Annotated in this window: 54 protein-coding genes (2 of these 54 only partly in view); 18 read left to right on the plus strand and 36 right to left on the minus strand. The window is 68.0% G+C overall.

The window, feature by feature from the left end; all coding sequences use genetic code 11:
- The 3 genes from HQN59_RS20655 to HQN59_RS20665 form a co-directional block, all read left to right on the plus strand.
- Positions 1-777: the 3' portion of an acyl-CoA carboxylase subunit beta gene (locus HQN59_RS20655; protein WP_176071013.1), read on the plus strand. The gene continues 756 nt to the left of window position 1, outside the view; only the last 777 of its 1533 coding nucleotides appear in the window; its start codon lies beyond the left edge, outside the window; it ends in the stop codon at positions 775-777.
- A gap of 133 nt (positions 778-910) precedes the next feature.
- The gene (locus tag HQN59_RS20660) at positions 911-3001 is read left to right on the plus strand and encodes an acetyl-CoA carboxylase biotin carboxylase subunit (RefSeq protein WP_176071014.1); all 2091 of its coding nucleotides are present in this window, start codon (positions 911-913) and stop codon (positions 2999-3001) included.
- Complete coding sequence (locus HQN59_RS20665) at positions 2998-3489, plus strand: VOC family protein (protein WP_176071015.1); 492 nt, start codon at positions 2998-3000, stop codon at positions 3487-3489. The genes HQN59_RS20660 and HQN59_RS20665 overlap by 4 nt, the downstream gene beginning before the upstream one ends.
- A 91-nt stretch (positions 3490-3580) precedes the next feature.
- Here HQN59_RS20665 and asnB read toward each other — a convergent pair whose 3' ends face one another.
- The 29 genes from asnB to rfbB all read right to left on the minus strand — a co-directional run bounded on the left by asnB (position 3581) and on the right by rfbB (position 31157).
- Complete coding sequence (asnB, locus tag HQN59_RS20670; RefSeq protein WP_176071016.1) at positions 3581-5530, minus strand: asparagine synthase (glutamine-hydrolyzing); 1950 nt, start codon at positions 5528-5530, stop codon at positions 3581-3583.
- Between the two features lie 20 nt (positions 5531-5550).
- Positions 5551-6405 carry a glycosyltransferase gene (locus HQN59_RS20675; RefSeq protein ID WP_176071017.1) on the minus strand — a complete coding sequence of 285 codons (855 nt, stop codon included), beginning with the start codon at positions 6403-6405 and terminating at the stop codon, positions 5551-5553.
- On the minus strand, positions 6402-7268 hold the full coding sequence (locus HQN59_RS20680; protein ID WP_176071018.1) for a glycosyltransferase: 867 nt from the start codon (positions 7266-7268) through the stop codon (positions 6402-6404). Before HQN59_RS20680 ends, HQN59_RS20675 begins: the two co-directional genes overlap by 4 nt.
- 10 nt (positions 7269-7278) lie before the next feature.
- Positions 7279-8649: a hypothetical protein gene (locus HQN59_RS20685; RefSeq protein ID WP_176071019.1), complete on the minus strand. Its 1371-nt coding sequence runs from the start codon at positions 8647-8649 to the stop codon at positions 7279-7281.
- A complete protein-coding gene (locus HQN59_RS20690; RefSeq protein ID WP_176071020.1) occupies positions 8646-9548 on the minus strand; it encodes a glycosyltransferase family 2 protein in 903 nt (300 codons plus the stop codon). Before HQN59_RS20690 ends, HQN59_RS20685 begins: the two co-directional genes overlap by 4 nt.
- Complete coding sequence (locus HQN59_RS20695) at positions 9542-10816, minus strand: O-antigen translocase (RefSeq protein ID WP_176071021.1); 1275 nt, start codon at positions 10814-10816, stop codon at positions 9542-9544. Before HQN59_RS20695 ends, HQN59_RS20690 begins: the two co-directional genes overlap by 7 nt.
- Before the next feature lie 69 nt (positions 10817-10885).
- Positions 10886-11995, minus strand: a complete 1110-nt coding sequence (locus HQN59_RS20700; RefSeq protein ID WP_176071022.1) for a DegT/DnrJ/EryC1/StrS family aminotransferase — start codon at positions 11993-11995, stop codon at positions 10886-10888.
- Positions 11992-12402 (minus strand): sugar 3,4-ketoisomerase, encoded by a 411-nt coding sequence (locus tag HQN59_RS20705; RefSeq protein WP_176071023.1) that lies wholly within the window; start codon positions 12400-12402, stop codon positions 11992-11994. Before HQN59_RS20705 ends, HQN59_RS20700 begins: the two co-directional genes overlap by 4 nt.
- A 21-nt stretch (positions 12403-12423) precedes the next feature.
- Positions 12424-13788: a class I adenylate-forming enzyme family protein gene (locus HQN59_RS20710; RefSeq protein WP_176071024.1), complete on the minus strand. Its 1365-nt coding sequence runs from the start codon at positions 13786-13788 to the stop codon at positions 12424-12426.
- Between the two features lie 2 nt (positions 13789-13790).
- Positions 13791-14027 (minus strand): acyl carrier protein, encoded by a 237-nt coding sequence (locus HQN59_RS20715; protein ID WP_176071025.1) that lies wholly within the window; start codon positions 14025-14027, stop codon positions 13791-13793.
- Complete coding sequence (locus tag HQN59_RS20720) at positions 14017-15801, minus strand: HAD-IIIC family phosphatase (protein ID WP_176071026.1); 1785 nt, start codon at positions 15799-15801, stop codon at positions 14017-14019. The genes HQN59_RS20715 and HQN59_RS20720 overlap by 11 nt, the downstream gene beginning before the upstream one ends.
- Positions 15798-16994 carry an SDR family oxidoreductase gene (locus tag HQN59_RS20725; RefSeq protein WP_176071027.1) on the minus strand — a complete coding sequence of 399 codons (1197 nt, stop codon included), beginning with the start codon at positions 16992-16994 and terminating at the stop codon, positions 15798-15800. The genes HQN59_RS20720 and HQN59_RS20725 overlap by 4 nt, the downstream gene beginning before the upstream one ends.
- Positions 16991-18034 (minus strand): 3-oxoacyl-ACP synthase III family protein, encoded by a 1044-nt coding sequence (locus HQN59_RS20730; RefSeq protein ID WP_176071028.1) that lies wholly within the window; start codon positions 18032-18034, stop codon positions 16991-16993. Before HQN59_RS20730 ends, HQN59_RS20725 begins: the two co-directional genes overlap by 4 nt.
- Positions 18031-18726 carry an MBL fold metallo-hydrolase gene (locus HQN59_RS20735; protein WP_176071029.1) on the minus strand — a complete coding sequence of 232 codons (696 nt, stop codon included), beginning with the start codon at positions 18724-18726 and terminating at the stop codon, positions 18031-18033. The genes HQN59_RS20730 and HQN59_RS20735 overlap by 4 nt, the downstream gene beginning before the upstream one ends.
- 1 nt (position 18727) lies before the next feature.
- Positions 18728-19453 (minus strand): SDR family NAD(P)-dependent oxidoreductase, encoded by a 726-nt coding sequence (locus HQN59_RS20740; RefSeq protein ID WP_342451263.1) that lies wholly within the window; start codon positions 19451-19453, stop codon positions 18728-18730.
- A complete protein-coding gene (locus tag HQN59_RS20745) occupies positions 19450-19749 on the minus strand; it encodes an acyl carrier protein (protein WP_176071030.1) in 300 nt (99 codons plus the stop codon). Before HQN59_RS20745 ends, HQN59_RS20740 begins: the two co-directional genes overlap by 4 nt.
- 4 nt (positions 19750-19753) lie before the next feature.
- Positions 19754-20368 carry a GNAT family N-acetyltransferase gene (locus HQN59_RS20750; protein WP_176071031.1) on the minus strand — a complete coding sequence of 205 codons (615 nt, stop codon included), beginning with the start codon at positions 20366-20368 and terminating at the stop codon, positions 19754-19756.
- Entirely contained in the window at positions 20365-21282 is a 918-nt protein-coding gene (locus tag HQN59_RS20755) for a class I SAM-dependent methyltransferase (protein WP_176071032.1), read from the minus strand. The genes HQN59_RS20750 and HQN59_RS20755 overlap by 4 nt, the downstream gene beginning before the upstream one ends.
- A 59-nt stretch (positions 21283-21341) precedes the next feature.
- The gene (locus HQN59_RS20760) at positions 21342-22508 is read right to left on the minus strand and encodes a nucleotide sugar dehydrogenase (RefSeq protein ID WP_176071033.1); all 1167 of its coding nucleotides are present in this window, start codon (positions 22506-22508) and stop codon (positions 21342-21344) included.
- Complete coding sequence (locus HQN59_RS20765) at positions 22505-22876, minus strand: MarR family EPS-associated transcriptional regulator (RefSeq protein ID WP_176071034.1); 372 nt, start codon at positions 22874-22876, stop codon at positions 22505-22507. Before HQN59_RS20765 ends, HQN59_RS20760 begins: the two co-directional genes overlap by 4 nt.
- 95 nt (positions 22877-22971) lie before the next feature.
- Positions 22972-23817, minus strand: coding sequence for an NAD-dependent epimerase/dehydratase family protein (locus HQN59_RS20770; protein ID WP_176071035.1), 846 nt, complete (start codon positions 23815-23817; stop codon positions 22972-22974).
- Between the two features lie 4 nt (positions 23818-23821).
- A complete protein-coding gene (locus HQN59_RS20775) occupies positions 23822-24373 on the minus strand; it encodes a dTDP-4-dehydrorhamnose 3,5-epimerase family protein (protein WP_176071036.1) in 552 nt (183 codons plus the stop codon).
- Between the two features lie 4 nt (positions 24374-24377).
- Entirely contained in the window at positions 24378-25694 is a 1317-nt protein-coding gene (gene rfbH / locus HQN59_RS20780; RefSeq protein WP_176071037.1) for a lipopolysaccharide biosynthesis protein RfbH, read from the minus strand.
- Positions 25691-26761, minus strand: a complete 1071-nt coding sequence (rfbG, locus tag HQN59_RS20785; RefSeq protein ID WP_176071038.1) for a CDP-glucose 4,6-dehydratase — start codon at positions 26759-26761, stop codon at positions 25691-25693. Before rfbG ends, rfbH begins: the two co-directional genes overlap by 4 nt.
- 16 nt (positions 26762-26777) lie before the next feature.
- Positions 26778-27551, minus strand: a complete 774-nt coding sequence (gene rfbF, locus HQN59_RS20790) for a glucose-1-phosphate cytidylyltransferase (protein ID WP_176071039.1) — start codon at positions 27549-27551, stop codon at positions 26778-26780.
- Positions 27548-28567 (minus strand): 2Fe-2S iron-sulfur cluster-binding protein, encoded by a 1020-nt coding sequence (locus HQN59_RS20795; RefSeq protein WP_176071040.1) that lies wholly within the window; start codon positions 28565-28567, stop codon positions 27548-27550. Before HQN59_RS20795 ends, rfbF begins: the two co-directional genes overlap by 4 nt.
- Positions 28568-28633: 66 nt before the next feature.
- The gene (gene rfbC / locus HQN59_RS20800) at positions 28634-29182 is read right to left on the minus strand and encodes a dTDP-4-dehydrorhamnose 3,5-epimerase (RefSeq protein WP_176071041.1); all 549 of its coding nucleotides are present in this window, start codon (positions 29180-29182) and stop codon (positions 28634-28636) included.
- A complete protein-coding gene (rfbA, locus tag HQN59_RS20805) occupies positions 29182-30078 on the minus strand; it encodes a glucose-1-phosphate thymidylyltransferase RfbA (RefSeq protein WP_176071042.1) in 897 nt (298 codons plus the stop codon). Before rfbA ends, rfbC begins: the two co-directional genes overlap by 1 nt.
- Positions 30075-31157: a dTDP-glucose 4,6-dehydratase gene (rfbB, locus tag HQN59_RS20810; protein ID WP_176071043.1), complete on the minus strand. Its 1083-nt coding sequence runs from the start codon at positions 31155-31157 to the stop codon at positions 30075-30077. The genes rfbA and rfbB overlap by 4 nt, the downstream gene beginning before the upstream one ends.
- A gap of 333 nt (positions 31158-31490) precedes the next feature.
- Here rfbB and def point away from each other — a divergent pair, with 333 nt between their 5' ends.
- Both def and HQN59_RS20820 read left to right on the plus strand, forming a co-directional pair.
- Positions 31491-32027: a peptide deformylase gene (def, locus tag HQN59_RS20815; RefSeq protein ID WP_176071044.1), complete on the plus strand. Its 537-nt coding sequence runs from the start codon at positions 31491-31493 to the stop codon at positions 32025-32027.
- Between the two features lie 197 nt (positions 32028-32224).
- Positions 32225-34747 (plus strand): DUF6600 domain-containing protein, encoded by a 2523-nt coding sequence (locus tag HQN59_RS20820; RefSeq protein ID WP_176071045.1) that lies wholly within the window; start codon positions 32225-32227, stop codon positions 34745-34747.
- A gap of 13 nt (positions 34748-34760) precedes the next feature.
- Here the strand turns inward: HQN59_RS20820 and HQN59_RS20825 are convergent, their stop codons facing one another.
- Complete coding sequence (locus tag HQN59_RS20825) at positions 34761-35456, minus strand: arylesterase (protein WP_176071046.1); 696 nt, start codon at positions 35454-35456, stop codon at positions 34761-34763.
- On the opposite strand from HQN59_RS20825, the gene HQN59_RS20830 reads away from it, so the two are divergent.
- Positions 35455-36141 carry an ABC transporter ATP-binding protein gene (locus HQN59_RS20830; protein WP_176071047.1) on the plus strand — a complete coding sequence of 229 codons (687 nt, stop codon included), beginning with the start codon at positions 35455-35457 and terminating at the stop codon, positions 36139-36141. The two genes, HQN59_RS20825 and HQN59_RS20830, sit on opposite strands and share 2 nt — an antisense overlap.
- 100 nt (positions 36142-36241) lie before the next feature.
- Here HQN59_RS20830 and HQN59_RS20835 read toward each other — a convergent pair whose 3' ends face one another.
- The 3 genes from HQN59_RS20835 to HQN59_RS20845 all read right to left on the minus strand — a co-directional run bounded on the left by HQN59_RS20835 (position 36242) and on the right by HQN59_RS20845 (position 38103).
- Positions 36242-37063, minus strand: coding sequence for a peptidylprolyl isomerase (locus HQN59_RS20835; RefSeq protein WP_176071048.1), 822 nt, complete (start codon positions 37061-37063; stop codon positions 36242-36244).
- 75 nt (positions 37064-37138) lie between these two features.
- Complete coding sequence (locus HQN59_RS20840) at positions 37139-37432, minus strand: BolA family protein (RefSeq protein ID WP_176071049.1); 294 nt, start codon at positions 37430-37432, stop codon at positions 37139-37141.
- Complete coding sequence (locus HQN59_RS20845) at positions 37429-38103, minus strand: septation protein A (protein ID WP_176071050.1); 675 nt, start codon at positions 38101-38103, stop codon at positions 37429-37431. The genes HQN59_RS20840 and HQN59_RS20845 overlap by 4 nt, the downstream gene beginning before the upstream one ends.
- Positions 38104-38470: 367 nt before the next feature.
- Here HQN59_RS20845 and HQN59_RS20850 point away from each other — a divergent pair, with 367 nt between their 5' ends.
- From HQN59_RS20850 to HQN59_RS20870, 5 genes are all read left to right on the plus strand, one after another.
- Positions 38471-39757: a branched-chain amino acid ABC transporter substrate-binding protein gene (locus HQN59_RS20850; protein ID WP_176071051.1), complete on the plus strand. Its 1287-nt coding sequence runs from the start codon at positions 38471-38473 to the stop codon at positions 39755-39757.
- Positions 39758-39851: 94 nt separating this feature from the next.
- Positions 39852-40886, plus strand: a complete 1035-nt coding sequence (locus HQN59_RS20855) for a branched-chain amino acid ABC transporter permease (protein WP_176071052.1) — start codon at positions 39852-39854, stop codon at positions 40884-40886.
- Positions 40883-42190 (plus strand): branched-chain amino acid ABC transporter permease, encoded by a 1308-nt coding sequence (locus HQN59_RS20860; protein WP_176071053.1) that lies wholly within the window; start codon positions 40883-40885, stop codon positions 42188-42190. The genes HQN59_RS20855 and HQN59_RS20860 overlap by 4 nt, the downstream gene beginning before the upstream one ends.
- Positions 42187-42966, plus strand: a complete 780-nt coding sequence (locus HQN59_RS20865; RefSeq protein WP_176071054.1) for an ABC transporter ATP-binding protein — start codon at positions 42187-42189, stop codon at positions 42964-42966. The genes HQN59_RS20860 and HQN59_RS20865 overlap by 4 nt, the downstream gene beginning before the upstream one ends.
- Positions 42967-42974: 8 nt before the next feature.
- Complete coding sequence (locus HQN59_RS20870) at positions 42975-43670, plus strand: ABC transporter ATP-binding protein (protein WP_176071055.1); 696 nt, start codon at positions 42975-42977, stop codon at positions 43668-43670.
- Between the two features lie 38 nt (positions 43671-43708).
- On the opposite strand, the gene HQN59_RS20875 is transcribed toward HQN59_RS20870, so the two are convergent.
- Genes HQN59_RS20875 through HQN59_RS20885 form a run of 3 tightly spaced genes read right to left on the minus strand, consistent with a single transcriptional unit; the run spans position 43709 to position 46292 of the window.
- On the minus strand, positions 43709-43825 hold the full coding sequence (locus HQN59_RS20875; RefSeq protein WP_342451264.1) for a DUF2474 domain-containing protein: 117 nt from the start codon (positions 43823-43825) through the stop codon (positions 43709-43711).
- Between the two features lie 32 nt (positions 43826-43857).
- Complete coding sequence (gene cydB, locus HQN59_RS20880) at positions 43858-44862, minus strand: cytochrome d ubiquinol oxidase subunit II (protein WP_176071057.1); 1005 nt, start codon at positions 44860-44862, stop codon at positions 43858-43860.
- Positions 44863-44873: 11 nt separating this feature from the next.
- On the minus strand, positions 44874-46292 hold the full coding sequence (locus HQN59_RS20885; protein ID WP_176071058.1) for a cytochrome ubiquinol oxidase subunit I: 1419 nt from the start codon (positions 46290-46292) through the stop codon (positions 44874-44876).
- A gap of 237 nt (positions 46293-46529) precedes the next feature.
- Here HQN59_RS20885 and HQN59_RS20890 point away from each other — a divergent pair, with 237 nt between their 5' ends.
- From HQN59_RS20890 to HQN59_RS20920, 7 genes are all read left to right on the plus strand, one after another.
- Positions 46530-47660 (plus strand): ATP-dependent DNA ligase, encoded by a 1131-nt coding sequence (locus HQN59_RS20890; protein WP_176071059.1) that lies wholly within the window; start codon positions 46530-46532, stop codon positions 47658-47660.
- A gap of 165 nt (positions 47661-47825) precedes the next feature.
- Positions 47826-49919, plus strand: a complete 2094-nt coding sequence (locus tag HQN59_RS20895; RefSeq protein WP_176071060.1) for a 3-hydroxyacyl-CoA dehydrogenase NAD-binding domain-containing protein — start codon at positions 47826-47828, stop codon at positions 49917-49919.
- 17 nt (positions 49920-49936) lie between these two features.
- On the plus strand, positions 49937-51439 hold the full coding sequence (locus tag HQN59_RS20900; RefSeq protein ID WP_176071061.1) for a M20 family peptidase: 1503 nt from the start codon (positions 49937-49939) through the stop codon (positions 51437-51439).
- A complete protein-coding gene (locus HQN59_RS20905; RefSeq protein WP_176071062.1) occupies positions 51436-52038 on the plus strand; it encodes an HD domain-containing protein in 603 nt (200 codons plus the stop codon). Before HQN59_RS20900 ends, HQN59_RS20905 begins: the two co-directional genes overlap by 4 nt.
- A 16-nt stretch (positions 52039-52054) precedes the next feature.
- On the plus strand, positions 52055-53230 hold the full coding sequence (locus HQN59_RS20910) for an acetyl-CoA C-acyltransferase (RefSeq protein ID WP_176071063.1): 1176 nt from the start codon (positions 52055-52057) through the stop codon (positions 53228-53230).
- Positions 53231-53237: 7 nt separating this feature from the next.
- Complete coding sequence (locus HQN59_RS20915) at positions 53238-53705, plus strand: PaaI family thioesterase (RefSeq protein ID WP_176071064.1); 468 nt, start codon at positions 53238-53240, stop codon at positions 53703-53705.
- A protein-coding gene (locus HQN59_RS20920; RefSeq protein ID WP_176071065.1) for an acyl-CoA dehydrogenase crosses the window boundary here: on the plus strand, positions 53702-55228 show its 5' portion. It continues 339 nt past the right edge of the window; 1527 of the gene's 1866 nt are visible here — the first part of the coding sequence; it begins with the start codon at positions 53702-53704; its stop codon lies beyond the right edge, outside the window. The genes HQN59_RS20915 and HQN59_RS20920 overlap by 4 nt, the downstream gene beginning before the upstream one ends.

Raw genomic sequence — 55228 nt, forward strand, 5'->3', positions numbered from 1 at the left:
GCACCGACGCGACCGTCGGACGACCCGCCCGATCGGTCCGACCTTTCGCTCGACTCGCTGGTGCCGGACAACCCGAACCTGCCGTACGACATCAAGGAGCTGATCGTCAAGGTCGTCGACGACGGCGACTTCTTCGAGCTGCAGCCCGACCACGCCAAGAACATCGTCGTCGGCTTCGCGCGCATGGACGGCCACGCCGTCGGCATCGTCGCCAACCAGCCGCTGGTGCTCGCCGGCTGCCTGGACATCAGGAGCTCGATCAAGGCGGCGCGTTTCGTGCGCTTCTGCGATGCGTTCAACATCCCGGTGCTCACCTTCGTCGACGTGCCCGGCTTCATGCCCGGCACGGCCCAGGAGTACGGCGGCATCATCAAGCACGGCGCCAAGCTGCTCTACGCGTACGCCGAATGCACGGTGCCGAAGATCACCGTCATCACCAGGAAGGCCTACGGCGGCGCCTACGACGTGATGAGTTCCAAGCACCTGCGCGGCGACGTCAACTTCGCCTGGCCGAACGCCGAGATCGCGGTGATGGGCGCCAAGGGCGCGGTCGAGATCATCTTCCGCGAGGACAAGAACGACCCGGCGAAGCTCGCCGCGCGCGAGGCCGAGTACAAGCAGCGCTTCGCCAACCCGTTCATCGCCGGGGCACGCGGCTACATCGACGACGTGATCCAGCCGCACGAGACCCGAAAGCGCATCTGCCGTTCCTTGGTGATGCTCAGAGACAAGAAGCTGGAGAACCCGTGGCGCAAGCACGGGAACATCCCCCTGTGATGAGGCCCCCCAGTCGCTTCGCTCCTGCCCCCAAGGGGCGCCCCGCAGCGGACCGGCGGAGCCGGATCCGCGCGGGTGGCTTGAAGGCGAGCTTCGCTGCGCTTGCTCGTGCGGCTTCTACGAGTAGTCCTTGATGTTCAAGAAAATTCTGATCGCCAACCGCGGCGAGATCGCCTGCCGCGTCATCAAGACCGCGCGCAAGATGGGCATCGCGACGGTCGCCGTGTATTCCGAGGCCGACCGCGACGCGCTGCATCGCGAGCTGGCCGACGAGTCGGTCTGCATCGGGCCGGCGCCGAGCCGGGCCTCGTACCTGAATGCCGACGCGATCCTCGACGCGTGCCGGCAAACGGGCGCTGAGGCGATCCACCCGGGCTACGGTTTCCTGTCCGAGAACGCCGAGTTCGCGAAGCGCGTGGAAGACGAGGGCTTCGTCTTCATCGGCCCCAAGCACCGCTCGATTGCGGCGATGGGGGACAAGATCGAGTCGAAGAAGCTCGCTGCGGCGGCCAAGGTCAACACGATCCCTGGCTACAACGAGGCGATCGACACGCCCGAGCATGCGGTCGAGATCGCGCGCGGCATCGGCTACCCGGTGATGATCAAGGCGTCGGCCGGCGGCGGCGGCAAGGGCCTGCGCGTGGCGTGGAACGACCAGGATGCGCACGCTGGCTTCACGTCGTGCCGCAACGAGGCGCGAGCGAGCTTCGGCGACGACCGCGTCTTCATCGAGAAATTCGTCGAGGAGCCGCGTCACATCGAGATCCAGGTGCTCGGCGACGCCCACGGCAATTGCGTCTACCTGTGGGAGCGCGAGTGCTCGATCCAGCGCCGCCACCAGAAGGTGATCGAGGAGGCGCCGAGCCCGTTCGTCGACGACGAGCTCAGGCGAGCGATGGGCGAGCAGGCGGTCGCGCTCGCGAGAGCGGTCGACTACCAGTCGGCGGGCACTGTCGAGTTCGTCGTCGGCAGCGACCGGCGCTTCTTCTTCCTCGAGATGAACACGCGGCTGCAGGTCGAGCACCCGGTCACCGAGTCGATCACCGGGCTCGACCTGGTCGAGCAGATGATCCGCGTCGCGGCCGGCGAGCCGCTCGGCTTCGCGCAGGCCGACGTGCGGCGCGACGGCTGGTCGATCGAGTGCCGGATCAACGCCGAAGACCCGCTGCGCGGGTTCCTGCCGAGCACCGGGCGGCTGGTGACGTTCCGGCCGCCCGCGCAGACGCTGTTCGCGGCGGGGGTGCGTTCAGCCGAAGCCGAGGCGCGCGACGCGGCCGGCGCGGCATCGAGCGACGTCGACGCCGGAGCAACGACCGCCCGCGTTCGCGTCGACACCGGCGTCTACGAGGGCGGCGAGATCCCGATCCACTACGACTCCATGATCTGCAAGCTGATCGTCGACGCGCCCGACCGCCTGGCCGCGATCGCCGGCATGCGTGACGCGCTCAACGGGTTCGTGATCCGCGGCGTCGCCAGCAACATCGGGTTCCAGGCGGCACTGCTCGCCCACCCGCGCTTCGTCGCCGGCGACTTCGATACGGGCTTCATTGCCGCCGAGTACCCCGAAGGTTTCACGCTCGCAGCGGTACGGCATGCCGACCCGGACTTCCTGGCCGCGCTTGCCGTCGCGGTGAACCGGCGCGTGCTCGCACGCTCGGCCGGCATCAGCGGGCAGTTGCCGGGCCACGAGCTGCAGGTGGGCGAGCGCTTCGTGGTGGTCGAGTGCGACACCGAAGGCAAGCGCCGCGAGACGGCGGCGAGCGTGCGCATGAGTGCCGAGGGTTACGACGTGACGATCGCCGGCCGCAGCCGCCGCATCGTGTTCACGAGTCCGCTGCGCGACGTGGCGACCGTCGGGACCGTCGACGGCAAGCCATTCCGGGCCCAGATCGAGCGCAATGGCCTGTCCTATCGGGTGATCCACAACGGCGCCCAGGCCGACCTGCGCGTGCTGTCGCCGCGGGCCGCCGAGCTGAACGCTTTGATGCCGTTCAAGGCGCCGCCCGACCTCTCGAAGTTCCTGCTCTCGCCAATGCCCGGCCTGCTGGTCGACGTGGCGGTCGAGCCGGGACAGGCGGTGCGCCCCGGCGAACGCCTTGCCGTGATCGAGGCGATGAAGATGGAAAACATCCTCGTCGCGTCGCATGCCGGCGTCGTCGCCGCGGTGCGGGCGAGCAAGGGCGAGAGCCTCGCGGTCGATCAGGTCATCCTGGAGTTCGAATGAGCGACGTCGCACCGGCCGCGCCGGGCGGCCTGCGCCCGTTCCGCATCCTCGGCATCCAGCAGATCGCGATCGGCGGCGCCGACAAGCTGCGCCTGCGCACGCTCTGGGTAGACCTGTTCGGCCTCGCGGTGGAAAGCACCTTCCGGTCCGAGCGCGAGAACGTCGACGAGGACGTCTGCTCGATCGGCAGCGGAGCCCACAAGGTCGAGGTCGACCTCATGCAGCCGCTCGACATCGACAAGAAGCCGGCGGTACACACGACGCCGCTCAACCACGTCGGCCTCTGGGTCGACGATCTGTCGCGCGCGGTCGAGTGGCTGAGCGCGAACGGCGTCCGCTTCGCGCCGGGCGGCATCCGCCCGGGCGCGTCGGGACACGACATCTGCTTCGTGCATCCGAAGTCGAACGACGCCTTCCCCATCAGCGGGGAAGGGGTGCTGATCGAGCTGGTGCAGGCGCCGGCGGAGGTGATCGCGGCGCATCGGTGACCGCTTGGATTCGTCGCACCCGCAATAAGCGAAGGCTAGGGCTGTGCGCAGGCTCGCAGGGGCACCCGATGCCGTGTTGTGCAGGATCGAGTCACGCTGCAGCCTGCTCGCAGGTCGGCATCGTGCGCGTGCTGGCGAGCCAGCCCTGCAGCATCAGGATCGTCCACAGGCCCTTCTGATGATTGGTCTTGCCCGCGAGGTGCTCGGCCCAGAGATTGCGCACGCGCGCGGAATCGACGAAACCCGCGGCGGACAGTGCGGCGGGCGTCAGCAGCGCTTCAGCCCATTCACGCAGCGGCCCGCGAAGCCACTGGCCGATCGGAAGCGTGAATCCCTGCTTCGGGCGTTCGAACAACGCTGAAGGGAGGTGCCGGCGCAGCAAGGCACGCAAGAGCCACTTGGTCTGACCGTCGCGGATCTTGAATCGCATGGGCGTGGCGAGCGCGAACTCCACGATCCGATGGTCGAGCAACGGAACGCGCGTTTCGAGACTCGATGCCATCGCCGCCCGATCCACCTTGACCAGGATGTCGTCTGGCAAATACGTCTGCATGTCCCACCACATCATGCGCTGCGCGATGGACGGGTGGTCGCACGGCGGCAGCGTCAGGTCGGGAGCTGCGACCGTGGTCGGAATCAGGTCGCTGCTCAGCCATTGGGAGACGGCGCTCAGGTACGCTGCCTCGCCATCGCGCGCGCCCAGAAAGCTGGCGATGCGACCCATCTTTTCTCCGGCAGCCGGTGGCAGGCGCAGGAGTCCGCTCAAGTGCGCGCCGGTTGCCAAGCTGTCCCAGCGGTCCGCCGATATGCTGCGAACGGCCCCGGCCGCCGCGCGCCGCAGCGCGAACGGAACCCTTGCCATGATGGGCGCGAGCTTGTCTGCTGCGAGATAGCGGTTGTAGCCACCGAACAGTTCGTCGCCCGCATCGCCCGACAATGCAACGGTCACGTGCCGCCGTACCAGGCGGCTAAGCAAGGCGGTCGGCACCTGCGACGAGTCGGCGAACGGTTCGTCATAGATCTCGGGCATGCTCGGCACGATGGCGAGAACGTCCTCGGCACCGACGAACAGCTCGGTGTGCTCGGTGCCCAGATGAGTCGCCACCTCGCGCGCATGTTGCGATTCGTCGTCGCGCTTGCCCGAGAAGCCCATCGTGAAGGTTCGAACTCGCTGCGTCGACGCGCGCTGCATCATGGCGACGATCAGCGACGAATCGATGCCTCCCGAAAGAAACGCACCCAGCGGAACGTCGGCAAGCATCTGGCCCCGTACGCTGCGACCGAGCAGCGCCTCGAACTCGTCGATGGTGCGTTCGTCGTCCGCCGGCGTCGGCTCGGCGTCCACGCGGGCCGACGGAGTCGGGAGGGACCAGTAGCGTGAGGCGAGCGGATCGGCGGCCGCCGACCGGTACACGAGCATGCTCCCCGGCTCGACCTTGCGGATACCGACGAACGCACATCGGTTTCCGGGTACATAGCCGACCCGCAGGTATTCGCGAAGCGCATCTTCGTCGAACGACAGATCGATTCCGGGGCAGGAGCGTAATGCCTTCAGCTCGGATGCGAAGGCGACACCCTTGCTCATGTTGCCGACGTAGAGAGGCTTTTCCCCCATGCGGTCGCGCGCCAGCGTGAGACTTCGCTGCTCGCGATCCCAGAGGCCAAGTGCAAACATGCCGACCGACTCGGCGAGCGCGCGCTCCAGTCCCCATGCGTCTATCGCTGCAAGCAGGGTCTCCGTGTCCGAGTGCCCGCGCCATGGCAGGTGTGGACCAAGACGCTCACGCAGCTCCGGATGGTTGTATATCTCGCCGTTGAAGACCGCGACGTAGCGCCCCGAATGCGAACGCATCGGTTGGCGGCCGAGTTCGGAAACATCGACGATCGCCAGGCGAGCATGGCCGAGAGCAAGACCATCCGGTTCCGCCACCCAGATGTCACTCGAGTCCGGGCCGCGATGCCTCAGGCAGCGCGTCATGGCCCGCGTCAGGGTGTCGATGTCGAGGCCGGCCGTGCTCCAGACCCCTGCGATTCCACACATGGCTCGCTCTTTCGTTGGCTTCAGTTACGCAGATGACGATAGGCCAGCCGCTTCACCGATTCGGGAGACACCCTGACCAGGAAGAACGCAGCAAGCCGCAGCATGAGACCCAGGCCCATGCGCTGGGCCTTGCGCGCATAGCGAAGACGCATCGCAATCTCGACCCAGGCGCGCGCGATGCCCGTCCGGCGTGAGTAGAAGCCGGGCGCCATTCGATACCAGAGGAGGTACTCGGGCACGTTCGAGAACCGGTGGCCAGCAACGACAAGCCGACTCCAGAGCTCGTAGTCCTGCATGCGAGGCAGCGTCGGATCATAGCGATGGCCCTCTTCCAGCACGTCGCGGCGGAACATGACCGTGGGGTGGGCAACGGGGACACGCGTCAGCATGAACGCCGGAATCGCTTCCGGATCCGTCGGCAGCTTCTTGTGGAACGCCGCGACGCCCGGCTCGGTGAACTCGATGCACCACGTGCCGCAGACCGCGATGTCGCGGTGCTGCTGCATGAACGCGACTTGGCGTTCGATGCGCTCCGGCATGCAGATATCGTCAGCGTCCATGCGAGCCAGGTAAGCGATGCCGGAATTGCCGAGGGCAGCGTCGATGAGGCGGTTCAGCGCCACGGGCAAGCCGCCCGAACGCTCACTTCGGAGCAGCCGATCATTGCCACTCGTCAGAGCAAGATGCTTCTCGAGCACGGCTTCGTGTCCGAGAAGAAGGGGGCCGTCGGCGAAGATGAACAGGTGCAGTTCGCGGTACGTTTGGGCGCGAAGGCTCGCCATGGCCTCCTCGAAATGTCCGACGTCGGCTTCGCGGTGAACCGACATGATGATGGCTACGGCGGGCGCGTCGCGCGATGAATGAAGGGCGTTCAATGGAGCGTCGCGTGAGAGGTAGGTTCCGAGGGAGGCATCCGGCCGGTTACGCCGCGTACAGCATCGCGGATGCCGGCAAAGGCGTGGCGCAGGCGTGCGGCGCGAGGTGGCATCAACAGCGCGATGAGCACGAGCTTGACCGGCAGCTTGAACGCCTGAGCCATGCGCCAGCGCCAGGGCGTGTGCGGGCGTTTCATCAGCAGCAGAACGTTGCGGTACTGGTAGTAGTGGCGAACCGGTGAGGGCACGCGCACGCCGGCGGCCGTGCCCTCACCGAGACGGTGGGTGATCGAGGTCTCACGAGTCAGCACGATCGACACTCCCCGAGCTTGGGCGCGCCAGCCCCAGTCGAAGTCGACTCCGTCGATAAAGAGCGAACCGTCGAAAGATCCAACCTCGTCGAGCACAAGTCGCGGGATCAGGCTGCCCGAACTCATCATGTCGCGGCAGGGCGCGAAGCGTCGTCCGTGAGTGCGGACGTTGCCGATCTCACGTCCGCCGCAGTCGAGAGCATTGGCGCAGACGACCACGCACCCGCCGAGCGCCTGGCATGCGGCCAACAGGACGGACACGATGTCGGGTGCCGGAACGCTGTCGTCGTCGAGCAGCAGACAGGCGTCCGCTCCGTTGCGTCGGGCGACGTCGAGCGCTGCGTTCTGGGCCGCTCCGATGCCCTGGTTGCCGTTCATCGCGAGGTAGGTGCCGCCATGGCGAAGCACCACGGCGCGGATCTCTGCGGAGCGGGCATGGTCTTCGGAGTTGTCGGCGAGCACGATCGCGCACTGCGGCGTCAAGACCGTCAGGATCGAGTCCAGGCGGGCGACGTCGGTGTGGTACGCAACCAGAATCCCGAAGATGGGCATCGGTGCGGAGTCAGGTTGCCGGCTGCAACTGGTCACCCGCGCGCTGCGGGTGCGCCCGCGCATGGCTGCGCGCCGATGGCAGCACGAGCGCGAGAAAGCCGAAGTAGAGGAATGCGTCGAACAGATACGCCAGCGCCACCGTGGGCTCAACGATCATCAGGACGGCCCGCGTCCAGACGGTTACCAGGAGCGCGACGCCGTACGTGTTGATCGGTGCGCGCATGCGTGCCTTGACGGTCACTACCGCGCGATTGATCGTTCCCAGCAGCCATCCGAGCAGGGCGACGAAGAACCAGCCTAAGAATGGTCCGAAGTAGACGTAGGCAAACAGATCGAAGTGGCTGGTGGGGCCGCCGAACACATCGAAGCTTGGGTCGTGGTACAGCACCGCCTGGCGACCCACCGAGTAGTCGCCTACCGGGTAACCCAGCAGGTTCGTGATGTTGCCGGTGCCGACAAGAGGCGCAGCGAAGCGGATCCAGGCGCTATCCGTGGCTATGCGATCGATGACGTCGTTGGGTAGCAGCAGGTAGCTCGTGTCGCCGCTGGCAATGAGACGGTAAAGGAAGCGCTCGACGACGAAGCCGGCGCCCGCGAGGTCGGTCGCGCTGGCACTTTCGTCGATGTTGTTCCTCTCCAGGTTGATGCTCAGCGCCAGCATCGAAAACGCAACGCCCGCGACCAGTGCCGGTATGGCGACCGTCGCTCGTACTCGCAGGTTCGGCACGACGAGCGAAAGCGTGAAGAACACGGTCAGCAGGCTGAGAATCACGGAGATCTTGGCTCCGCTCACCATCGCTGCATAGCCGATGAACAACGCCAGGCCGGCGATCTTGACGCGGCGTCGGCGCCGCTGCGCATGGATGTGCAGCGTGCTGTAGCCCACGATGAACGGGCTGAGAAGATCGAGGACGCGGATGTAGCTACCGAAGCCGGCCGCCGCATCGAACCGGTTGGTCTCGGAGAAGATGCCGAAACCGATCGACGAGATGACGTAAAGGCTCAGCAGGAGGTAGATGCCGAGCGAGATCGCGAAGGCCGTGGGACCGCGGGAGCGGGGGGCGACCGCCCATACCGCCGCCAGCAGCGATGATCGGCCATGCCCCCGGCTCACCCTTCGATACACGCCGATCAGCGTCAGCCCATAGGCGAACACCAGCAGCGTGAGATAGCCGCTCGCAAGATCGTTCAGATACAGCAGCGCGACCACGGCGTAATTGACGCTGTAGCCGGCGACGAGCGTGAGCATCATCGGGTCGAAGATGCCGCCGGCGACGACCCGCCTGATGGACAGATACAGAATCACGACGAAAGCCACGGAAAGCGCGCCCAAGGTCTTCCACTTGGCGAGCGCCAGCAGGAGGAACTCAAACTCGCTCATCGCAGCCTCAGCCAGTTGATCGCGTTGGCGAACAGCCCGATCACGAACCAGGGCGATTCGGACAGGGTGGTCATGCGTGCGATCTGAAGGAGCGAGCGTCGGTCCCGGCGCTTGGCTGCCACCAACGCGAAGAACGCGAGCTTGTAGCCCGCCGCCTTGGTGCGCAGCCGTTCCGGGGAATTCGCGAGGATCACCTGTCGATGCGAGGACGCCTGGCGAGGAAGATTGCGGTAGCTGTTCGATCCGTGGTGCCGATAGCGGACGCAGTCGACTTCGGGGGCGAACTCGAAATCGACACCCCGGTGGTGGAACCGCTTGAACAGCCGCGTGAAAAGCGTGAAGTCGTCGGCGACCAGAGCGGGATCAAAGCCGTTGACGGCTTCAATCGCGCGCAGCCTGAACACCGACGACTGGCAGAGCAGCGGGCTCGGGTCGGTCAGGAACAGCGCCTCCACCAATGCCTCAGGCGGGTGACCGAACAAGCGCGCGTGCTTGCGGCCGTAGAGGGGGGTGGTCGTACCGTCCGGCAGAAGGTTGCTGCCACCGCCGATGACGAATTGCAGGCTGTTCCGGGCTTCGAGCATCGCCACCAGTCGACCCACGCCATCACCGATCGCGATGTCGTCGGATGCCATGAAGTACACGTACTCGGTCCTGCACATCGCCAGAAACGTCAGCACCGAGTCGATGGCGCCACGGTTCTGCGGCTTGCGAATGAAATCGATGCCCTCGGCGCCATGCCGCCGCAGGTTCTCCTCGATCACGGCGGCGGTTTCGTCAGTCGAGGCGTCGTCGATGATGACGATGCGCTTGCCCGGGACGCTAATGCGACGGGCACTGTCGATCGCCTGCTCGATGTAGCTCGCGTGGTTGTACGACGGGATCAGGACACTCAGCATGGGCTGGTCTCGACAAGGCTTGCGGAGCGCCATACCGGTCGCGTGACCAGCGCGACCGCAGCGAAGTAGGCTGCGTAGTTGAGGGCGTGCGCGTACATCACGCCCTCGAGTCCGAACACGCGCGTGAAACCCATGGTCAGCAGCACGAAGCTGGCTGAAAACACCACCTCGGTGACGATGTAGGCGCGGCTCATGGCTTTGGCAAGCATGAGGTACGAGAGCAGCCACGAGGCGATCTTGAACATGTCACCGATCAACAGCCACTTGAAAAGGGGACGCATGGGCGTGAACTCGGGGGTGAAGATCAGCCGGATGATGAGGTCCTTTCCGACAAAGACCACGAGTGCCGCGAGCACTGCCACCGGCATGACGATCGCGTAGCCGTGGCGCAGTTCGGCTCGAATCGCCGCGGCTGAATCTAGGCCGGACAGCTTGGGCAGGTAATAGACCGCAAGGCTGGTAGTCACCACCGTCAGGTAGACCGAGGAGACGTACCAGGCAGCTTGCCAATAACCTGCCTCGGGCAGCCCCAGCGTCTGTCCGATGTGCTCGCGCACCAGCATCACGGTGAGCGGGGCCACCGTCGCGCTGACGACCGTCATCAACGCGTAGCGGGAAAGTTGCAACGCGTCGGTGCGGTGAAAGGCGCCGCGGAATCGCTGCAGGCGAACGATGGCGTGGTGGCGCAGCGCCCACAGCACCACCACGAAAACAAGCGACTGGTTGGTGACGAGCGCGAGCAGCGCCCCGTCGATCCCGAAGAGCACGATCAGGATGCCGGTGAGCACGAGGGTGAGCAGGCTCTGGAAGATGTTGATCGCGATGTACAGCCTGATCTCGTGCAAGCCGTTGAGGATCGAGAGCAGCATGCTGTTCAGCGCGAACAGGACGACAGTGCAGCCGAAGGTCACGAAGACGTACCGGTATTCCGTCGATTTCAGCAGGTACTCCGAGAGCGCGCCCGACCCCGCCACCAGCACCACTCCAGCCGCCAACGACGATGCGACAGTGATGCGCGCGGTGGTGCTGAAGAGCTGGCTGAGGCGTGCCTCGTCTGCGCGGTATTGCGACGTGTACTTCGCAATGCCGTTGTCGATGCCGCCCTTGGCCGCAGTGGTCAGCAGTTGCACGAAGCTTTGAAACTGGCCAACGATGGCGAAGCCCGCCGGGCCCACGTAAAGCGCCAGCGCCTTGCTGATGACCAGGCCGGCCAACATCTTCATCGCCGTGGAGATGAGCGTAAGGAGCGATGTCTTGACGAGCGTCATGGATCGCGTTCGAGCCTAGGGCTCGAGCTCGTTCAAAGCGTGCAGGCGCCGCGAACGGACCCGACCTGGTCAGGACGCCATCGCACGCAGGGCTTCCCGAACCGCAGAAATCACCCGCGCCGTCTCGTCCGCACTTTGGGTGGGCCCCATCGGGAGACTGAGCACCTGATCCTGGCGCGCCTCGGCGAGTGGCAGGCTGCCTCGCTGCAGGCCGAGCGCGGCGTAGGCAGGTTGCAGATGGGGTGCGACCGGGTAGTGGATCATGGTGGCCACGCCGAGGTCGCGCAACCGGGCAGCCAGCTCGTCGCGTTGGGGGTGCCGCACCACATACAAATGCCAGACGGCATCGCGATGCGAGCCGATCGTTGGCAACTCGAGCGGCGCGTTGGCCAGCGCGGCGGTGTACTGGGCTGCGATGCGCGAACGGTGAGCATTGTCGTCGTCCAGGAAAGGCAGCTTCGCGCCGAGGACTGCTGCCTGCAACTCGTCGAGACGCGAGTTGAAGCCGATCACCTCATGGTGATACTTCATGCGTGACCCGTAGTTGCGCAATGCATGCAGTCGCTCGGCCAGCTCAGCGTCGTCGGTGGTGACCGCACCGCCGTCGCCAAGCGCGCCGAGGTTCTTCCCGGGGTAGAAGCTCCAGCAGACCAGATCCCCATGCGCCCCGATGCGGCGCCCGCGGTAGCGGGCACCATGCGCCTGCGCAGCGTCCTCGACCACTCGCAACCGGTGTCGGCGCGCCACGTCGAGAATCGGCTCGAGGTCGGCGGGCTCACCATACAGGTGAACCGGGATGATCACCTTCGTGCGCGGCGTGATGGCGGTTTCGATCCGGGCTGGGTCGATGTTGAAGCCGTCGGCTACCGGCTCGACGGGTACGGGAGTCGCTCCGACATGACTGACGGCCAGCCAGGTCGCCACGAACGTGTGCGATGGAACGATCACCTCGTCGCCGGGGCCAATGCCCAATGCACGCAGGCTCAACGTGAGTGCATCGAGTCCGTTCGCGACGCCGATCGCATGCCGAGCCTCGCAAAATGCTGCGAAGGCCTGCTCGAAACGGGGTAGCTCGCTACCGAGGATGTACCAGCCCGAGGCCAGGACGCGCTCGACCGCCTCATGGATCGCTTCGGCGTGGCGACCATTGACTTGCTTCAGGTCCAGGAATGGAATCATGCTGCCTTCGCCGCCTCGATGAAGCGCCCGTAGTCGCGGTAGTAGTCGTCCTCGTCGTAGAGGTTGGATGCCAGCACCATGCACACCGAACCCGACGAAAAGTTGTCGAGCTCGCGCCACATCATCGGGCAGACGTACAGGCCCACGTACGACCGATTGAGGTGAAACACCTTCTTGGCGCGGCCGTCGTCCAGATGGACGTCGAAGCTGCCCGACATCGCGACGATGAGCTGCCGCAACGCCTTGTGAGCGTGTCCACCACGCTCGGAGCCGCCCGGCACGTCGTAAAGGTAGTACACGCGCCGGATGTCGAAGTCGACGTGGCGCCCGCCCTCGATGAACGTGAGATTCCCGCGCGGGTCGTTGATCCGCGGCAGATCGATCAGCCTGCAGTCGGCCAGTGGCATGACGTCTCGGCTCCGTTCCGGTCACGCCACCGTGCCGGGGTCGGCGCGACGCGTTTTCTTGTAGCGGCTCGTGTAGAGCGCCCCGTCGGCGATCACCACGCGCGCTGGCACCTTGTAGGCGGCGAGCCGCTCCTTGCAGGCGACACGCACGCGCGACTTCAGTTGCTCGATCGGCTCGGGTTCGGCCAGCGCGATGCGCGCAACGATGATCTGACCGAGGAGGGCGTTGCTTTCGCCGAAGACGGCGACGTCGACCACGTTCGGCAAGTCCATGATCACTTCCTCGATCTCGGCCGGATAGACCTTCTGCCCGCCGACGTTGATGAGGTCGGTGACGCGGCCGAGGATGCGGAAGTAGTCGCCTTCGACCTCGACCCGGTCCTGCGTGTTGAACCAGCCATCGGCGTCGAAAGCGGACGGTGCGTTGAGGTAGCCGACCATCGAGAACTCGGACTTGATCCAGAGAATGTCATTGACGACCTTGGTCTCGAACCCGGCACCGCCGATGCGCATCCATAGCGAGCCGTCGTCGCGCGACTTCGAGCCGAGCACGCCGACTTCCGAGAGGCCGTAGGTCTGCTGCAGCTTCACGTTCGGTAGTGCTTCGCGCACACGGTCGAGCGTCGCCTGCGGCATGACCTCGGTGCCGTAGGTGATGCGGGTCAGCGACGAGAGGTCGTACGTCTCGTGCGCGCGGGAAGCCATGAGCAGGTTGAGGAACGACGGCGTGGTTGGCAGAAGCGCCACTTGGTGCCGCTCGATGGCCTCGCAAATGCTCTTGATCGAACGGTCGGCCACGCTGACGACGGTGCCAAGGCTCGACGTGATCGCGAGGATGGTGTTGAAGCCGCCGAAGTGGTCGAACATCAGAAACGGGACGGCGACCACGGGCTCGCGCTGGGTCAGGAACTTGTTCGCGACCCGCTCGACGTCGTGCAGGATGCCCTTCGGCTTGCCGGTCGAACCTGACGAGAACAGCACCATGCCGGGGGCGCCGGTGGCGACGAAGTCGCGGAGCAACGCGTTGTCGCAGGCGACCGCATGCCGCTGCAGCACCGGCTCGGTGGCGCCCGCGGGAAAGTCGAAGCGCCAGTCGCACCCGCTGATCGCCAGCGCGGTGTCGACCTCGACAACCGACTCGCGCGTCAACGGGATCACGATGTTGGCGTTCCGTCCGAGCGCCAGCATCAACGCGAACGCCTCGGGTGTGTAGTCGCCGAGGATTAGCACGCGCTCGCCGGCGTTGACGCCGTTGTCGGCAAGGACACGCCCGAAGCGATCGATCAGCCCACGGAGCTCACCGTAGGTGACACTGCGGTCCTCGTGCACGAACGCCGTCTTATGCGGCTGGGACGCAAACCGATCGACGAGCCATTCGAGTGCCATGCTCAACCCGAGACGAGTTCGTCGAGCACCACCTTGATCAGCTGATACGACGTGATGTTGGCCGCGTCCTCGTCCGGGATGCTGACCTTGAACTCGTCTTCCAGCGCGAGCACGAGGTTCATGTGCTTGAGCGAATCCCAGCTCTCGACGTCGTCCATGCTGGTGTTCTCGTTGATCGACTCGACCGGGATGCGCAGCACGGTCGCCATGACCTGCCGCAGGGTCTGTTCATTCACCATGGGTTACCTTGATCCATTCAGCTCGTGGGGGGTGGAAGTCCGCGATCTCAGCTCGGTAGCGCTTGACCCCGTCAGTGGTCTCGATCAGGGTTAGCCCGAGCTGCTCGTAGAACTGGCTGACTTGCGCGTTCTTCGCGGTGGGTCGGAACTCGGCCTCGAGCACGCGACAGCCGCGCGCCGCCGCGTCGCGCGTGATGACAGGCCAGATCGCGAACTCGACGCCGCGTCCGATCACCCGGCAGCTCATCAGGAAGGCGTCGACGACCGCGGTCTCACCGGTCCAGCGTACGATCGCCACGCCGGTGAGTCCGGCGCTGCCGAACTTGTCGAACACGGTTAGCGAGTACACGCAGCCGGTGTCGCTCTCCATGCGTTCGCGGATCTCGCCCGGCGTCTGGCGCAGCGTCGTCAGGTTGAACTGGTTCGACTTCTGGGTGAGCTCGCTGATGCGGGCGAGCTCGGCGACCGAATTGCGCCTGAGCTCGACGCGCAGGTCGAGCGAGGCGAGGTATTCCTCATGGGTGGCGAACTGCGCGTGCTCCTGCGCCGCTTTCTGGAGCTGCCGGTACTGATCGGTTTTGGAGCGGCTCTCGTCGCTGACGCCACCGGCGAGGAACAGCTCGCGCACCTCGCGCAGCACGCGCCCGTATTCGGTAAGCGCCGGCGGCAGCTCGACCACGCGGACCTGCGGCAGCGCCGCGCGCACCGCGGCCGCCTCGAACGGCGAGTCGTCGACAAACACCAGGCTGTCGAGTCCGATGTTCAATTCGCGGGCGATCTCCTGCAGGTTGGTGACCTTGTCGGTCCAGTTGACCTTCTTCAGCGTCAGATGGTCATGCTTCAGCACCGTGTGCGGATGGCGCTCGAGCACCTCGTCCACATCTTCGGGGTTGTTCTTGCTGCATAGGCAGATCAGCACGCCGTTGCGCTCGAGCGCAGCAAAGGTTTGCTGCGCCTGCCAATACACCCGGCCTGGGTAGCTGTGCGGGTCGAGGCGGATGCCCTCGAGCAGGTCTTCACCGATGATGCCGCCCCACAGCGTGTTGTCGCAGTCGAGCACCAGTGCCTTGTAGAAGTAGGTGCCGAAGCCTCGCGAGGCGAGGGCGATCTGGCGCGCGAACTCGTCCAGGAACGGCGGCGCGTACGGCGCGGTGCTGCGTAGGTAGAAGCGGCGGTCGAACGCCGCGCCCGCGCCGATTGATTGCACGACCGGCGCCGTGTCGAGGATACGCACGTTGACGAACTCGCGAGCGACCTCGCGCAGCGTCGCGTTGAAGCGCGCCAGCACAGCGTCGACCGGGTCGGCGCGGCCGGTATCGACCGGGCGGCCGTAGCGGTGCAGCGTACCGACGTAGATCGCCGGCAGCGCCTGCGCTGAACGGAACACCAGCGTACAGCGGGCGCGGAAATCGGCTTCCTTCGCCTCGACGTCGGCGGCCGGCAGCAGCTCCAGGCTGTCCTCGAAGCTGGGCATCAGGTTGTCGAAGAACGGCAGGTAGACCATCGCATCGACGCTCGACGCGGCGAAGCGCATCGCGTCCGTGACCGGGTCGTCGTGACTGCCCATTTCGACCGCGAGCCGCACGCCGGCGAGCAGCGCGTGCTTGCGCAGGAACACCGAGAGCAGGTCGACGCTGACGTTCGACGAGACGCCGATCGTCAGCTCGCGCTTTGCGTCGACGAGCGGCTCGAGCCGTTCGACGGCGCCGATGATCTGGGTCAGCTTGGCGCCCGGCGCAGCCAATTGCTCGAGCAGGGTTGCGGTGTCGCTCATCGCATGACCATCCCGCCGTTGACGTCGAGAGTGTGCCCCGTGACGAAGCGGGCCTCGTCCGAGACGAGGTAGGCGACCGCGGCCGCTACGTCGTCGGGCTGCGCGAGGCGCCGCAGCGGGGTCTGCCGGCCGATGATCATCTGCTGCTTCTGAGGGATGTCGCCGATCAGCGCCGTCTCGGTCATGCCGGGGGCGACGCAGTTGACGGTAATTGCCGAGGGGCCGAGCTCGACCGCGAGCTGGCGCGACAGCGTGGCGAGCGCCGCCTTCGCGACCGCGTACGCAGTCCAGTGCGGAGTCGGCGCACCCTGGATTGCCTGGGTGGTGATGTTGACGATGCGCCCGCCGCCGTGGCGCGCCATCGCGGAAGCGCATTGCTGGCTCAGCAGGAACGCGCCCTTGAGCTGGACGTCGAGCTGCTGCTGCAGATCGGCCCAGCCCATCTCGGCCAATGGCTTGGGGTTGATGCGCGGCGACGCGTTGTTGACGAGCACGCCGATGGGTCCGAGCGCGCTGCTCGCACGCTCGATCAAAGCGGCGGCACCGGCCTCGTTCGATACGTCGGCGCTGAGCCCGACCGCGCGACCCGAGGCTGCACGGATCGACTCGACGATCTGCTCGGCGCGTGCCGCGTTGCGGTGGTAGTTGAGGGCGACCGCGAAGCCGGCGCCGGCGAGGCGGCGGCAGATCGCCTCGCCGATGCCGCCGGCGCCGCCGGTCACGAGGGCGACCCGGCTGAGCGTGCGCTCGGCCGTGGCCGCGCGCGGCTGCGCCGCCTCGAGCAGCTTGACGCGGCCGCTGCCTTTGAGGACGGTTTGCTGGTTCTGGTTGGTGATCCGGGTGTCGAGGTCGAGCAGGCGATCGCGCTCGTGCTTGGCGGTCACCGTGCATGCGACCGTGAGCACGTCGCCGAGCCGCACCGGCAGCAGGAACTCCATGTTCTGGCTGACCCAGAGCGCGCCCGGACCCGGCAGCTGGGTGCCGATCACCGTCGAGATGAACGACGCACCGAGCATGCCGTGCACGACGATGTCCTTGAACGGCGTCTGCGCGGCGAACGCCGGATCGACGTGCAGCGGGTTGTCGTCGCCGGTCATCCGCACGAACTGGCGGATCTCGTCCTCGCCGATCGTCCGCGTCAGCTCGCGGTGGTCGCCGACGCGGATCGCGTCGAAATCGGCCAGCGCAATCACGCTGCGGAACCTTCGCTCGCCGACGCCGCCGGCACCGGCAGGTCCCAGCGCCAGAGGCTCGCGCCGAAGTTGAACCCCGCCCCGACCGCAGCCAGCATCACCAGCGCGCCCGGCTTGACGAGGCCGCGCTCGACCGCCTGGCTCAGCGCGATCGCGAGCGATGCCGACCCGGTGTTGCCGATGTCCTGCACGTTGGTGTAGGTCTTGTCGAGGCCGAGCCCCATCTTGCGGACGATGTATTCGAGCAGCCGCAGATTGGCCTGGTGGAAGACCAGGAAGTCGACGTTGGTCATCTGCACGCCCGATTTCTCGGCGCAGCGCCGCATCACGGTCGGCAGGTGCGTGATCGCCTGCTTCCAGGTTGCGATGCCGTTCATCTCCATGTGATCGATGGTCGGGTCGGCGGCGCGCCCCATGATCGGAAAGCTCGAGCCGCCGCCGCGCATGCGGACCGACTCGTAGTTCGACGAGTCGGTGAAGAACGCCGAAGCCTTGATGCCCTGGCCCGCTGGACGGCGGCCGAGCACGACCGCGCCGGCACCGTCGCTCAGGTAGATCGCGGTGTTGACGTCGCTGCGATCGACATAGCGCGAGCACAGCTCGACGCCGACGACCAGCGCGTTGCGCACCGTGCCGTCGACCAGCATGCGGTCGGCCGCCGCAGTGAGGCCGGTGACGACGCCGGTGCAGTTGGCCTGCAGGTCGTAGATCTGCGCGCCCTTGGCACCGAGATCGTGGTGCAGCTTGGCCGACATCGGCGGGAAGATGTAGTCGCCCGAGAACGTGCAGCAGATGATGAGGTCGATCTCGGCGGCGTCGACCTGCGCCATCCCGAGCGCGCGGCGTGCTGCGGCGAGCGCATAGCCGGTTGCGGTGTCGCCGGGCGCCGCAAGGTGGCGGCGCTCGATGCCGGTCTTCTCGACGATCCACTCCGGGGTGACGTCGAGGCGCTCGCACAGCGTCGCGTTGTCCTCGACGATGCTCGGCAGGTGGTGGCCGACACCGATGATGCCGATGCCCTGTTCAAAAGCGGTACTCATTGCTTGTGCGAAGTTTCGTCGGCGGCTTGCAGAAAGCGCTGCAGCGCCGTGTTGTTGTCGCGAATCCAGCCGAGCGAAGCCGAATCGCCATGTCCCGGATAGACCTGCGCGTCGGCCGGGAACAGATCCCAGATCGCGGCGAGCGAGCGGCGCAGCTCGACCGGGCGCTCGCCCGGCAGCTTCGACAGGCCGACCCCGCGCGCATACAGCGTGTCTCCGGTGAACAGGCGCGTGCCGCTGCGCACGATGCAGCTGCCCGGCGTGTGCCCGGGCACCAGGTGGAACGTGAAGGTTTCGCCGCCGACGTCGACCAAAGGTTGCGCGCGCGCGACCACCGTCACCTCGGGAAGTTCGATGCGTGCGTCGATCTTGAATGCCATCAGCAGGAAATTCGACGAGCGCATGGTCGCGACGTCGTCGGCCGGCAGATACACCGGGCAACCGTGCTCCCGCTGGATCACGGCCGCGCTGCCGACGTGGTCGAAGTGACCATGGGTGCAGAGCACCGCGGCCGGTTCGAGCCCGAGCGCATCGATCGCATCGAGGATGGCAGCGGTGCCTAGCCCCGGGTCGACCACCGCGCAGCGCGCGCCGCCGCCCAGGCCGACCAGGTAGCAGTTCGACGCGAAGACGCCGGCGGTGACGCGCCAGACTCGCGTCGCCTCGTCGAGCAGCACGGGAGCCGCGCTCATCTCAGTGCACGCCGCCCAGGAAGAGGGTCTGCGCGGTGACGTAGGAACTGCGCTCGGACGCGAAGAAGTCGACCACGTTGAGGATATCGTCCGCGGTCGCGTAGCGCGGCAGCGGCAGCCCGGCGATCACCGCGTCGATCTTGTCGCGCGGCAGCTGGCGCAGCATGTCGGTCTCGAACGCCGTGATCGCCAGCGTGTTGCAGGTGACGTTCATCGGCGCGAACTCCTTGGCCATCACGTTGGCCAGGGTCGAGAGGCCGGTCTTGCAGGCCGCGTAGACCGAGTCGCCCGCGGGCTCGAGGCTCGCCGCCATCGAGCCTATGTTGATGATGCGGCCCCACTTCTTCTTGCGCATCAGCTTGGCGGCCTCGCGCGACACCAGGAACGGCGCCAGCAGGTTGACGGCCAGCATGGCCTCGGCCGCGCTCGCCGGCATGATCATCGCGTACTGCGAGGTCAGCACGGCGGCGTTGTTGACGACGATGTCGGGCGCGGTGCCGGCCGTGCGCAGGCTCGCGAACAGCGCGTTCACCGCGGCGGCATCGGCGACATCGGCCTCGATGTGCTGGTAGCGCTCGTGTGCGAGGTCGGAGCCACCGCGCGCGACGCCGATCACCCGCGCGCCACCGTAGAGGAAGTGCTCGGCGATCAGCCGGCCCACTCCGCGGCTGCTGCCCGTGACGAGCGCGACGCGCTCGGTGTACGGATCGTTCAGCGAGGCCGTCACGCGCGCTCGAGAAGCTGGACGATGTAGTCGGCGAGGGTCGACACGCTCGAGAACGGCGAGACCGACTGGCTCATCGCTTCGTCGTCAGTCAGACTGACCGCCTTGCCGAAGCGGTCGCCGACCCCCGACTCGACGTCGACGATGACCGAGACCAGCGAAAGCGAGTCGAGCGATGCGTCGGGTCCGAACAGCAGCGTGCCCTCGGCGAGCGGCACGCGCTGGTCCTCGGGCAGTTCCTCGTTGAGGCCGCGCAAGGCGCCGTAGATGATCTCGATGACGGAAGCGCGTGTATCCATTTGATTACCCGTTGGAAGAAGGTTGCGCGACGCGGACCCGGCCTGCGGCGACCATGGCTCGCAGGCGCGGCAACGCGCGGCGTCGGTAGTCCGGCTCCAGCAGGCCGAAGCACACGGCATCCTGGTAATGGCCGTTGATGAAGTAGTGGTCGCGCAAGCGACCCTCTTCACTCATGCCCATGTAGAGCTGCCACTTGATCATCCGGGTATTGTCGGACGCGACCGTGCCGAACACCCGGTGCAGGCCTAGCGTGTCGAACGCGAGACCGTACAGCAGCAGCATCGCTTCGGCCGCCACCGGAATGCCGCGCACCGCGTCCTCGTCACCGATGAGGAAGCGACCCGGCTCCGCATGCGAGTTGACGCGGTCGAGGCCGCTCAGCGACAGCATGCCGACCGGGGTGCCATTCTTGAGCTGGATGACGAAGTTGTATTCGCTCGCAGGCCGCGACGCGATCCAGCTCGCCTGCTGCCCGACCGTCGCGGCTCCCTTGTTCAGCAGCATCGCGCGCGCGCTCTGACGCCAGCCGAACGTCAGCTCCGCGTCGCTCGTCGCGAGCGGGCGGAGGTCGACGAACTCGCCGACCAGCGTGGTGGTAAGGGGCGTGCTCGCGCTCATGCCGCGTAGGCGACGAACGCCGCCGCGACGGGCACCGGAACGCCCGGCGCGGGCGGCGCGAACGCAGTGGCGGCGAACGACTGCTCGATAGTGAAGCCGGCGCGCTCGAGGTCCTGCTCGACCTCGGCGGCGCTCCGGTACAGGTAGATGTGGTCCGAATGCGCGGCGTTGATCGCGGCGGTGATGAAAGCCTTGCCGCCGGGCTGCAGTGCGGAACGGAGCGCGCGCAGGAAGCCGACCGGATCTTCCAGGTGCTCGAGCACCTCGACGCAGACCAGCCACGGCACCGGTGTCATCGGCGTCTCGAGGATGTCCTGACAGTGCACGACGTAGCGGTCGGCGGCTCCGATGGCGGCGACATGCTGCTCGGCATAGCGGCACGACGAGGGGCTGATGTCGTAGCCGTCGCCGCGCGCCGACGGGGTGCGTTCCAGGATGCGGCGCGAGAAGAGCGCGGTACCGATCCCGACCTCGGCGAACGTCGCCGACTCGGCGCGTTGCAGGCCGGACAGGAATGCGGTGTCGAAGAACTGGATCTGCCGGTAGTGATGCGGCCACAGGAAATGGGAAAGCAGGAGCCCGGGCAGGTACTCCCGCTCCATGTGCTCTTCGTTGAAGTAGACCTCGCGTGCCGCGTCGGCGTAGGTCTTGTTCGGGTACTCGCGCTCCGCTTCGAATGCCTTCTGCCGCCGCATCGAGTCGAACGCAAACGCCGCATAGCCTCTGGCCGCCGCACCAAGTCGATCGTCGCCCGGAAACAGCGAGACCAGCATCGACTCGAAGTCGCGCGACCAAGCCGGTCCAAACGCGGCCTGTGCGCGTTCGACCAGACCTTTCGAGAAGCGATGGCGGGTCGCGAACACGTCACGCAAACTTTGCACGCGCGGCGTGTCGTTGAGTGGCTGAAGATCCATTCGGTTCGATATGTCGGGTCGTGAGCGGCGTCAGATGCGCAAGTGCTGGCGAACGGCGATCAGTCGCTTCCGAAGAGGTCCCGTGTGTACACCTTGGCGGCGACGTCTCGCAGTTCATCCGTCATTCGGTTCGCGATGATCAGGTCAGCCGCGTTCTTGAAGGCATCGAGGTCCGTGACAACCTTGGAATGGTAGAACTCGCTCTCCTGCAGCACAGGTTCATACAGGATCACTTCGATGCCTTTGCCTTTGACCCGCTTCATGATGCCCTGGATACTCGACGCGCGATAGTTGTCGGATCCTGCCTTCATGATCAACCGGAACACGCCGACGGTTCGAGGGCGCCTGCGGATGATTTCATCGGCTATGAAGTCCTTACGCGTGTTGTTGGACTCGACAATGGCGTGAATCAGGTTCTGCGGGACATCGCGGTAGTTGGCCAGCAGTTGCTTCGTGTCTTTGGGAAGGCAGTAGCCGCCGTACCCGAACGATGGATTGTTGTAGTGCGCCCCGATTCGCGGGTCAAGGCAGACGCCGTCTATCAGCTGCCGCGTATCGAGCCCGTGCATTGCTGCATAGGTGTCGAGTTCGTTGAAGTACGCGACTCGCATTGCCAGGTAGGTGTTGGCGAACAACTTGATGGCCTCGGCTTCCGAGCTGTCCGTGAAGAGAACGGGCATGTCCTTCCGGACAGCTCCCTGCTTCAAGAGTTCAGCGAATATCTCGGCCCGAGCGGAGCGCTCGCCTACGACAATACGTGACGGGTAGAGGTTGTCGTACAGCGCACGGCCCTCGCGGAGAAACTCAGGAGAAAATATGAGGTTGTTGGTCCCATAGCGCTGCCGGGTGCGAGCCGTGTAGCCCACGGGAATCGTTGACTTGATCACCATCGTCGCACCAGGGTTGATGGTGAGAACGTCCTCAATCACTGACTCGATCGAGCGGGTATCAAAGTAGTTACTTTCCGGGTCATAGTCCGTCGGCGTCGCGATAATGATGAAATCGGCGCCTGCATACGCGTCCTGCTTGGACAGTGTCGCGCGGAAGTTCAGCGGCTGTTGCGTCAGGAACTCCTCGATCTCCTTATCGATAATCGGCGACTTCCTGTCGTTCAGCAATGCGATCTTGGCCGGCACGACGTCGAGCGCGACCACTTCGTTGTTCTGCGCGAGCAGGATGCCGTTCGACAGGCCGACGTAACCGGTACCGGCGATCGCAATCTTCATGACGGGTCGCGCATCGTGCCCGACGCCATGGTTTCATGCGATTCCAGTTCGAGCGTCGCGATCTCGGCTTTCAGCGCCTCGTACTCGTCCATCTTGCGTTTCAAGAAGCGGCTAGCCAGAGCGGCCTTCCCCGCGATGCCGCCGGGCGTCAGCATGTAGACGTAGCCGAACTTGTTCTTGCTGTGGCTGAAGTTCTGCATCTTTACCCAGCCGCGTTCCATCAGCGCCTTCAAGCAATAGTTCAGCCCGCCGACGCTGACGCCCAGCTTTGCGGCAAGCTCGCGCTGGGTGAGGTCGGGGTTCTGCTGGAGAATCCGCATCGCGCGGAAATACGTGTCCTCCTGCAGATTGGCTTGTCGACTGGGCATGGCCAATGCGGGCTTGTCAGCGATGGCGTGGGGGGAACGGCCAGCGGGGCCGTACGGGACGGTTCGTTTGAACTTGAACGATTCTAGCTGACCAGCTACCGCTGGACTTTTTCGAGTTCCCCGGCCACGCGCATCTGCTCTCCAGAGCGAAGCGGCCTGGAGCCGACCAGCAACTGACCGGTGGCCCGCCACTCGGCCCACCAGTGCTCGGCGAACGCGCGCACCGACATCGGGCGGCCGCTCGCGACGTTGAGCGCGAGCGGCATGCCGGCACGCACGTCGCCGCGCACGACGGCTTTCGCGAACGCGGCGGCGACGTCCTCGACCGGCACGAAGTCGCGCACCTGCTCGCCCGCGGTCATCGGGAAGTCCTCGCCGGCTAACGCGGCGGCGCGCAGCGCCGGCCAGAAGTTGGCCTGGTGCTGGCCTTCGCCGAAAGCCGAGAACACGCGCAGGTAGCAGACCTCGATGCCGAGTTCGGCGGCGAGGCCGCTCAGTGCGGCGAAGCCCGCCGCCTTGGACGCCGGGTAGGCGGCAGTCGGCAGCAGCGGTGCGTCGGGCGGGATGAACTCGTAGCGGTCCGCCGAGCGCCCGTATTCGGCGAAGGTGCCGGCTGCGACGACGCGTCGCACGCCGGCGGCATGCGCCTGCTGCACGAGGCCGATCATCACGTCGACGTTCCAGTGGAAGCACTCCTGCCAGGTCGCGAGGCGCGGGCTGATGCCGACCGCCGCGAGGTGGACGAGGGCGTCGCAGCCGGTGATGTCGGCGGCTGCGAGCGCGTCCATCGGCTTCTCGACCCATTGCACCGCAGGCGTGCCGGCGGGCACCGGCGTGCCGCCGGGACGACGCAGGGCGACCACCTCGTGGCCTTCGCGCACCAGCGCGTGCAGCACGTTGCCGCCGATGAACCCGGTGCCGCCGGTGACGAAGACCTTCATCGCGTCAGAACGGCGATTCGAACTCGGCGAGCGGCGGGTGCGCGCGGTCGCGTGCCGAGATCACGGGTGCAGGGCAGTCCCAGGCGAAGTCGAGGCTGTCCCAGCGGATGCCTTGGTCGTGCGCCGGCGAGTGCTCGGTGCTCGTCTTGTAGACCATCAGGCTATCGTCGGTCAGCGACCTGAAGCCGTGCGCGACCCCCTTCGGAATGACCAGCAGCGACGGCGCGGCGGCATCGAGCCGCACGCTCGCGACCTTGCCGTAGCCCGGGCCGCGGCGCAGGTCCACGAGCACGTCGAGTACCGCGCCACTCGCGCAGTAGACGAGCTTCACGTGGTCGTGCGGCGGCACCTGGAAGTGCATGCCGCGGATCACGTCACGCGCCGACGTCGAATAGAACTCCTCGCTCAGCTCGAATGGCTCGCCGCCGGGCATGCCCGCGATCGCGGCTTCGAACAGCGAGCGCGAGAAGGTCTTGACGAACGAACCCCGCGCGTCGTCGAAGCGCTTCAGACGCACGAACCGCGCACCGGGCAGCAACTCGTCGGCGAACTCCATCGGCTCAAAAGCTCACGCCGAGGAAGGTCTCGAGCGTCTCGGCGATGTAGTCGAGCTGCGGCTCCCCGAGCGCCGGGAAAACGCCGAGCCAGAACGTCTGGTTCATCACCGTATCGGTATTGTCGAGGGTGCCGCTGACGCGGAAATTGCGGCCGATCATGTACGGCTGGCGAGTCAGGTTGCCGGCGAACAGAAGCCGCGTGCCGATCTTGTTCTGGTCGAGGTAATTCAGCAGATCGACGCGCCGCACGCCGCTTTCAGGCTTGAGAACGATCGGGAAGCCGAACCAGGACGGGTTGGACTTGGGCGTCGCTTCCGGCAGGTGCAGCATCTCGGCGCAGGAGTGCAGACGCTCCTTGAGATACGCGAAGTTGGCGCGGCGTATGCGGATGAACTCGTCGACGCGGTCCATCTGCGCGAGCGCGCACGCCGCCTGCATGTCGCTGATCTTGAGGTTGTAGCCGAGGTGCGAGTACGTGTATTTGTGGTCGTACCCTTCCGGCAGGTCGCCGAGCTTCCAGCAGAAGCGCTTGTTGCAGGTGTTGTCCTTGCCAGGGGCGCAGTAGCAGTCGCGCCCCCAGTCGCGGAACGATTCGGCGATCAGCTTGAGCTCGGCATTGTTGGTGAACACCGCGCCACCTTCGCCCATCGTGATGTGGTGCGCCGGGTAGAAGCTGAGCGTGCCGATATCGCCGAAGGTGCCGACGAGCTTGCCGTCGTAGGTGGCGCCGAGCGCGTCGCAGCAGTCCTCGACCAGCCAGAGGCCGTGCTTGCGGCACAGCTCGGTGACGACGTCGAGGTTGAACGGGTTGCCGAGCGAGTGGGCGAGCATGATCGCCTTGGTCTTCGGCGAGATCGCGGCCTCGATCTTGGTGGCGTCGATGTTGTGCGTGGCGAGGTCGACGTCGACGAACACCGGCACCGCGCCGAACTGCAGGATCGGGTTGACGGTGGTCGGAAAGCCCGCCGCGACGCCGATCACCTCGTCCCCGCGCTTGATCGCGCGCTCGCCGAGCCGCGGCGAGGTCAGCGTCGAGAACGCGATCAGGTTCGCCGACGACCCTGAGTTGCAGGTGATCAGGAACTCCACGCCCAGGAACTTGGCGAGGCGCTGCTCGAACGCCGCATTGAAGCGGCCGGTCGTCAGCCAGCCGTCGAGCGACGCCTCGACCATCAGCTGCAGCTCGCGCGCGCCGATCACCTTGCCGGACACCGGCACCGGCGATTCGCCGGCGACGAAAGGCTTCGGCGCCAGCGCGAGCTCGGCGTACTGCTGGACGAGCTGCGCGATCTCGGCGCGCAAGGCCTCGGGGGTGGTCATGAAGTGTCGCGTGAGGCCAGCACGTACTGATGGATCTGCGCGCGGCAGACCGCGGCGACGTCGGCGCCGGCGAGCCACGCGCGGTGCCATTCGGCCACGCGCTGCAAGGCGGTGTCGAGGTTCCATGCCGGCTGCCAGTGCAGGCGCTGCGCCGCCTTCGATATGTCGAGCTTCAGATAGTGCGCCTCGTGCGGGTGCTCGCCGGGGTCGACCTCCCAGCTGGCGCCTTCGCCCCATGCGGCGACCAGCCGCTCGACGATCCACTGCACCGGGCGCGCGTCGCTGTCGGCGGGGCCGAAGTTCCAGCCCTCGGCGACCGCCTGGCCATTGGTGCACAGGCGCTCCGCCAGCGTCAGGTAGCCGCTCAGCGGCTCGAGCACGTGCTGCCATGGCCGCGTCGCGTGCGGGTTGCGGATGCGCACCGGCTCCTTGCGCTCAAAGGCGCGCAGGATGTCGGGCACCAGGCGGTCGACCGCCCAGTCGCCGCCGCCGATCACGTTGCCCGCGCGCGCCGACGCCACCGCCACGCCGTCGCGCGTGCCGAAGAACGAGCGCCGGTACGCCGAGGTCACGAGCTCGGCGCAACCCTTGCTGTTGCTGTACGGGTCGTGGCCTCCCATCGGCTCGTCTTCACGGTAGCCCCAGACCCACTCGCGGTTCTCGTAGCACTTGTCGGTGGTCACGTTGACCAGCGCGCGCACACCGGGCGAGCGACGCACCGTCTCGAGCACGTGCACGGTGCCCATCACGTTGGTCGCGTAGGTGGCGACGGGGTCGGCGTACGACGGTCGGACCAATGCCTGAGCCGCCATGTGGATGACGATCTCGGGTCGGAAAACGGCGACGCAGCGCTGCAGCGCGTCGAGGTCGCGGATGTCGCCGAGCATCGAGTTCATGCCGGCCGCCACGTTGGCGGCGTCGAACAGGTTGGGCGAGGTCGGCGGCGCGAGCGCATAGCCCTGCACCTCGGCGCCCATGGCCTGCAGCCACAGCGCGAGCCAGCTGCCCTTGAAGCCGGTGTGGCCGGTGAGCAGCACGCGCTTGTCGCGCCAGAACGCCGGGTTCATCGAGCGTGCTCCGCCATCAGTCCCACGTCTTCCACGGCGCCTTGCCGTCTTCCCAGAGCTTTTCGAGATGATGCTTGTCGCGCAGCGTGTCCATCGGCTGCCAGAAGCCGTGGTGCTCGTACGCCATCAGCTCGCCGTCGAGCGCGAGCTCGTTGAGCGGTTCCTGCTCCCACACCGTGCTGTCGTCGCGGATGTACTTCAGGACCGACGGCGACAGCACGAAGAAGCCGCCGTTGATGAGCGCGCCGTCGCCTTTGGGCTTCTCGGTGAACGCGCGCACCTTGCCGCCCTGCAGCTCGAGCGCGCCGAAGCGGCCGAGCGGGTAAGTCGCGGTCAGTGTGGCGAGTTTGCCGTGACCGCGGTGAAAGCGAATCGTGGCGCCGATGTCGACGTCGCCGACGCCATCGCCATATGTGAAGCAGAACGCTTCCTCGCCGCGCAGGTAGTCCGCCACCCGCAGCAGCCGCCCGCCAGTCATCGCATCTTCACCGGTGTCGACCAGCGTCACCACCCACGGCTCGGCGCGCTTGTGATGCACGTGGATCCGGTTGCCGCGCATGTCGAAGGTGACGTCCGAGGTATGCAGGAAGTAGTTGGCGAAATACTCCTTGATCACGTAGCCGCGATAGCCGCAGCAGATGATGAACTCGTCGACGCCGTGGCTCAGATACATCTTCATGATGTGCCAGAGGATCGGCTTGCCACCGACCTCGACCATGGGCTTGGGTCGCACGCTGGTCTCTTCGGTCAGGCGGGTGCCGCGGCCGCCGGCCAGGATCACCGCCTTCATGAAGCCTCCCCGTGCTCGCCGCGTGGCGTCGGGCTGGACGGCACGAACGCGTCGGCGACAAAGCAGGGGCTCGCCAGACCGACCGCCGCCAGCGCGGCGCGGGCCGCATCGACCATCTGCCGCGACCCGCACGCGTAAACCACTGCGCAAGCCGGGTCCACGCCGTCACGCAGCAGCGCCTCGTGCACGTGACCACGTTCGCCGTGCCATCCGGCGTCAGCGCGGGACAGCACCGGGACGTAGCGAAGCGCGGGGTGGAACGCGCGGGGATCCGCGTACAGGTCGGCCGGTCGTCGAGCGCCCCAGTACAAGGCGATCGATCTTGGCTGTGCTTCGCCGGGCTCGGCAGCGAGCTGCGACAGCATGGCCTTGAGCGGCGCGATGCCGGTGCCGGTGACGAGCACCACCAGGTCCCGCCCGGCCACGTCGCGAAGAAAGAAGGTTCCGCGCGGCCCCTCCAGATGCAGGAGGTCCCCGACGCGGGCGTGCCCGAACCAGTAGGCGCTCAGCACGCCAGCGTCGATCTCGCGCACGTGCAGTTCGAGCCGCGCGTCAGGTTGCGGCGCATTCGCGATGGAGTAGCTGCGCTTGATGCCAGCCCGGATCACGTCGATGGACTGCCCGGGCAGGTACTGCAAGCGCACCTCCCGCGGCAACCGCAAGGTCACCTGCATCACGCCGTCGGCGGGCCGCTCGAGCGCGTCAATCCGGCATGGCAGCGTGCGGACCGGGAATGGCTCGAAGATGCCGAGGTCGACGATCTCGAGCTCGACATCGCTGAGCGCCGCAGTCGCGCAGGTGAGCACCCACCCCGCGCGCCGCTCCTCGGGGCCGAGGCAGTCGTTGCGCTTCACCAGTGCGGTGCTGCCGCTGCGCACGCGCGCCTTGCAGGTGCCGCAGCGCCCGGTGCGGCAGCTGTGTTCGAGGACGAGGCCGGCAGTGCCTGCCGCATCCAGCAGCGTCACGCCAGGTTTCGCCTCGAACTGCTTGCGGTTTGCCAGATGAACGATCGCCACACCGCATTGTCGAGCAGTCGGCGCCGAGCCGCGTCCGCGCGTGTCGGCGCCGCCTCCCGCTGTCAGTCAGTCGAACAGCGCGGCGTCCGCGAACGCACCGCCGGTCGCGTCCTTGGCCGAAACGGCCGGCGCGCCGACGTCGGGCCACTCGATCGCGAGCCGCGGGTCGTCCCAGCGGATGCACGCCTCCGCGGCCGGCGCGTAGTAGTCGCTGGTCTTGTACAGGAAGTCGGCGCTCTCGCTCAGCACCAGGAAACCGTGCGCCATGCCCGGCGGCAGCCAGAGCTGGCGATGGTTCTCGCCGCTGAGTTCGACGCCGACCCAGCGCCCGAACGTCGGGCTGGCGCGCCGCAGGTCGACGGCCACGTCGAACACCGCACCGTGCGTCACGCGGACGAGCTTGCCTTGCGCATGCGGCGGCAGCTGGTAGTGCAGGCCGCGCAGCACGCCGCGCCGCGAGCGCGAATGGTTGTCCTGCACGAACTCGACGTGGCCCCCGATCGCCTCGTCGAACACCTTCTGGTTGAAGCTTTCCATGAAAAAGCCGCGCGCGTCGCCGAACACGTTCGGCTCGAGGACGACGACGCCGTCGATCGCGGTGCGGGTGACCTTCATCAGAAGACGGTGCTGTTGACGATCTGCATCAGGTACTGGCCGTAGCCGTTCTTCAGCATCGGCCGAGCCATTTCCTCGAGGCTCTCGCGCGAGATCCAGCCCGAGCGATAGGCGATCTCTTCCGGGCATGCGACCTTCAGGCCCTGGCGGCGCTCGAGCGTGGCGATGAACTGGCCCGCTTCGAGCAGGCTGTCGTGGGTGCCGGTGTCGAGCCAGGCGTAGCCGCGGCCCATGATCTCGACGTTGAGCTGGCCCTGGCGCAGGTACTGCGCGTTGACCTCGGTGATCTCGAGCTCGCCGCGCGGCGACGGCTTGATGCTGGCGGCGATGTCGCACACCTGCTCGTCGTAGAAGTAGAGGCCGGTCACCGCATAGTTGCTCTGCGGGTGCCTGGGCTTCTCCTCGATGCTGAGGGCGCGCTTGTCGGCGTCGAAGGCGACCACGCCGTAGCGCTCCGGGTCGTGCACGTGATAGGCGAAGACCGATGCGCCTGCGCTGCGCTCGGTCGCGCTGTGAAGCAGGCGTTGCAGGTCGTGGCCGTAGAAGATGTTGTCGCCCAGCACGAGCGCGCTCGGCTGCCCGTCGACGAACGACTTGCCGAGGATGAACGCCTGCGCCAGGCCGTCCGGGCTCGGCTGCACGCAGTACCGGATATCGATGCCCCACTTGGCGCCGTCGCCGAGCAGCGCCTCGAAGCGCGGCGTGTCCTGCGGCGTGCTGATGAGGAGGATCTCGCGGATTCCCGCGAGCATCAGCGTCGCCAGCGGGTAGTAGACCATCGGCTTGTCGTACACCGGCAGCAGCTGCTTGCTCAGCGCGAGCGTTGCCGGGTGCAGACGGGTGCCGGACCCGCCGGCCAGGATGATGCCCCTGCGGTTCGATGCCGTCGTGCTCATGCCGCCACCTGCTCGTTCTCGGCTTGCTTGCCGTACTGGGTCTCGAGCCACTGCCGATACGCGCCGGTGCGGATGCCGTCGATCCAGGCGCCGTTGTCGAGGTACCAGCGCACCGTCTTCTCGACGCCGCTGGCGAAGGTCTCGGTCGGCTGCCAGCCGATCTCGCGCTCGATCTTCGACGGATCGATCGCGTAGCGGCGGTCGTGCCCCGGGCGGTCCTTCACGTAGGTGATGAGGTCCTCGTAGCGGCCGCTCGCGCGCGGCCGCAGCGCATCGAGCTGGCGGCAGATGGTGGTCACCACGTCAATGTTGCGAATCTCGTTCTTGCCGCCGACGTTGTAGACCTCGCCGACGCGGCCACGCGCCAGCACCTGACGGATCGCCTCGCAGTGGTCGCGCACGTAGAGCCAGTCACGGACGTTGAGGCCGTCGCCGTACACCGGCAGCGGCTTTCCGTCGAGCGCGTTGAGGATCATCAACGGGATCAGCTTCTCGGGGAAGTGATAGGGCCCGTAGTTGTTGCTGCAGTTGGTGGTGAGCGTCGGCAGCCCGTAGGTGTGGTGATAGGCGCGCACCAGGTGGTCGCTCGCTGCCTTGCTGGCCGAGTACGGGCTGTTGGGCGCGTAGGGCGTCGTTTCCGAGAACGCGGGGTCCGTTTCGGCGAGCGAGCCGTAGACCTCGTCGGTCGACACGTGCAGGAAGCGGAACGCCTCGGCCTCGCCGGGGGCGAGGGCGCCCCAGTAGGCGCGCGTCGCCTCGAGCAGGTTGAAGCTGCCGACCACGTTGGTCTGGATGAACGCGTCGGGGCCGTGGATGGAGCGGTCGACGTGACTCTCGGCCGCGAAGTGCAGGATCGCGCGCGGGCGGTGCTCGGCGAGCAGCCGATCGACGAGCGCCCGGTCGCCGACGTCGCCTCGCACCAGCTCGCAGCGGCCGGGCGCGAGCAGCGGCTCGATGGTGCGCACGTTGCCCGCGTAGGTCAGCTTGTCGAGCACGACGACGGGCTCGTCATGGTGCGAGAACCAGTGGTGGACGAAGTTTCCGCCGATGAAGCCTGCGGCTCCGGTGATCAACAGCATCGTGGTGTTCTTTCAGCGAGGCGCGGAGCCGCTGCAGGCAAGGCGCGTCAATGTCGGGGAGAGCGGCGTCGATCGCCACGCAGAGCGTGGCGCCGGCATGCGGTGCAAGCGGCGTCCGTCGCCGCACGTCGACCTGGCCAGCGGCCGCGGTCGCCCGCCCGGCCGCCGCGCCACCCGGCCGCCGAACGAGCGCGATTGTAGTCAAGCCCTACCGGGCGCCCGACGCACTGTTCGGCGCCGCCGGACACGCCGCCGGCACCGCGCGTGACGAATACACTGCCTTGCGGCGAGCGGCCCCGTTCGCGTGAGCGCGCCGCGCCGAGCACCCGAGACATGGCCATCCACCCGATCCTCAAGATGGGCGACCCGCGCCTGCTGCGCGTCGCCCAGCCCGTGACGGCGTTCGACACGCCCGAGCTGCGCAGCCTGGTTGCCGACATGTTCGAGACCATGCGCGCGGTGAACGGCGCCGGACTCGCGGCGCCGCAGATCGGCGTCGACCTGCAGCTCGTCATCTTCGGGTTCGGACAGAACCAGCGCTACCCCGACGCGCCGGCGGTGCCCGAGACGGTGCTGATCAATCCGGCCATCGAGCCGCTCGGCAGCGACGAGGAAGAGGGCTGGGAAGGGTGCCTCTCGGTACCCGGCATGCGCGGCGTGGTGCCGCGCTGGCGTCGCATCCGCTACCGCGGCGTCGACGCCCGAGGCGAACCGATCGACCGCGAGGCCGAGGGCTTTCACGCGCGGGTGGTGCAGCACGAGTGCGACCATCTCGTCGGCAAGCTCTACCCGATGCGGATCCGCGACTTCAGCCGCTTCGGCTTCACGAGCGTGCTGTTTCCGGGTCTCGACGACGCCAGCGACGACTGAGGAGCCGCCTGGTCGACGGCGCCCGGGCGCAGCCGCGCGAGGTTGCCGGACCCTTCCGGCAGGTAAAGGATCGTGTCGCGAGCCGCCGCTGCCCTCTGCTTGCGCGACGATGCGCCATCGGTGCGGGGGTCGTGCGGCCCGCGCAGGCGCGAGGCGCGCGGCTTGCCCGTGATCCGCACCCCCAGAGGACACGCTCCATGCCGTTCGCTCGATTTCGCCCTGCTTACCACTTGCATGCGCTGCTCGGCGCGGCGTTCGCGCTGCTGATTGCGCTCGCGATCGCGCCGGCGTGGGCGCAAGGTGCCGACGCCGACCCGCCCGAGCGCGCCGCGCGCATCGTCGAGACCGCCGGGCAGGTATGGATCGCGAGCGGCGACGCGGGCGAGTGGATCAGCGCGGTTCGCAACCGTCCGCTCACCGGAGGCGACCGCATCGCCAGCGAGGCCGGTGCGCGCATCGAGCTCAGCCTCGGATCGACCGTGCTGCGCCTCGATGCGTCGAGCGAGCTCGAGATCGTCGAGCTCGACGACAGCCGCTTCGTGGTCGAGCTGCACGACGGCTCGCTGGCGGTGCGCCTGACGCAGCCCGAAGCGCTGCGCGAGTTCGAGGTGCTGACCGCCGAAGGGCGCTTTCGCGCGCAGCGTGCCGGCCGCTACCGCATCGACCGCGACGACGGGTCGAGCTGGCTCACCGCCTACGCGGGCGAGGCGCTGTTCGAGCGCGACCGCACCGCGCTCGTGGTGCATCAGGGCCAGCGCGCCGAGTTCTGGCTCGACGCCGCGGGGGCGGCGCAGTACAGCCTGGGCGAGCCGCAGCGCGACGCGTTCTGGTCCTGGAGCGAGGAACGCGACCGCGGACTCGACCGCATCGCGGCGATGCCGTACGTGCCGCCCGAGATGACGGGCGTCGAGGACCTCGACCGCTACGGCAACTGGGAGCAGAACGCCGAGTACGGACCGTTGTGGATCCCCCGCGGCGTGCCGGCCGACTGGGCGCCGTACAGCACCGGCCACTGGGCGTGGATCGCGCCCTGGGGCTGGACCTGGGTCGACGATGCGCCGTGGGGCTTCGCGCCGTTCCACTACGGGCGCTGGGTCTACCACCGCAACACCTGGTGCTGGGCGCCCGGGCGCTACACGCGGCGGCCGGTGTTCGCGCCGGCGCTGGTGGCGTGGATCGGCGGCCGCCCGGGGCCGGGTCATGGGCGGCCGATCGGCTGGTTTCCGCTCGCGCCACGCGAGCCCTACGTGCCCGGCTACCGCGCGAGCCCGCGCTACCTGCGCGACATCAACGCCGGTCACTGGCGCGGCGGCAACATCGCCGACCTGACCGACGAGCGCCGGCGCGATCGACACGAGTTCTTCAACCGCCGCTTTCCGCATGCGGTGACGGTGGTGCCCGAGAGCGTGCTCGCCAACCGCGAGCCGGTGCGACCGAACGCGATCCGCTTTCGCGACTCGCCGTTCGCCCGCGAGATCGCCGCGCAGCCGCAGCACGTGCCCGTGCTGCTCGCGCCGCCGATCGGCGCGCCGGCGCGCCGTGCCGACGCCGACGTGCGGCGGCCGCCGGGTCTGGCACGGCTCGACGCCGACGCCCGTGGGCCGCGTTTTGGCGCCGAGCGGCGCGGCGACGGCCCCGGCGCCGATCGACGCGAGCGCGCAGGCTTCGCCGCCGGGCGTGGCGTCGACGACGTGCGCGAGCGCGGCCGCGTCGAGGGTCGCGGCGAGCCGGAGCGCGACGCGCGTTCGGACCGCGGCCGCGGCAGCCCCGACGGTGCGCGGTTGCGCGAAGGTCGCGAGCGCGGCGACTTCGGCGCGCGTTCGGGCGTTCCGGCGGCGAGCCCGGCCGAGTCGCCGGGCGGCTTCGGCGGGTCCACGCCAGGGGCGGCCCGCTCGACGCCGAGCTTCACGACGTCCACACCCGCCGGGGTGCCACCGACTGCAGGCTTCTCCACGTCGACCCGGCCGGCGCAACCCGGCGGCGTTGCGGGCGTTCCGGGCGGCGGCACGGCCCCGTCCGACGGCATCGCCGGATTGCCGGGCGAGCGAGGCGGCCGAGGGCGCTCGGGTGGGTTCGACACCAGGCCGGGCGCAGGGCGCGAGACGGGCCGCGACCGCCCGACCACGTCGACGAGTCCTCCGGCGGGCGCGCTGGGCGCGCCACCCGGCGTGATCGCACCGGCCGCTCCCGCCGTCGTGCCGGCGCCAGCTGCACCGGCGGTCGTGCCGCCGGTGCGCAACACCGAGCCGCGCAACTGGCGCGAGCGCGGCGGCGAGCGTTGGCGGGCGGGCGAGGGTGGCTCTTCCGGCGAGCCGGTGCGGGTCGGCCCGGCGGCCGGGAACGAGCCGCGCGAACGTCCGCGCTACGGCGAGGGTCCGCGCGGGGGCGATGGCCCGCGCGGGGGCGATGGCCCGCGCTGGAGCGGCCGCGCCCCGATGGCACCGCCTGCGCCGGTCACCGGTGCCGCACCGGCTGCGGTGCAGCCGATGGCGCCGGTGGCACCGATGCGTTCGCCTGCGCCGCCGGCGATCACCCCCGTCGCGCCGATGACGCCGCCGGTGCGCGAGGCGCCGCGTGCCATCGCGCCGATGCAGCCGGTCGCGCCGATCCAAGCACCGCGCGCCGGCATGCCGGACGGCCGGCCTGAGTTCGGTGCGCCCGGAGGTCCGGACCGCCGGGGCGGCTTCGAGCGGCGCGGCGGCGAGCGCCGAGAGCGCTAGGCCAGGTGAGCGCTCAGCGCGCCTGCAGCAGCGCGACGAGCGCCGGCCACACCGTGCCGAGAATCGTCGGCTGCGCTGCCGCGGTGGGGTGGATGCGATCCGGCTGGAACAGCCGCTCGGCATCGGCGACGTCGGCGACGCCTTTCAGAAGAAACGGCACCAGCGCCGCCTTCTCCTCGCGCGCGACCTGCTCGAAGAGGCCGGCGAAGCGCTCGCCGTACTGACGCCCGTAGTTGGGGGGGATCTGCAGGCCGAGGATCAGCACCTTGGCGCCGGCGGCACGCGACCGCTGGGCCATGAACTGCAGGTTGGCGCGGGTGGTGTCGAGCGGCAGGCCGCGCAGCGCGTCGTTGCCGCCGAGCTCGAGCACGACGGCGTCGGGCCGATGCTGTTTCAGCAACGCCGGCAGCCTCGAACGCCCGCCGGCCGTCGTCTCGCCGCTGACGCTGGCGTTGACGACGCGTGCGTCCGCGAACGCCGGATCGTCCGCGAGGCGCTTCTCGAGCAGCGCGACCCACCCGCTGCCGCGCTTCAAGCCGTATTCGGCCGACAGGCTGTCGCCGACGATGAGGATGGTCCGCGTCTTGCCTGCTGCGCCGGCCAGCGCATCGAGCGGGCGCCCCGCCCAGAGCGCCGCGAGCAGCGCGGTACAGTGCGCGGCCCAACGCCGGCGGCCCGCGTTCACCTGCACCCGTTCATCGATTTCCATGTCCGAACCCATCATCGCCGTCGAGCAGTTGACCAAGCAGGTGCAGGACTCGACCGGCACCCTGACCATTCTCCATGCAATCGATTTCCGTCTGGAACCGCGGGAATCGGTGGCGATCGTCGGCGCGTCGGGCTCCGGCAAGAGCACGCTGCTGTCGATCATGGCCGGGCTCGACACGCCGACGTCGGGCACCGTGCGGCTCGCCGGCACCGATCTCTTCAGCCTCGACGAGGACGCGCGCGCCGCGCTGCGCGCCGAGCGCGTCGGCTTCGTGTTCCAGAGCTTCCAGCTGCTGGCCAACCTGAACGCGCTCGAGAACGTGATGCTGCCGCTCGAGCTGCGCGGCGTGCCCGACGCGCGGGCGCGCGCCGCCGACATGCTGGGGCGCGTGGGTCTTGGCGAGCGCCTGCGCCACTACCCGCGCGTGCTCTCGGGCGGCGAACAGCAGCGCGTCGCGCTGGCGCGCGCCTTCGTCGTCGCGCCGGCGGTGCTGTTCGCCGACGAGCCCACCGGCAGTCTCGACTTCGCGACCGGCGCGACGGTGATGGAGCTGATGTTCGAGCTGAACCGCGAGGCCGGAACCACGCTGGTGCTCGTCACGCACGACCGCTCCATCGCCGAGCGCTGCGACCGCCAGCTGCGCATCGAGGCAGGGCGCATCGACGTCGGGCTCGCGACCGCCTGAAGCCGACGCCGGCGCCAATGGAAAAACGGCACGGGGCGAGTGCGCCGCGTGCCGTTCTGGCGGGGCGAAGCGGCCTCGACCGCCTGCCGTCAGTACGCGATCAGTTCGCGAACTTGTAGTCGGTCTTGGTCTTGGCGCGGATGTCCTTGCGGAAGGCGTCGGCCTTCTGCGCGAACAGGCGCTGCTGGATCTGCTCCTTCACCTCGGCCAGGGCGGGGAACTGCGCCGGGCGCGTGTCCTCGAGCTTGATGATGTGATAGCCGAACTGCGTCTTCACCGGGGTCTCGGTGATTGCGCCCTTCTGCAGCGCGGTCATCGCCTGCGAGAACTCGGGCACGTAGGTGCCAGCCGCCGCGAAGTCGAGGTCACCGCCGTTCTCGGCGCTGCCCGGGTCCTTGGAGTTCGCCTTGGCGAGGTCCTCGAACTTGGCACCGCCCTTGAGCTGGGCAATCAGCGCCTTGGCGTCTTCTTCCTTCTCGACGAGGATGTGGCGGGCGCGGTACTCGGTGCCGCCGGCCTGCGCCTTGTAGCGGTCGTACTCGGCCTGGATCTCGGCATCGCTGATCGGGTTCTTCTTCTGCACGTCGGTGACGAGCAGGCCGATCAGGATGTTCTGACGCGAGAGCTCCATCTGCGTCTTGTACTCGGGCGTGGCGGCGAGGCCGCGGCGCTCGGCTTCCTGCGCGAACATCTCGCTTTCGACCACCTGGTCGCGCACGCGCTGCTCGAGATCGGGCGGGACCGGCTGGCCGCGCTGCGACATCTGCCGCGTCACCTGCGCCATCAGCGCGTCGACGCGGGCCTTGGATACCGGCTTGCCGTTGACGATCGCGACGTTCTGCGCGTTCGCCGTTGCAGGCAGCCAGGCCGCCGACGTGACGAGCGCGAGCGATGCGCACGTGGCGAGGAGTGTCTTCTTCATGGTGGAACGGAGCCTTTCAGGCATTTCGAATGAAGACGGAGCGGCGACGCGGTTGCGCGAGGGGCTGCGCGGCGGTCAAGCTTCTCCGGGGGCTCGGGCGTCGATCGCGAGGGCGTGGATCCCGCGCTGCATCGATGAGCGGAGTGCATCATATACGAGGCGATGGCGCGCCACTCGTGACATCCCCGCAAAGCGCGCACTGACGATATGGACCGTGTAGTGGCGCCCTTCACGGGCCCCGGCATGGCCGGCATGCAGGTGACTGTCGTCGTCGATCCGGATGCTCTCCGGCTGCAGGGCGGCGGTGAGTTCGGCCTCGATGGCAGCGGCCGACACCCAGCCGGCGCGTGGATCGATCGCTTCGCTCATGGCCGTTCCGCAGGAGCGTCGGCATGGGCGAGCGCGGCGCCGCCGGCGGAGTCGTTCTCGTCCGGCACGTGTCGCGAGACCCAAAGGCCCTGCGCGAGCACGAACAGGAACATCAGGCCGGTGATGCCGAACACCTTGAAGGTGGCCCAGGTCGAGGTCGAGAAGTTGTAGGCCACGTAGAGGTTGAGCACGCCGATCGCGACGAAGAACGCGATCCAGACCCAGTTGAGGCGTTGCCACACCGGCTGCGGCAGCTCGAGCTGGCCGCCGAGCGCGGCCCGCAGCAGGTTCTTGCCGAACAGCGACTGGCTGATCCAGAGCGCCGCGCCCATCACCCAATAGAGGACGCTTGGTTTCCACATGATGAACGTGGGGTTGTGGAACCAGACCGTGGCGCCGCCGAGAACGACCACCAGCACCAGGGTCGCCCAGAGCATGCCGCCGACGGCCTTGCGGCGTGCGACGCGCCAGAGCACCTGCAGCAGGGTCACCATCACGACCACCAGCGTCGCCAGCAGCACCGGTGCTTCGGTGGGGCCCACCACGCCACCCGATACCAGGAAGCCCAGGTGCTCGGTCGCCAGCCGCGCCGCTTCGTCGGCGTGCGATTCGGCGATCTTGAAGGCGCCGAAGAACAGGATCAGCGGCAGGAAATCGAAGAACAGTTTCATCGGTGACGAGTGAAGCGACGGGGCCGCGCTGCCGCTCGAAGCACGACCGGGCGTCGCCCGGCCGTGCGCCGACGCGCACGGAGCCGTGAGTATCCGGGCAATGCCGGCTGACCTTGCGGCGTGGGTGTTTCCGCTCGTCGGCTCCGAGCGTGACGCCGCGCACGAGCCGTGCGCGTTCGGCGCGGGGCTGCCGCCGTCGCCCGTGTCCGGCCTCGCTGCTGCGACGCCGCCGCGTCGGCAGGCGCAAGCGAGGCACTTGGCACACGCGGACGGCCGCACAAACCCGACTAGGGGGTAGTCCCTGTAACCGGTGCCGCATCGATCCAGTTAAGTTTCGCCCGACTCGTTTTTTCCCCCAGGAGCCGACATGAAGTTCACCCGTTCGCCGCTCGCGGCATCGTTGATGGCGATCGCGCTCGGCGTCGCGTTCGTCGCGCCGACCACGGCGAGTGCGCAGGCGCGCCCTGCGGCCGGCAAGGCGCTGCAAGGACAGGTCGTGAAGATGGCCTGGATCGACCCGCTGTCGGGCCTGATGGGTCCGGTCGGCAACAACCAGCTCAAGAGCTGGCAGTTCATGGTCGAGAAGTTCAACGCCAACAACCCCGCGGGCGTGAAGTTCGAGGTCGTCGGCATGGACAACAAGCTCTCGCCGACCGAGAGCCTGAACGCGCTCAAGTCGGCGATCGACCAGGGCATCCGCTACGTGATCCAGGGCAACGGGTCGTCGGTCGCGCTGGCCCTCGTCGACGCGATCAACAAGCACAACGAACGCAACCCCGGCAAGGAGGTGATCTACCTCAACGAGGCCGCGGTCGACCCCGACCTCACCAACAGCAAGTGCAGCTTCTGGCACTTCCGCTTCGACGCCGACACGACGATGAAGCTCGAGGCGATGACCTCGTTCATGAAGGACCAGCAGGACATCAAGAAGGTCTATCTGCTGAACCAGAACTACTCGCACGGCCAGCAGGTCGCCAAGTACACGAAGGAGTACCTGAAGCGCAAGCGCCCGGACATCGAGATCGTCGGCGAAGACCTGCACCCGCTCGCCCAGGTGCGCGACTTCGCGCCCTACATCGCCAAGATCAAGGCGTCGGGCGCCGATTCCGTGGTCACCGGGAACTGGGGCTCGGACCTCTCGCTGCTGGTCAAGGCGGCGGTCGAGAGCGGCTACAACGGCAAGTTCTTCACCTACTACACCGGCGTCACCGGCACGCCGTCGGCGCTCGGCACCAACGGCGCCGGCAAGGTGTACCAGGTGAGCTACGCGCACCCGAACATGCAGGGTCAATGGGCCGCCTGGACGAAGGAGTTCAAGCAGAAGTACAACGACGACTTCTACACCGGCTCGATCATCCGCATCCTCGAGGGTCTGACCAACGCGATGGCGCAGACGCAGTCGACCGATCCGGTGAAGGTCGCGACCGCGATGTCGGGCATGAAGTACAAGAGCTCGTTCGGCGGCGACGTCGAGATCCGCAAGACCGACCACCAGCTCCAGCAGCCGCTCTACATGATGGTCTGGCAGAAGGCGGATGCTAAGTACCCGTACAGCCCCGAGAACACCGGCATGACGCTGGCACCGGTGGCCGAGTACCCGAACTACGTGTCGAGCACGCCGACCAGCTGCCAGATGAAGCGACCGGGCGCCTGATCCCGTCCGCTTTGGAGCAAGGGCCCGTCAGCGGGCCCTTGCTTTGTGGGGCGAGCGCTGAGAGCATCCCGCCCGAACCACCGACCGCACCCGCATGGAGTTTTTCACCATTTCGATGCTCAACGGCCTGAGCTACGGGCTGTTGCTGTTCATGCTGAGTTCGGGGCTGACGCTGATCTTCAGCATGATGGGCGTGCTGAACTTCGCGCACGCCAGCTTCTACATGCTCGGCGCCTACCTCGCGTACTCGATCGCGAGGTTCACGGGCTTCTGGCCCGGCCTGGTGCTGGCCCCGATCGTCGTCGGCGTGCTGGGGGCGCTGTTCGAGCGCCACTTCCTTCGCCGCGTCCACAAGTACGGGCACGTCCCCGAGCTCCTGATCACGTTCGGCCTCTCGTTCGTGCTGGTCGAGGTGGTGCTGCTGATCTGGGGTCGCACCGCGGTCGAGTTCCCGCCACCTGAGGTGCTGCGCGGGCCGGCGTTCACCATCGTCAACTCGTCGATCGACGGCCTGCGGGTGGTGTGGGGCAAGGCCCCGGCCGAGATGTGCGCGGCGGCCGGCGCAGCCGTGCGCGTGGTCTGCTCGCCGTTTCCCGCGACGCGCGGCTTCATGATGCTGGTCGCGCTCTGCATGTTGCTCGCGCTCTGGCTGCTTCTCACGCGCACCCGCATCGGCCTCGTGATCCAGAGCGCGCTCACCCACCCCGAGATGGTCGAGGCGCTCGGGCACAACGTGCCCAAGGTCTTCATGCTGGTGTTCGGTGCCGGCTGCGCGCTCGCCGGCCTCGCCGGCGTGATCGGCGGCAGCACCTTCGTCACCGAGCCCGCAATGGCGGCGACGGTCGGGTCGGTGATCTTCGTCGTGGTCGTGGTCGGCGGCATGGGCTCGCTCGCCGGCGCCTTCGTCGCGTCACTGCTGATCGGGATCGTGCAGACCTTCGCGGTCGCGCTCGACTACTCGGTCGGCGGCCTGCTCGGTACGCTCGGCGTTCGGCTCTCGGGTGCCGCTGCCGACTACTCGCTGCTCAAGCTCACGATCTCGCAGATCGCGCCGATCCTGCCGTACCTGCTGCTGGTGCTGATCCTGATCTTCCGGCCCAAGGGCCTGCTCGGAACCCGCGAAGGATGAGCGTGACGTCGACCCTCGCCGCGGCCCCGCCGCGTCGCTCGTTCAACACCGGCCGGCTCATCGTCTGGGGCGGCTTCGCACTGCTGCTGGTGGTCGCGCCGCTGCTCTTCTCGAGCGACTTCTCGATCACGCTGCTCGCGCAGATCGGCATCGCGATCGTCGCCTGCCTCTCGTACAACATGCTGCTGGGGCAGGGCGGCATGCTGAGCTTCGGACACGCCGTCTACACGGGCCTGGCGACCTTCGTCGCCATTCATGCGCTGCGTGCCGCCGGCGACGGTTCGTTCGCGGTACCGGTGAGCCTCATCCCGCTGGTCGGTGGCCTCGCGGGCATGTTCTTCGCCATCATCCTCGGCTACGTCACGACCAAGAAGGCGGGCACGCCGTTCGCGATGATCACGCTCGGCATCGGCGAACTGGTGTTCGCGATGGCGCTGATGGTTCCGGAGTTCTTCGGCGGCGAAGGCGGCGTCAACGCGAACCGGGTGGTCGGCAAGCCCGTGTTCGGCATCACCTTCGGGCCGCCGATCCAGGTCTACTACCTGCTCGCCTTCTATACCTTCGTCAGCACCGCCGCGATGTTCGCGTTCACGCGCACGCCTCTCGGCCGCATGCTGAACGCGGTGCGCGACAACCCCGAGCGCGTCGAGTTCGTCGGTTACAACACCCAGCGCGTGCGCTACTTCTCGTTCGTGATCGCCGGCTTCTTCGCCGGTATCGCCGGCGGCATGTACGCGCTCAATTTCGAGATCGCGACCGCCGAGGTGGTCGGCGCCGCGCGCTCGGGGCTCTACCTGCTGTTCACGTTCCTCGGCGGCGCGATCTTCTTCTTCGGGCCCATCATCGGCGCGGTCCTGATGGTGCTGTCGTTCACGCTGTTCTCGGGCCTCAGCGAGGGCTGGCTGCTCTACCTCGGGCTGGTCTTCCTCTTCATGGTGATGTACGCGCCGGGTGGCATCGCCAGCCTGATCATGCTGAATCTGCGCGTGGCGATGCACCGCAAGCTCGGCCGCCTGGTGCCCTGGTACATCGCGCTCGCGCTCGCCGCGTTGGTGATGCTGGTCGGTGCCGCCGCGCTCATCGAGTTCTTCTACCACCTCAAGCTCGGCGCCGGCCTCGACCCGACGCTGCGCTTCGCCGGGCTTACGCTCGACACGCATTCGGTTGCGCCGTGGATCGGCGCGAGCGTGGTGGCGCTGGTCGGCTTCGCCATCTTCCACGTGACCCGGCGCCGTTTCGTGCGCGTCTGGGGCGACGTGCAGAGCGAGATCGAGGCGGAGACCGCCGCGAAGGCTGCCCGATGACCGACGGGCGCTACGCACTCGAGCTGGTCGACGTCCGCAAGTCGTTCGGCAACACCGAGATCATCCGCGGCGCGAGCCTTGCGGTCGCGCCCGGCGAGCGGGTCGGCATCATCGGCCCGAACGGCGCCGGCAAGTCGACGCTGTTCAACCTGATCAGCGGCCGCTTCGCGCCGACGTCAGGGGCGATCGTCCTCAACGGCAAGCCGATCGGGGGCCTGCCGCCGTACCAGATCAACCGGCTCGGACTCTCGCGCAGCTTCCAGATTTCGAACTTGTTCGGGCGCCTCTCGGTGTTCGAGAACCTGCGCTGCGGCGTGCTGTGGTCGCTGGGCTACAGGTACGCGTTCTGGAAGTTCCTCGCCGACCTGCGCGACGCCAACGAGCGTGCCGAGCAGCTGATGCACATGATCAAGCTCGACCGCAAGCGCGAGACGCTCGCGATGAACCTCACCTACGCCGAGCAGCGCGCGCTCGAGATCGGCATCACCATTGCCGGCGGCGCCGACGTGGTGCTGCTCGACGAGCCGACCGCCGGCATGAGCAAGAGCGAGACGACGCGTTTCGTCGAGCTGATCCGCGAGGTGACGGTCGGCAAGACGCTGCTCACGGTCGAGCACGACATGGGCGTGGTGTTCGGCCTCGCCGACAAGATCGCAGTGCTGGTCTACGGCGAGGTCATCGCCTTCGACGTGCCGTCGGCGGTGCGCGGCAACGCGAAGGTCCGCGAGGCCTACCTCGGCTCCGCGCTCGCCGACGCCCAGGTGGCGGGGCACTGAGGACCACCATGCTCGAGATCAGCGGTCTGCACGCCTACTACGGCAAGAGCCACATCCTGCACGGCGTCGACCTCGGTGTCGGCGAGGGCGAGATCGTGAGCCTGCTCGGGCGCAACGGTTCGGGTCGCTCGACGACGATCCGGACCATCATGGGCTTGGTGGACGGCGAGGGGTCGATCCGCTTTCGCGGCGACCAGATCCTCGGCAGAAAGCCGTTCGACATCGCCTATCGCGGCATCGGTTACGTGCCCGAGAACCGCGAGGTGTTCCCCAAGCTCACGGTGCACCAGAACCTGCTGCTCGGCGAGAAGCGCGGCCGCAAGACGCCGCGCTGGACCGCCGCCGACATGTACCGCATGTTCCCGCGCCTCGAGGAGCGCCAGCACACCGAGGCCGGCGTGCTGTCGGGCGGCGAGCAGCAGATGCTGACGCTCTGCCGCACGCTGATGGGCGACCCGGACCTCATCATGATCGACGAGCCGACCGAAGGGCTCGCGCCGAAGATCGTCGAGCTCGTCGCCGACTATCTCAAGGAACTGAAGAACCGCGGCGTCTCGGTGTTGCTGGTCGAGCAGAAGCTCACCATCGCGCTCGAGATCTCGGAGCGCTGCTACGTGATGGGACACGGCAGCATCGTCTTCGAAGGAACGCCGGCCGCACTGCGCGCCGACGAGCACGTGCGCAAGGAGTGGCTCGAGGTCTGAGCCCGCGCCCGGCAGGCGAGTTCGACCCTTCGCGAGCCTCAGCTCAGCAGCACCAGCCGCAGCAGCCAGCCGACGACGCCCAGGGCGAGCACGCTCGCGGCCCATATCGCGACCAGCCACAGCACGCGCACGCTCCAGCGCGGGGACGGCTCCACGGGCCTCGCGCTTCTCAAGGCTGCCGGCAGCTTCATGCGTGATAGCCGTCGGCCTCGACCTTGCCGCGGAACACCCAGTACGCCCAGCCGGTGTACGCCAGGATCATCGGCATGATGATCGCGGTGCCCACCAGCATGAAGAGCTGGCTCGAGCGATCAGTCGCGGCATCCCAGATCGTCACCGCGCCGGGGATCACGTACGGATAGACGCTGATCCCCAGGCCCACGAAGCAGAGCAGGAACACGAAGAGGGTCAGCAGGAACGGCGCGAGCTCGCGCCCGGCATGCAGGCTGCGCGCGAACCAGAAGCTCGCGACGCCCACGAGGATCGGCACTGGCGCAACCCACAGGACGTTCGGAAAGCCCAGCCAGCGCTCGAAGTAGGCGCCCTCGAGGAACGGCGTCGCGAGGCTCACCACCCCGATCGCGAGCAGCGTTCCGGCGCCGAGCCACCATGCCTGGCGCACCGCGCGACGCTGCATCTCGCCGGTCGTCTTGAGGATCAGCCAGGTCGCGCCGAGCAGCGCGTACGCGATGACGACGCTGACGCCGGTGACCACCGAGAACGGCGTGAGCCAGTCCCACCAGCCGCCGGCGTACTCGCGGTTGCTGACCGCGACGCCCTGCAGGATCGCGCCGAGGACGATGCCTTGCGAGAGCGCGGCAACGAAGGAGCCGCCGGTGAACGCGGCGTCCCAGTACTTGCGATGCGCGGGGTCGCGCCAGCGCGCCTCGAACGCGACGCCGCGGAACACCAGCGCGAGCAGCATCGCGACGATCGGCGCATAGAGGGCGGACAGCAGCACGCCGTAGGCGAGCGGGAACGCCGCCAGCAGCCCGCCGCCGCCGAGCACCAGCCAGGTCTCGTTGCCGTCCCACACCGGCGCGATGCTGTTCATCGCGGCATCGCGGTCGGGCCCGACCTCGAAGGTCGGAAAGAGGATGCCGATGCCGAGGTCGAAGCCGTCCATGACGACGTACACGAACACCGCGAACACGATGATCACGGCCCAGACGATGGTGAGTTCGGGCGACATGTCCGCGGCTCCTATTCGGCAGCGCCGGTGTTCGCGCCGGCAGTGAGCGCGGCCGCCGGCGTGATGCCCGCGGTGCGCACCGGCGTACGCGGCGGCGCCGGCTCGTGCGGCTCGGGCGGCTTGCTCATCAGCTTGAGGATGTAGAGCACGCCGGCGCCGAACACCAGGAAGTAGATGACGACGAACGCGATCAGCGACGCCGCGACCGCCGGCGCGGCGAGCGGCGATGCCGATTCCGCGGTGCGCATGAGGCCGTAGACGGTCCACGGCTGGCGCCCGACCTCGGTCGTGATCCAGCCGGCGAGCACCGCCACCAGCCCCGACGGACCCATCACGAGCGCGAAGCGATGCAGGCCCCGCCACTCGAAGAGCTTGCCGCGCCAGCGTGCGAGGAGGCTCAGCACGCCGAGCCCTGCCATCAGGAAGCCGAGACCGACCATGACGCGGAACGACCAGAACACGATGCCCACCGGCGGCCGGTTCTCGGGCGGGATGGTGTCGAGGCCGGCGAGCGGCGCGTCGAGGTCGTGCTTGAGGATCAGCGACGACAGCTTCGGGATTTCGATTGCGTGGTCGACGCGCGACTCGGCGCTGTTCGGGATGCCGAACAGGATCAGCGGCGCACCCTCCGGGTGGCTATCGAAGTGGCCTTCCATCGCCATCACCTTGGCCGGCTGATGCTCGAGCGTGTTGAGCCCGTGCATGTCGCCGATGACGATCTGCAGCGGCGCGACGATCGCCGCCATCCACATCGCCATCGAGAACATCGTGCGGGCCTGCGGCGTCTCATGGTTGCGCAGCAGGTGCCAGGCGCCCACGCCGCCGACGATGAATGCGGTGGTCAGGTAAGCCGCCGACACCGTGTGCGCCAGGCGGTACGGAAAGCTCGGGTTGAAGATGATGTCGAGCCAGCTGCCGGCCGGAATGAACTGACCGACGGCGTTGGTGGCGAAGCCGGTCGGCGTCTGCATCCAGCTGTTGACCGAGAGGATCCAGAACGCCGAGACGAAGGTGCCGAACGCAACCATCAGCGTGGCGGTGAAGTGCAGGCCCTTGCCGACCCGGTTCATGCCGAACAGCATCACGCCCAGAAAGCCTGCCTCGAGGAAGAACGCGGTCAGCACCTCGTACGCCATCAGCGGCCCGATGATCGGCCCGGCGCGGTCGGAGAACACCGCCCAGTTGGTGCCGAACTGGTACGACATGACGATGCCCGAGACCACACCCATGGCGAAGATCAGCGCGAAGATCTTCACCCAGTACTTGAAGAGGTCCATGTAGACCCCCTTGCCGGTCCTGAGCCACAGCGCTTCGAGTACCGCGAGGTAACTCGCGAGCCCGATCGTGATCGCCGGGAAGAGGAAGTGGAAGCTCACCGTGAAGGCGAACTGGATGCGCGCGAGGACGAGCGCGTCGGGAAGGTCAGGCATCGTGCTTCCAGGTCCCTGCGGCCGAGCCGCGGCCCGCAGCTGCGAAGGCAGCTCCTGGGGCACCCGCAAGTGTGACCGGTCCGGGTTAACCCTGCACTCCTGTTGGCTGCGGACGCGCGGCACGACCATTGCCATGTGGGAGCGCACGAGGCGCGGCTGCGCGACGTGCCTGAACACCGATGCAGGCCTTGCTTGCCATCGACATCGACCCTCAAGCTGACCACGCCCGCTTCTTCCATGGCCGCAGCATCGAACGAGCATTCGGCCGAAGCGCGCGCAAGCTTCGCCCCCGTCGAGCCGATGCTCGCGAAGGTCGCCGACGAACTGCCCGCCGACGGCAACGTGCTGTTCGAGCCGAAGTGGGACGGTTTTCGCGCGATCGTGTTCCGGCCGGCGGACGGCGAGGTCTCGATCCAGAGCCGCGACCTGCGTCCGTTCGACCGCTACTTTCCGGAGCTGCGCGCGGCGCTCGCGAACGCCCTGCCGGCGGGCTGCGTGGTCGACGGCGAGATCGTCATCGTGACGTCGCACGGGCTCGACTTCGACGCCCTGCAGCAGCGCCTGCATCCGGCAGCGTCGCGCGTCGCCAAGCTCGCGGTCGCGACGCCGGCGTCGTTCGTCGTCTTCGACCTGCTTGTCGAGGGCGGCGCCTCCCTTTTCGAACGCACCCAGGCGGAGCGCCGGGCACGCCTCGAGCAGCTGCTCGAGAGCGCCGCGCCGCCGCTCTACCTGACGCCGGCCACGCGCGACCGCGCGGTCGCCGAGCGCTGGCTGCGCGACTTTGAAGGAGCCGGGCTCGACGGCGTGATCGCCAAGCCGCTCGATGCACCGTACCAGCCCGGCAAGCGCGCGATGCTGAAGATCAAGCACCAGCGCAGCGCCGACTGCGTGGTCGCGGGCCTGCGCTGGCACAAGAGCATGGCCGAGAGCGGCATCGAGACCGTCGGCTCGCTGCTGCTCGGGCTCTACGACGACGGCGGCCGGCTGCACCACGTCGGCGTGACCTCGTCGTTCACGATGGACGTGCGGCGCAGCCTCGCGGTCGAGCTCGCGCCGCTGCGCGACGACGCGCTCGAAGGTCATCCGTGGCGCGACTGGGCCGGCGCCGCGGGCGCCGAGGCCGATGGGCAACGCATGCCCGGCGCGACCAGCCGCTGGAGCGCCGGCAAGGACCTGGCGTGGGTGGCGTTGCGCCCGGAGCGCGTCTGCGAGGTGAAGTACGACCACCTGCAAGGAGACCGCTTCCGCCACGCGACGACGTTCCTGCGCTGGCGCCCCGACAAGCCGCCGGCGGCGTGCCGCTACGACCAGCTCGAGGTGGTTGCGCCGTACGAGCTGCGAGCGATCTTCGGCAGCGCCGCCGGCTGAGGCCGGGGCGGCGGCGCGCCGCCGTCGATCCGCGTTTTCCCCGTGCCGCCAGGCGGCGCGGTCATCGCGGATCGCCGGACGCCGACCCTAGAATCGAACGAACGTGCTATTTCGCGCGGCGCGACCGTCCGCCGCCGTCGAGTCACTCCAGCGAGGTCCCTTGTCATGAGCGCCAGCTACGAAACCCGCGGCCACGTCGCCGTCATCACGCTGAACAACCCGCCGGTCAACGGCCTCGGCTACGCGACGCGCAGCGAGATCTACGCCGGCCTGCAGCGTGCCGAAGCCGACGCCGCCATCAACGCGATCGTGATCACGGGCGCCGGCAAGGCGTTCTCGGGCGGCGCCGATATCCGCGAGTTCGGCTCGCCGAAGGCGATCGCCGAGCCCAATCTGCTGAGCCTGATCGCCGCGCTCGAGTCGTGCTCGAAGCCGGTCGTGGCGGCGATCCACTCGGTCTGCATGGGCGGCGGCCTCGAGCTCGCGCTCGGCTGCCACTACCGCGTCGCCGCGCCCGGCACGCAGGTGGCGCTGCCCGAAGTGAAGATCGGCCTCATCCCCGGCGCCGGCGGCACCCAGCGCCTGCCGCGCGTGCTCGGCGTCGAGACCGCGCTCAACATGATCGTCAGCGGCGAGCCGGTCAAGAGCGAGATGCTCGCGAAGTTGCCGGGCCAGAAGCTGATCGACCGCATCGTCGACGGCGACCTGCTCGACGGCGCGGTCGCGTTCGCGGGCGAGGTGGCGGGTGCGCGCCCGCTGCCGATCGTGCGCGAGCTGAAGGTGTCGCACCCCAACGCCGACGCGTTCTTCCAGTTCGCGCGCAACACGGTCGGCGCGATGGCCAAGAACTTTCCGGCGCCGCTCAAGTGCATCGAGGCCGTCGCGGCATCGCTGCGCATGAAGTTCGACGACGCGATGCGGCTCGAGCGCGAGATCTTCATGAGCCTCATGCTGACGCCGGAAAGCCGGGCGCTGCGTCACGCCTTCATGGCCGAGCGCGCAACCAGCAAGATCCCCGACGTGCCGCCTGATACGCCGACCCGCGAGGTCCGCAAGGTCGCGATCATCGGCGCCGGCACGATGGGCGGCGGCATCGCCATGAATTTCCTGAACGCCGGCATCCCGGTGGTCATGCTCGAGATGAAGCAGGAGGCGCTCGACAAGGGCGTCGGCGTGATGCGCAGGAATTACGAGGCGCAGGTCAAGAAGGGCAAGCTCAAGCAGGACAAGCTCGACGAGCGGATGGCGCTGCTCTCCACGACGCTGAGCTACGACGACCTCAAGGACGCCGACCTCGTGATCGAGGCGGTGTTCGAGGACATGGGCGTCAAGGAGCAAGTCTTCAAGACACTCGACGAGGTGATGAAGCCCGGCGCCATCCTCGCCAGCAACACGTCCACGCTCGACCTCAACAAGATCGCGTCGTTCACGAAGCGGCCGGAAGACGTGATCGGCATGCACTTCTTCAGCCCGGCCAACGTGATGAAGCTGCTCGAAGTCGTGCGCGGCGACAAGACCGGCAAGGACGTGCTCGCGACCGTGATGCAGCTCGCCAAGAAGATCAGGAAGACGGCCGTCGTCTCGGGCGTCTGCGACGGCTTCATCGGCAACCGCATGATCGAGCAGTACTCGCGCCAGGCCGGCTTCCTGCTCGAGGAGGGCGCGACCCCCGAGCAGGTCGACAAGGCGATGGAACGCTTCGGCATGGCGATGGGACCGTTCCGCATGGGCGACCTCGCCGGCAACGACGTCGGCTGGTACATCCGCAAGCGCCGCTACGTCGAAAAGCCCAACCTGCGCTACAGCAAGACGGCCGACCTGTTGTGCGAGATGGGCCGCTTCGGCCAGAAGACCGGGGCCGGCTGGTACGACTACGTGCCGGGCAAGCGCGACGCGATCCCGAGCCCGGTGGTCGTCGACATGATCGCGAAGCACCGCGCCGAGCTCGGCGTCACGCCGCGCAAGATCTCCGACGACGAGATCGTGCACCGGCTGGTCTGGGCGCTCGTCAACGAGGGCGCCAAGATCGTCGAGGAGGGCATCGCGCTGCGGGCCTCCGACATCGACGTCGTCTACCTCACCGGCTACGGCTTCCCGCTGCACCGCGGCGGCCCGATGAACTACGCCGATACGGTGGGCCTCTTCAACGTGGTCGCGGCGATGAAGCGTTTCGCCGCCAACCCGCACGACGATGCCGAGTTCTGGCAGCCGGCGCCGCTGCTTGCGTGCCTGGCCGCCGAAGGCAAGACGTTCAGCTGATCCGGCGCGGCACGGCGGTGCGCAAGTTCTTCTGGTGGCTCGGCGCCGCGCTGCTGGCGCTGCTGCTCGCGGTCGGCGTGCGCACGCTGACCATGAGCTCGCGTCAGCTCACCGTCCCGCCGGTCGCGCCGCTGGCCGTGGACGGCGCTGCGGCGGCGGCACGGCTCGCCGGTGCGGTTCGCCTGCAGACCATCTCGTCGCCGACCGACCCGACACTCAACGCCGCGGCGTTCGACGCGCTGCACCGGCACCTCGAGACGAGCTTTCCCAACGCGCACGCGGTGCTGCAGCGCGAAGCCGTCGGGCATGCGCTCGTCTACACCTGGCCGGGCAGCGTCGCCGGCGCGAAACCGATCGCGCTGATGGCGCACCAGGACGTGGTGCCGATCGCGCCGGGCACCGAGCGCGACTGGAAGGAGCCGCCGTTCGCGGGTGTCGTGAAGGACGGCTTCATCTGGGGCCGCGGCGCCTGGGACGACAAGGGCAACCTGATGGCCATCATGGAAGCCGTCGATGCGCTCGCGCGCGCGGGCTTCAAGCCGCCGCAGACCATCTACCTGGTGTTCGGTGCCGACGAGGAGGTCGGCGGCGCACGTGGCGCCCGCGCGATCGCGCAGATGTTCAAGCAGCGTGGGGTGCGCTTCCAGCTCGTGCTCGACGAGGGGCTGCTGATCACGCAGGGCGTGTTGCCGGGTCTCAAGGGGCCGGCGGCGATCGTCGGCGTGGCTGAGAAGGGCATGCTCACGCTGCAACTAACCGCGACGACCGCGCCAGGTCATTCGTCGATGCCGCCGCCCGGCGCCGGTCAGTCGGCGATCGGCATGCTCGCCGCCGCGCTGACGCGCATCGAAAACCAGCCGATGCCGCTCGCGATCCGCGGCCTCTCGCGCGAGACGTTCGAGACCCTCGCGCCCGAGATGGGCGGCCTGTCGCGCGTGTTCCTGTCGAACCTGTGGCTGTTCCGCCCGCTGGTCGAGATGCAGCTCGCCAAGGCCGCGAGCACCAATGCGAGCCTGCGCACGACGACGGCGCTGACCGTGTTCAATGCCGGCAACGTCGAGAACGTGCTGCCCGGCAAGGCCACGGCGCTGGTCAACTTCCGCGTCCTGCCGGGTGACCGCATCGACGACATCGTCGCGCACGTCACGCGTGCGATCGACAACCCGGCGATCCGCGTCGAGCGCTACAACGTCGCCGCCGAGGCGTCGAAGGTCTCGCCCACCGACGGACCGGCCTGGCGGCTCGTCAACACGACGCTGCGCCAGCTGCACCCCGACGTCGTGGTCGCGCCCGCCCTGATGGTCGCGGCGACCGATTCGCGCTGGTTCGACGACATCGCCGACGCGGTGTTCCGCTTCTCGCCGGTGCGTGCGACGCCCGAGGACCTCAAGCGCTTCCACGGCACCGACGAGCGCATCTCGGTGGCCAACTACGTCGAGCTGATCCAGTTCTTCCATCAGCTGATCACCAATACGCGAGACGGCGCCGCCCGCACGGCGCAACCCGGAGACACGCCATGAACGATCGCGCAAGCTTCACCCGCATGGAGGCGAGCACCGCTGCCGACTGGCAGAAGATCGGCGCCGAGTTCATGCCGTTCGCGCGCCAGCTGCCCGACCGCCTGATGGCGCACCTCAAGGTGCTCGAGGGCGACTACGGCGGCTTCCCGATCGACCGCTACACGCATTCGCTGCAGACCGCCACGCGTGCCCTGAAGGACGGCCGCGACGAGGAGTACGTGGTGACCGCGCTGTTCCACGACATCGGCGACACGCTCGGGACCTTCAACCACTTCGACATCGCCGCGGCGATCCTCAAGCCGTTCGTGAGCGACGCGAACCTCTGGATGGTGCAGAACCACGGCATCTTCCAGGGCTACTACTTCTTTCATCACATCGGCCTAGACCGCAACCTGCGCGACCGCTTCCAGGGCCACGAGCACTACGAGCGCACGGCCGAGTTCTGCGAGCTCTACGACAACCCGGCATTCGACGCGAACGCCGAGACCTTGCCGATGAGCGAGTTCGAGCCGATGGTGCGGCGCGTCTTCGCGCAACCCGAGAACAGCATCTACAAGGCCTCGACGGCAATGCCTGCCACCGAGGCGACCGCATCCTGATCGACCGGAGACCCCCATGACTGCTGCCGTGATCGTTTCGACCGCCCGCACGCCGCTCGCCAAGAGCTGGAAGGGCGCCTTCAACATGACCCACGGCGCGACGCTCGGCGGCCACGCCGTCAAGGCCGCGGTCGAGCGCGCCGGGATCGACGGCGCCGAAGTCGACGACGTGATCATGGGCTGCGCGACGCCCGAGGGCGCGACCGGCAGCAACATCGCGCGCCAAATCGCGCTGCGCGCCGGCCTTCCGATCACCACCAGCGGCGTCACCGTGAACCGCTTCTGCTCGAGCGGCCTGCAGACCATCGCGATGGCGGCGCAGCGGATCATCGCCGGCGAGTCCGACGTCATCGTCGCCGGGGGCGTCGAGAGCATCTCGTGCGTGCAGAACGAGGCCAACAAGCACATGCTCGCCGACCCGTGGCTCCTCGAGCACAAGCCGACGATCTACTGGAACATGCTGCAGACCGCCGAGCAGGTCGCCAAGCGCTACAAGATCGGCCGCGATCGGATGGACCAATACGGCGCCGCCAGCCAGCAGAAGGCGGCCGCCGCGCGCGATGCCGGACGCTTCGACGCCGAGATCGTGCCGATCACCGTGACCGCCGGCGTCGCCGACGCCGTGATGGGCCTGCGCTCGAAGGAAGTGACGGTGAGCGCCGACGAAGGCATCCGCCCCGGCACCACCTACGAGAGCATCAAGGACATCCGGCCGGCCATCCCGGGTGGCGTGATCTCGGCCGGCAACGCCAGCCAGTTCAGCGATGGCGCCGGCGCCTGCGTGGTGATGAGCGAGACGCTCGCCGAGCAGCGCGGCCTGAAGCCGCTCGGCCGCTTCCTCGGCTTCGCGGTCGCCGGCTGCGAGCCCGACGAGATGGGCATCGGCCCGGTGTTCGCGGTGCCCAAGGTGCTCAAGCGCCTGGGCCTCACGATGGACGACATCGATCTCTGGGAGCTCAACGAGGCGTTCGCGGTGCAGGTGCTGTACTGCGCCGACACGCTCGGCATTCCGATGGACCGCCTCAACGTCAACGGCGGCGCCATCGCGGTCGGTCACCCCTACGGCGTGAGCGGCCAGCGCCTGACCGGCCACGCGCTGATCGAGGGCAAGCGACGTGGCGCGAGGCGCGTGGTCGTCACGATGTGCATCGGCGGCGGCATGGGCGCGGCCGGCGTGTTCGAGGTGCTCTGAGCGCGCGATGGCCGATGCCGTCACGGTCGACGCCGAGCGCTTCCTCGCGATGGGGCGCGAGGTGCTCGCGACCCAGCCGTTCAGCGTGCTGCTCGGCGCCGAGCTCGTCGCGCTCGCGCCGGGCCGCGTCGAGCTTGCGGTCGCCATGCGCGACGACCTGCGCCAGCAGGACGGCTTCGCGCACGGCGGCGTGGTGAGCTACCTCGCCGACAACGCGCTCACCTTCGCCGGCGGCACCGCGCTTCGGGTGCCGGTGGTCACGTCGGAATACAAGATCAACTACCTGCGGCCGGCGCTCGGCGAGCGACTCCTCGCCCGTGCCGAGGCACTGCACGTCGGCCGATCGCAGGCGGTCTGCCGCTGCGAGATCGTCGCCGTCGGCGCAGCTGGCGAGAAGCTTTGCGCCGTCGCGCAGGGCACCATCGCACGGCGGAGCGAAGGCAGCGGCGATCGCAGCGCGGAGGAGGGCGCATGAGCTACCGCGCGACGCTCGACTTCCTGCTCTACGACTGGCTCGCTGCCGACACGCTGGTCGCGCGCGAGCGTTTCGCCGACCACTCGCGCGAGACCTTCGACTCGGTGCTCGACACCTGCGAGCGCCTGGCGCGCGACAAGTTCGCGCCGTTCAACCGGCGCGCCGACACCGAGGAGCCCTGGTTCGACGGCCAGAAGGTGCACCTTCCGGAGTCGAGCCACGCCGCCGCCGCGGCCTACGCCGAAACCGGCATGCTCGCCGCGGCGCAGGACTACGAGGTCGGCGGCATGCAGCTGCCGTGCGTCGTGCAGATGGCGGCCAACAGCTTCTTCTCGAAGGCCGGCATCGGCGTCGGCGGCGCGGCGATGCTGACCAGCGGCAACGCGAATCTGCTGATGGTGCACGGCACGCGGCTGCAGCAGGAGGTGTTCGCCAGGAACGAGTTCGCCGGGCGCTTCTCGGGAACGATGTGCCTTTCGGAGCCGCAGGCCGGATCGAGCCTCTCGGACATCACCACGCGAGCCACGCCGGACGGCACCGACTTCGAGCGCGACCCGCTCGGCCCGCGCTACCGGCTGCGCGGCAACAAGATGTGGATCTCGAACGGCGAGCACGAGCTCACCGAGAACATCGTCCACCTGGTGCTCGCCAAGATCCCGGGCCCGGACGGCAGGCTGATCCCCGGCACGCGCGGGATCTCGCTGTTCATCGTGCCGAAGTGGCTCGTCGACACGCAAGGGCAGCTCACCGGCGAGCGCAACGACGTCGCGCTCGCCGGGCTGAATCACAAGCTCGGCTATCGCGGCATCCCGAACACGCTGCTGAACTTCGGCGAAGGGCGCTTTCCGGTGCGCCCGGAAAGCGCGGACGGATCGACGGGCGCAGGCGCCATCGGCTACCTCGTCGGCCGCCCGCACGAGGGCCTCGCCTGCATGTTCCACATGATGAACGAGGCGCGCATCGCGGTCGGCCTCGGCGCGACGATGCTCGGCTACGCAGGCTACGAGGCGTCGCTCGACTATGCGAAGGCGCGTCCGCAGGGTCGGCCGGTCGGCCCGGGCGGCAAGGACCCGACGGCGCCGCAGGTGCCGATCATCCGGCACGCCGACGTGAAGCGGATGCTGCTCGCGCAGAAGGCGTATTGCGAGGGCGCGCTCGCGCTCGAGCTGTACTGCGCGCGCCTCGTCGACGAGCTGCGCACCGGACCCGCGGAGGGTGCGGCCGACGTCGCGCTGCTGCTCGACGTGCTGACGCCGGTCGCCAAGAGCTGGCCCAGCGAGTGGTGCCTGGAGGCGAACAGCCTGGCGATCCAGGTGCACGGCGGCTACGGCTACACCCGCGACTTCCCGGTCGAGCAGTACTGGCGCGACAACCGCCTCAACATGATCCACGAGGGCACCCACGGCATCCAGGCGCTCGACCTGCTCGGCCGCAAGGTGGTCATGCAGGGCGGACGTGGCCTCGAGCTCGTGGTCGCGCGGATGCGCGAAAGCGCGGACCGCGCACGCGCCGTGCCGGCGCTC

Source organism: Rhizobacter koreensis, assembly GCF_013366375.1.
Taxonomy (GTDB): domain Bacteria; phylum Pseudomonadota; class Gammaproteobacteria; order Burkholderiales; family Burkholderiaceae_C; genus Schlegelella_A; species Schlegelella_A koreensis.

What these genes read in the sequence shown, in the direction of transcription:
- def (WP_176071044.1), top strand. Translation starts at nt 31,491, where the DNA reads ATGGCCATCCACCCGATCCTCAAGATGGGCGACCCGCGCCTGCTGCGC.
- HQN59_RS20695 (WP_176071021.1), bottom strand. Translation starts at nt 10,816, where the DNA reads ATGACGCTCGTCAAGACATCGCTCCTTACGCTCATCTCCACGGCGATG.
- HQN59_RS20845 (WP_176071050.1), bottom strand. Translation starts at nt 38,103, where the DNA reads ATGAAACTGTTCTTCGATTTCCTGCCGCTGATCCTGTTCTTCGGCGCC.
- HQN59_RS20860 (WP_176071053.1), top strand. Translation starts at nt 40,883, where the DNA reads ATGAGCGTGACGTCGACCCTCGCCGCGGCCCCGCCGCGTCGCTCGTTC.
- HQN59_RS20685 (WP_176071019.1), bottom strand. Translation starts at nt 8,649, where the DNA reads ATGAGCGAGTTTGAGTTCCTCCTGCTGGCGCTCGCCAAGTGGAAGACC.
- HQN59_RS20770 (WP_176071035.1), bottom strand. Translation starts at nt 23,817, where the DNA reads ATGAAGGTCTTCGTCACCGGCGGCACCGGGTTCATCGGCGGCAACGTG.
- HQN59_RS20680 (WP_176071018.1), bottom strand. Translation starts at nt 7,268, where the DNA reads ATGCCCATCTTCGGGATTCTGGTTGCGTACCACACCGACGTCGCCCGC.
- rfbB (WP_176071043.1), bottom strand. Translation starts at nt 31,157, where the DNA reads ATGCTGTTGATCACCGGAGCCGCAGGCTTCATCGGCGGAAACTTCGTC.
- HQN59_RS20890 (WP_176071059.1), top strand. Translation starts at nt 46,530, where the DNA reads ATGGCCGCAGCATCGAACGAGCATTCGGCCGAAGCGCGCGCAAGCTTC.
- HQN59_RS20830 (WP_176071047.1), top strand. Translation starts at nt 35,455, where the DNA reads ATGTCCGAACCCATCATCGCCGTCGAGCAGTTGACCAAGCAGGTGCAG.
- HQN59_RS20775 (WP_176071036.1), bottom strand. Translation starts at nt 24,373, where the DNA reads ATGGAGTTCGCCGACGAGTTGCTGCCCGGTGCGCGGTTCGTGCGTCTG.
- HQN59_RS20715 (WP_176071025.1), bottom strand. Translation starts at nt 14,027, where the DNA reads ATGGTGAATGAACAGACCCTGCGGCAGGTCATGGCGACCGTGCTGCGC.
- HQN59_RS20850 (WP_176071051.1), top strand. Translation starts at nt 38,471, where the DNA reads ATGAAGTTCACCCGTTCGCCGCTCGCGGCATCGTTGATGGCGATCGCG.
- asnB (WP_176071016.1), bottom strand. Translation starts at nt 5,530, where the DNA reads ATGTGTGGAATCGCAGGGGTCTGGAGCACGGCCGGCCTCGACATCGAC.
- HQN59_RS20915 (WP_176071064.1), top strand. Translation starts at nt 53,238, where the DNA reads ATGGCCGATGCCGTCACGGTCGACGCCGAGCGCTTCCTCGCGATGGGG.
- HQN59_RS20700 (WP_176071022.1), bottom strand. Translation starts at nt 11,995, where the DNA reads ATGATTCCATTCCTGGACCTGAAGCAAGTCAATGGTCGCCACGCCGAA.
- rfbG (WP_176071038.1), bottom strand. Translation starts at nt 26,761, where the DNA reads ATGAACCCGGCGTTCTGGCGCGACAAGCGCGTGCTGCTCACCGGCCAC.
- HQN59_RS20750 (WP_176071031.1), bottom strand. Translation starts at nt 20,368, where the DNA reads ATGAGCGCGAGCACGCCCCTTACCACCACGCTGGTCGGCGAGTTCGTC.
- HQN59_RS20660 (WP_176071014.1), top strand. Translation starts at nt 911, where the DNA reads ATGTTCAAGAAAATTCTGATCGCCAACCGCGGCGAGATCGCCTGCCGC.
- HQN59_RS20705 (WP_176071023.1), bottom strand. Translation starts at nt 12,402, where the DNA reads ATGCCACTGGCCGACTGCAGGCTGATCGATCTGCCGCGGATCAACGAC.
- HQN59_RS20735 (WP_176071029.1), bottom strand. Translation starts at nt 18,726, where the DNA reads ATGAGCGCGGCTCCCGTGCTGCTCGACGAGGCGACGCGAGTCTGGCGC.
- HQN59_RS20855 (WP_176071052.1), top strand. Translation starts at nt 39,852, where the DNA reads ATGGAGTTTTTCACCATTTCGATGCTCAACGGCCTGAGCTACGGGCTG.
- HQN59_RS20840 (WP_176071049.1), bottom strand. Translation starts at nt 37,432, where the DNA reads ATGAGCGAAGCGATCGATCCACGCGCCGGCTGGGTGTCGGCCGCTGCC.
- HQN59_RS20755 (WP_176071032.1), bottom strand. Translation starts at nt 21,282, where the DNA reads ATGGATCTTCAGCCACTCAACGACACGCCGCGCGTGCAAAGTTTGCGT.
- HQN59_RS20710 (WP_176071024.1), bottom strand. Translation starts at nt 13,788, where the DNA reads ATGGCACTCGAATGGCTCGTCGATCGGTTTGCGTCCCAGCCGCATAAG.
- rfbA (WP_176071042.1), bottom strand. Translation starts at nt 30,078, where the DNA reads ATGAGCACGACGGCATCGAACCGCAGGGGCATCATCCTGGCCGGCGGG.
- HQN59_RS20910 (WP_176071063.1), top strand. Translation starts at nt 52,055, where the DNA reads ATGACTGCTGCCGTGATCGTTTCGACCGCCCGCACGCCGCTCGCCAAG.
- HQN59_RS20885 (WP_176071058.1), bottom strand. Translation starts at nt 46,292, where the DNA reads ATGCCTGACCTTCCCGACGCGCTCGTCCTCGCGCGCATCCAGTTCGCC.
- cydB (WP_176071057.1), bottom strand. Translation starts at nt 44,862, where the DNA reads ATGTCGCCCGAACTCACCATCGTCTGGGCCGTGATCATCGTGTTCGCG.
- HQN59_RS20820 (WP_176071045.1), top strand. Translation starts at nt 32,225, where the DNA reads ATGCCGTTCGCTCGATTTCGCCCTGCTTACCACTTGCATGCGCTGCTC.
- HQN59_RS20745 (WP_176071030.1), bottom strand. Translation starts at nt 19,749, where the DNA reads ATGGATACACGCGCTTCCGTCATCGAGATCATCTACGGCGCCTTGCGC.
- HQN59_RS20905 (WP_176071062.1), top strand. Translation starts at nt 51,436, where the DNA reads ATGAACGATCGCGCAAGCTTCACCCGCATGGAGGCGAGCACCGCTGCC.
- rfbH (WP_176071037.1), bottom strand. Translation starts at nt 25,694, where the DNA reads ATGACCACCCCCGAGGCCTTGCGCGCCGAGATCGCGCAGCTCGTCCAG.
- HQN59_RS20765 (WP_176071034.1), bottom strand. Translation starts at nt 22,876, where the DNA reads ATGCCCAGTCGACAAGCCAATCTGCAGGAGGACACGTATTTCCGCGCG.
- HQN59_RS20870 (WP_176071055.1), top strand. Translation starts at nt 42,975, where the DNA reads ATGCTCGAGATCAGCGGTCTGCACGCCTACTACGGCAAGAGCCACATC.
- HQN59_RS20895 (WP_176071060.1), top strand. Translation starts at nt 47,826, where the DNA reads ATGAGCGCCAGCTACGAAACCCGCGGCCACGTCGCCGTCATCACGCTG.
- rfbC (WP_176071041.1), bottom strand. Translation starts at nt 29,182, where the DNA reads ATGAAGGTCACCCGCACCGCGATCGACGGCGTCGTCGTCCTCGAGCCG.
- HQN59_RS20865 (WP_176071054.1), top strand. Translation starts at nt 42,187, where the DNA reads ATGACCGACGGGCGCTACGCACTCGAGCTGGTCGACGTCCGCAAGTCG.
- HQN59_RS20665 (WP_176071015.1), top strand. Translation starts at nt 2,998, where the DNA reads ATGAGCGACGTCGCACCGGCCGCGCCGGGCGGCCTGCGCCCGTTCCGC.
- HQN59_RS20730 (WP_176071028.1), bottom strand. Translation starts at nt 18,034, where the DNA reads ATGAGTACCGCTTTTGAACAGGGCATCGGCATCATCGGTGTCGGCCAC.
- rfbF (WP_176071039.1), bottom strand. Translation starts at nt 27,551, where the DNA reads ATGAAGGCGGTGATCCTGGCCGGCGGCCGCGGCACCCGCCTGACCGAA.
- HQN59_RS20835 (WP_176071048.1), bottom strand. Translation starts at nt 37,063, where the DNA reads ATGAAGAAGACACTCCTCGCCACGTGCGCATCGCTCGCGCTCGTCACG.
- HQN59_RS20690 (WP_176071020.1), bottom strand. Translation starts at nt 9,548, where the DNA reads ATGCTGAGTGTCCTGATCCCGTCGTACAACCACGCGAGCTACATCGAG.
- HQN59_RS20720 (WP_176071026.1), bottom strand. Translation starts at nt 15,801, where the DNA reads ATGAGCGACACCGCAACCCTGCTCGAGCAATTGGCTGCGCCGGGCGCC.
- HQN59_RS20825 (WP_176071046.1), bottom strand. Translation starts at nt 35,456, where the DNA reads ATGGAAATCGATGAACGGGTGCAGGTGAACGCGGGCCGCCGGCGTTGG.
- HQN59_RS20760 (WP_176071033.1), bottom strand. Translation starts at nt 22,508, where the DNA reads ATGAAGATTGCGATCGCCGGTACCGGTTACGTCGGCCTGTCGAACGGC.